52 protein-coding genes (2 of these 52 cut by a window edge) are annotated in these 57,671 nt (G+C 35.4%); 28 read left to right on the forward strand and 24 right to left on the reverse strand.

What is annotated here, in order from left to right:
• Nucleotides 1-193, forward strand: the 3' end of a protein-coding gene (locus tag ACPF9A_RS03215; protein WP_424001588.1) for a head GIN domain-containing protein. The gene continues 533 nt to the left of window position 1, outside the view; only the last 193 of its 726 coding nucleotides appear in the window; its start codon lies beyond the left edge, outside the window; the stop codon is at nt 191-193.
• Nucleotides 194-238: 45 nt separating this feature from the next.
• On the opposite strand, the gene ACPF9A_RS03220 is transcribed toward ACPF9A_RS03215, so the two are convergent.
• From ACPF9A_RS03220 to glgB, 4 genes are all read right to left on the reverse strand, one after another.
• Entirely contained in the window at nt 239-1,570 is a 1,332-nt protein-coding gene (locus tag ACPF9A_RS03220) for an MFS transporter (protein WP_424001590.1), read from the reverse strand.
• A 60-nt stretch (nt 1,571-1,630) separates the two neighbouring features.
• Nucleotides 1,631-2,440, reverse strand: coding sequence for a M48 family metallopeptidase (locus ACPF9A_RS03225; protein WP_424001592.1), 810 nt, complete (start codon nt 2,438-2,440; stop codon nt 1,631-1,633).
• A 36-nt stretch (nt 2,441-2,476) separates the two neighbouring features.
• A complete protein-coding gene (locus ACPF9A_RS03230) occupies nt 2,477-4,879 on the reverse strand; it encodes a glycoside hydrolase family 31 protein (protein ID WP_424001594.1) in 2,403 nt (800 codons plus the stop codon).
• 83 nt (nt 4,880-4,962) lie between these two features.
• Nucleotides 4,963-6,858: a 1,4-alpha-glucan branching protein GlgB gene (gene glgB, locus ACPF9A_RS03235; RefSeq protein WP_424001596.1), complete on the reverse strand. Its 1,896-nt coding sequence runs from the start codon at nt 6,856-6,858 to the stop codon at nt 4,963-4,965.
• 173 nt (nt 6,859-7,031) lie between these two features.
• Here glgB and ACPF9A_RS03240 point away from each other — a divergent pair, with 173 nt between their 5' ends.
• The 4 genes from ACPF9A_RS03240 (at nt 7,032) to ACPF9A_RS03255 (ending at nt 10,150) form a co-directional block, all read left to right on the forward strand.
• A complete protein-coding gene (locus ACPF9A_RS03240) occupies nt 7,032-7,595 on the forward strand; it encodes a collagen-like triple helix repeat-containing protein (protein ID WP_424001598.1) in 564 nt (187 codons plus the stop codon).
• Nucleotides 7,596-7,754: 159 nt separating this feature from the next.
• Nucleotides 7,755-8,252 carry a peptide-methionine (R)-S-oxide reductase MsrB gene (gene msrB / locus ACPF9A_RS03245; RefSeq protein WP_424001600.1) on the forward strand — a complete coding sequence of 166 codons (498 nt, stop codon included), beginning with the start codon at nt 7,755-7,757 and terminating at the stop codon, nt 8,250-8,252.
• A gap of 198 nt (nt 8,253-8,450) precedes the next feature.
• Nucleotides 8,451-9,842 carry a dihydrolipoyl dehydrogenase gene (gene lpdA / locus ACPF9A_RS03250; protein WP_424001602.1) on the forward strand — a complete coding sequence of 464 codons (1,392 nt, stop codon included), beginning with the start codon at nt 8,451-8,453 and terminating at the stop codon, nt 9,840-9,842.
• A gap of 20 nt (nt 9,843-9,862) precedes the next feature.
• Nucleotides 9,863-10,150, forward strand: a complete 288-nt coding sequence (locus ACPF9A_RS03255) for a DUF3817 domain-containing protein (RefSeq protein ID WP_424001604.1) — start codon at nt 9,863-9,865, stop codon at nt 10,148-10,150.
• Between the two features lie 121 nt (nt 10,151-10,271).
• On the opposite strand, the gene aroQ is transcribed toward ACPF9A_RS03255, so the two are convergent.
• Both aroQ and ACPF9A_RS03265 read right to left on the reverse strand, forming a co-directional pair.
• Entirely contained in the window at nt 10,272-10,688 is a 417-nt protein-coding gene (gene aroQ, locus ACPF9A_RS03260; protein ID WP_424001606.1) for a type II 3-dehydroquinate dehydratase, read from the reverse strand.
• A gap of 77 nt (nt 10,689-10,765) precedes the next feature.
• On the reverse strand, nt 10,766-11,284 hold the full coding sequence (locus ACPF9A_RS03265; RefSeq protein ID WP_424001608.1) for an outer membrane beta-barrel protein: 519 nt from the start codon (nt 11,282-11,284) through the stop codon (nt 10,766-10,768).
• Between the two features lie 187 nt (nt 11,285-11,471).
• Between ACPF9A_RS03265 and xerD the strand changes: the two genes are divergently transcribed.
• Nucleotides 11,472-12,374 carry a site-specific tyrosine recombinase XerD gene (xerD, locus tag ACPF9A_RS03270; RefSeq protein ID WP_424001610.1) on the forward strand — a complete coding sequence of 301 codons (903 nt, stop codon included), beginning with the start codon at nt 11,472-11,474 and terminating at the stop codon, nt 12,372-12,374.
• On the opposite strand, the gene ACPF9A_RS03275 is transcribed toward xerD, so the two are convergent.
• The gene (locus ACPF9A_RS03275; RefSeq protein WP_424001612.1) at nt 12,371-12,886 is read right to left on the reverse strand and encodes a hypothetical protein; all 516 of its coding nucleotides are present in this window, start codon (nt 12,884-12,886) and stop codon (nt 12,371-12,373) included. The two genes, xerD and ACPF9A_RS03275, sit on opposite strands and share 4 nt — an antisense overlap.
• A 136-nt stretch (nt 12,887-13,022) precedes the next feature.
• A complete protein-coding gene (locus tag ACPF9A_RS03280; RefSeq protein ID WP_424001614.1) occupies nt 13,023-14,315 on the reverse strand; it encodes an NAD(P)/FAD-dependent oxidoreductase in 1,293 nt (430 codons plus the stop codon).
• Nucleotides 14,316-14,415: 100 nt separating this feature from the next.
• On the opposite strand from ACPF9A_RS03280, the gene ACPF9A_RS03285 reads away from it, so the two are divergent.
• The 3 genes from ACPF9A_RS03285 to ACPF9A_RS03295 all read left to right on the forward strand — a co-directional run bounded on the left by ACPF9A_RS03285 (nt 14,416) and on the right by ACPF9A_RS03295 (nt 17,119).
• Nucleotides 14,416-15,843, forward strand: a complete 1,428-nt coding sequence (locus ACPF9A_RS03285; RefSeq protein ID WP_424001616.1) for an amidohydrolase — start codon at nt 14,416-14,418, stop codon at nt 15,841-15,843.
• Between the two features lie 126 nt (nt 15,844-15,969).
• Nucleotides 15,970-16,464, forward strand: a complete 495-nt coding sequence (locus ACPF9A_RS03290; RefSeq protein WP_424001618.1) for an RNA polymerase sigma factor — start codon at nt 15,970-15,972, stop codon at nt 16,462-16,464.
• Between the two features lie 4 nt (nt 16,465-16,468).
• Nucleotides 16,469-17,119: a hypothetical protein gene (locus tag ACPF9A_RS03295; protein WP_424001620.1), complete on the forward strand. Its 651-nt coding sequence runs from the start codon at nt 16,469-16,471 to the stop codon at nt 17,117-17,119.
• Here the strand turns inward: ACPF9A_RS03295 and ACPF9A_RS03300 are convergent.
• Entirely contained in the window at nt 17,116-17,922 is an 807-nt protein-coding gene (locus ACPF9A_RS03300; RefSeq protein ID WP_424001622.1) for a lysophospholipid acyltransferase family protein, read from the reverse strand. The genes ACPF9A_RS03295 and ACPF9A_RS03300 overlap by 4 nt on opposite strands.
• Nucleotides 17,923-17,948: 26 nt before the next feature.
• Complete coding sequence (locus ACPF9A_RS03305; protein ID WP_424001624.1) at nt 17,949-18,590, reverse strand: NUDIX hydrolase; 642 nt, start codon at nt 18,588-18,590, stop codon at nt 17,949-17,951.
• On the opposite strand from ACPF9A_RS03305, the gene ACPF9A_RS03310 reads away from it, so the two are divergent.
• Together ACPF9A_RS03310 and ACPF9A_RS03315 are read left to right on the forward strand one after the other, a co-directional pair.
• Nucleotides 18,589-19,308, forward strand: a complete 720-nt coding sequence (locus ACPF9A_RS03310) for a peptidylprolyl isomerase (protein WP_424001626.1) — start codon at nt 18,589-18,591, stop codon at nt 19,306-19,308. The genes ACPF9A_RS03305 and ACPF9A_RS03310 overlap by 2 nt on opposite strands.
• A gap of 10 nt (nt 19,309-19,318) precedes the next feature.
• On the forward strand, nt 19,319-19,576 hold the full coding sequence (locus ACPF9A_RS03315) for a hypothetical protein (RefSeq protein WP_424001628.1): 258 nt from the start codon (nt 19,319-19,321) through the stop codon (nt 19,574-19,576).
• Between the two features lie 41 nt (nt 19,577-19,617).
• On the opposite strand, the gene ACPF9A_RS03320 is transcribed toward ACPF9A_RS03315, so the two are convergent.
• Nucleotides 19,618-20,229, reverse strand: coding sequence for a trimeric intracellular cation channel family protein (locus ACPF9A_RS03320; RefSeq protein WP_424001630.1), 612 nt, complete (start codon nt 20,227-20,229; stop codon nt 19,618-19,620).
• Between the two features lie 2 nt (nt 20,230-20,231).
• Nucleotides 20,232-20,957, reverse strand: a complete 726-nt coding sequence (locus ACPF9A_RS03325; protein WP_424001632.1) for an RDD family protein — start codon at nt 20,955-20,957, stop codon at nt 20,232-20,234.
• Nucleotides 20,958-20,990: 33 nt separating this feature from the next.
• On the opposite strand from ACPF9A_RS03325, the gene ACPF9A_RS03330 reads away from it, so the two are divergent.
• The 6 genes from ACPF9A_RS03330 (at nt 20,991) to ACPF9A_RS03355 (ending at nt 27,153) form a co-directional block, all read left to right on the forward strand.
• Complete coding sequence (locus ACPF9A_RS03330) at nt 20,991-21,977, forward strand: stage II sporulation protein M (RefSeq protein ID WP_424001634.1); 987 nt, start codon at nt 20,991-20,993, stop codon at nt 21,975-21,977.
• A complete protein-coding gene (locus ACPF9A_RS03335) occupies nt 21,940-22,878 on the forward strand; it encodes a hypothetical protein (RefSeq protein ID WP_424001636.1) in 939 nt (312 codons plus the stop codon). Before ACPF9A_RS03330 ends, ACPF9A_RS03335 begins: the two co-directional genes overlap by 38 nt.
• A gap of 1 nt (nt 22,879) precedes the next feature.
• Entirely contained in the window at nt 22,880-23,602 is a 723-nt protein-coding gene (locus tag ACPF9A_RS03340; RefSeq protein WP_424001638.1) for a hypothetical protein, read from the forward strand.
• Between the two features lies 1 nt (nt 23,603).
• A complete protein-coding gene (locus ACPF9A_RS03345; RefSeq protein ID WP_424001640.1) occupies nt 23,604-24,824 on the forward strand; it encodes a DUF4350 domain-containing protein in 1,221 nt (406 codons plus the stop codon).
• Entirely contained in the window at nt 24,814-25,812 is a 999-nt protein-coding gene (locus ACPF9A_RS03350; RefSeq protein ID WP_424001642.1) for an AAA family ATPase, read from the forward strand. The genes ACPF9A_RS03345 and ACPF9A_RS03350 overlap by 11 nt, the downstream gene beginning before the upstream one ends.
• Nucleotides 25,813-25,926: 114 nt before the next feature.
• Nucleotides 25,927-27,153 carry a DUF58 domain-containing protein gene (locus tag ACPF9A_RS03355; protein ID WP_424001643.1) on the forward strand — a complete coding sequence of 409 codons (1,227 nt, stop codon included), beginning with the start codon at nt 25,927-25,929 and terminating at the stop codon, nt 27,151-27,153.
• A 1-nt stretch (nt 27,154) separates the two neighbouring features.
• On the opposite strand, the gene ACPF9A_RS03360 is transcribed toward ACPF9A_RS03355, so the two are convergent.
• Entirely contained in the window at nt 27,155-27,625 is a 471-nt protein-coding gene (locus ACPF9A_RS03360; RefSeq protein WP_424001644.1) for a hypothetical protein, read from the reverse strand.
• Nucleotides 27,626-27,792: 167 nt separating this feature from the next.
• On the opposite strand from ACPF9A_RS03360, the gene ACPF9A_RS03365 reads away from it, so the two are divergent.
• The 4 genes from ACPF9A_RS03365 (at nt 27,793) to ACPF9A_RS03380 (ending at nt 32,641) form a co-directional block, all read left to right on the forward strand.
• A complete protein-coding gene (locus ACPF9A_RS03365) occupies nt 27,793-28,506 on the forward strand; it encodes a pirin family protein (protein ID WP_424001646.1) in 714 nt (237 codons plus the stop codon).
• A 207-nt stretch (nt 28,507-28,713) separates the two neighbouring features.
• Entirely contained in the window at nt 28,714-30,090 is a 1,377-nt protein-coding gene (locus tag ACPF9A_RS03370) for a sensor histidine kinase (RefSeq protein ID WP_424001648.1), read from the forward strand.
• A gap of 134 nt (nt 30,091-30,224) precedes the next feature.
• Nucleotides 30,225-32,417, forward strand: coding sequence for a transferrin receptor-like dimerization domain-containing protein (locus ACPF9A_RS03375; protein WP_424001650.1), 2,193 nt, complete (start codon nt 30,225-30,227; stop codon nt 32,415-32,417).
• Nucleotides 32,418-32,422: 5 nt separating this feature from the next.
• On the forward strand, nt 32,423-32,641 hold the full coding sequence (locus ACPF9A_RS03380; protein ID WP_424001652.1) for a putative signal transducing protein: 219 nt from the start codon (nt 32,423-32,425) through the stop codon (nt 32,639-32,641).
• A 58-nt stretch (nt 32,642-32,699) separates the two neighbouring features.
• Here the strand turns inward: ACPF9A_RS03380 and ACPF9A_RS03385 are convergent, their stop codons facing one another.
• Nucleotides 32,700-33,638: a 3-keto-disaccharide hydrolase gene (locus ACPF9A_RS03385; RefSeq protein ID WP_424001654.1), complete on the reverse strand. Its 939-nt coding sequence runs from the start codon at nt 33,636-33,638 to the stop codon at nt 32,700-32,702.
• A 356-nt stretch (nt 33,639-33,994) separates the two neighbouring features.
• Here ACPF9A_RS03385 and ACPF9A_RS03390 point away from each other — a divergent pair, with 356 nt between their 5' ends.
• Complete coding sequence (locus ACPF9A_RS03390) at nt 33,995-37,390, forward strand: HEAT repeat domain-containing protein (protein WP_424001656.1); 3,396 nt, start codon at nt 33,995-33,997, stop codon at nt 37,388-37,390.
• 31 nt (nt 37,391-37,421) lie between these two features.
• Here ACPF9A_RS03390 and ACPF9A_RS03395 read toward each other — a convergent pair whose 3' ends face one another.
• Nucleotides 37,422-38,363, reverse strand: a complete 942-nt coding sequence (locus tag ACPF9A_RS03395) for an NAD(P)H-dependent flavin oxidoreductase (RefSeq protein WP_424001657.1) — start codon at nt 38,361-38,363, stop codon at nt 37,422-37,424.
• A gap of 157 nt (nt 38,364-38,520) precedes the next feature.
• Nucleotides 38,521-39,711, reverse strand: a complete 1,191-nt coding sequence (mnmA, locus tag ACPF9A_RS03400) for a tRNA 2-thiouridine(34) synthase MnmA (RefSeq protein WP_424001659.1) — start codon at nt 39,709-39,711, stop codon at nt 38,521-38,523.
• A 329-nt stretch (nt 39,712-40,040) separates the two neighbouring features.
• Between mnmA and ACPF9A_RS03405 the strand changes: the two genes are divergently transcribed.
• A complete protein-coding gene (locus ACPF9A_RS03405; RefSeq protein ID WP_424001661.1) occupies nt 40,041-41,912 on the forward strand; it encodes a fasciclin domain-containing protein in 1,872 nt (623 codons plus the stop codon).
• Nucleotides 41,913-42,393: 481 nt separating this feature from the next.
• Here the strand turns inward: ACPF9A_RS03405 and yidC are convergent, their stop codons facing one another.
• From yidC to ACPF9A_RS03420, 3 genes are all read right to left on the reverse strand, one after another.
• The gene (gene yidC / locus ACPF9A_RS03410; protein WP_424001663.1) at nt 42,394-44,247 is read right to left on the reverse strand and encodes a membrane protein insertase YidC; all 1,854 of its coding nucleotides are present in this window, start codon (nt 44,245-44,247) and stop codon (nt 42,394-42,396) included.
• Between the two features lie 69 nt (nt 44,248-44,316).
• Nucleotides 44,317-45,954 (reverse strand): CTP synthase, encoded by a 1,638-nt coding sequence (locus ACPF9A_RS03415; RefSeq protein WP_424001665.1) that lies wholly within the window; start codon nt 45,952-45,954, stop codon nt 44,317-44,319.
• A gap of 59 nt (nt 45,955-46,013) precedes the next feature.
• Nucleotides 46,014-46,247, reverse strand: coding sequence for a DUF3820 family protein (locus tag ACPF9A_RS03420; protein ID WP_424001667.1), 234 nt, complete (start codon nt 46,245-46,247; stop codon nt 46,014-46,016).
• 60 nt (nt 46,248-46,307) lie between these two features.
• Here ACPF9A_RS03420 and ACPF9A_RS03425 point away from each other — a divergent pair, with 60 nt between their 5' ends.
• Complete coding sequence (locus tag ACPF9A_RS03425) at nt 46,308-47,177, forward strand: hydroxypyruvate isomerase family protein (RefSeq protein ID WP_424001669.1); 870 nt, start codon at nt 46,308-46,310, stop codon at nt 47,175-47,177.
• A 73-nt stretch (nt 47,178-47,250) separates the two neighbouring features.
• On the opposite strand, the gene ACPF9A_RS03430 is transcribed toward ACPF9A_RS03425, so the two are convergent.
• The 4 genes from ACPF9A_RS03430 to guaA are packed head-to-tail and all read right to left on the reverse strand — an operon-like array spanning nt 47,251 to nt 51,913.
• The gene (locus ACPF9A_RS03430) at nt 47,251-47,784 is read right to left on the reverse strand and encodes a DUF922 domain-containing protein (protein WP_424001671.1); all 534 of its coding nucleotides are present in this window, start codon (nt 47,782-47,784) and stop codon (nt 47,251-47,253) included.
• On the reverse strand, nt 47,772-48,176 hold the full coding sequence (locus tag ACPF9A_RS03435) for an OsmC family protein (protein ID WP_424001673.1): 405 nt from the start codon (nt 48,174-48,176) through the stop codon (nt 47,772-47,774). The genes ACPF9A_RS03430 and ACPF9A_RS03435 overlap by 13 nt, the downstream gene beginning before the upstream one ends.
• Nucleotide 48,177: 1 nt before the next feature.
• On the reverse strand, nt 48,178-50,379 hold the full coding sequence (locus tag ACPF9A_RS03440) for a LysM peptidoglycan-binding domain-containing protein (protein ID WP_424001675.1): 2,202 nt from the start codon (nt 50,377-50,379) through the stop codon (nt 48,178-48,180).
• A 1-nt stretch (nt 50,380) separates the two neighbouring features.
• On the reverse strand, nt 50,381-51,913 hold the full coding sequence (gene guaA, locus ACPF9A_RS03445; protein WP_424001677.1) for a glutamine-hydrolyzing GMP synthase: 1,533 nt from the start codon (nt 51,911-51,913) through the stop codon (nt 50,381-50,383).
• Between the two features lie 191 nt (nt 51,914-52,104).
• Here guaA and ACPF9A_RS03450 point away from each other — a divergent pair, with 191 nt between their 5' ends.
• The 4 genes from ACPF9A_RS03450 to ACPF9A_RS03465 all read left to right on the forward strand — a co-directional run bounded on the left by ACPF9A_RS03450 (nt 52,105) and on the right by ACPF9A_RS03465 (nt 57,149).
• Nucleotides 52,105-54,537: a TonB-dependent receptor gene (locus ACPF9A_RS03450; protein ID WP_424001679.1), complete on the forward strand. Its 2,433-nt coding sequence runs from the start codon at nt 52,105-52,107 to the stop codon at nt 54,535-54,537.
• 3 nt (nt 54,538-54,540) lie between these two features.
• Nucleotides 54,541-55,428, forward strand: a complete 888-nt coding sequence (locus tag ACPF9A_RS03455) for a DUF4249 family protein (RefSeq protein ID WP_424001681.1) — start codon at nt 54,541-54,543, stop codon at nt 55,426-55,428.
• Nucleotides 55,429-55,511: 83 nt separating this feature from the next.
• Complete coding sequence (locus tag ACPF9A_RS03460) at nt 55,512-56,237, forward strand: SIMPL domain-containing protein (protein WP_424001683.1); 726 nt, start codon at nt 55,512-55,514, stop codon at nt 56,235-56,237.
• A gap of 366 nt (nt 56,238-56,603) precedes the next feature.
• Nucleotides 56,604-57,149: a pyridoxamine 5'-phosphate oxidase family protein gene (locus ACPF9A_RS03465; RefSeq protein ID WP_424001685.1), complete on the forward strand. Its 546-nt coding sequence runs from the start codon at nt 56,604-56,606 to the stop codon at nt 57,147-57,149.
• Here ACPF9A_RS03465 and ACPF9A_RS03470 read toward each other — a convergent pair.
• On the reverse strand, nt 57,146-57,671 hold the 3' end of the coding sequence (locus tag ACPF9A_RS03470; protein ID WP_424001687.1) for an ArnT family glycosyltransferase. Its footprint extends 848 nt past the window's final position; the window shows 526 of its 1,374 coding nt (coding positions 849-1,374); its start codon lies beyond the right edge, outside the window; the stop codon is at nt 57,146-57,148. The two genes, ACPF9A_RS03465 and ACPF9A_RS03470, sit on opposite strands and share 4 nt — an antisense overlap.

Consider the following 57,671-nt stretch of genomic DNA (forward strand, 5'->3'; position numbering starts at 1 on the left):
CGGAGATATCGAAGCGTATGACCTAGATGCAGAAAATGTAGAAGCAACTGTGTCTGGATCTGCAGATATTCAAGTAACTGCAAAGAAATCTATTAAAGCACGTGTTTCTGGTTCTGGAGATATTTCTTATAGAGGTAACCCCGAGAAAGTAGATACTAAAACCTCAGGATCCGGAGACATTTCTAAAGGCTAACATATAAAATCAAAATAGCGAACAATCAATTCAATGAAGCCTCTTTTATAGGGGCTTTTTTGATTCTTTTACTCTAGTCAACAAGAACATTCCAATTAAAAAGAAAACACCTAAGAAAATAATCGAGCTTCTCATGCTACCCGTTTTTTGAGCTATTACGCCATAAAGGAAAGTACCAATGATGATACCTATTTTTTCGGCTACATCATAAAAACTAAAAAAAGATGTCGTATCGGTAGTCTCTGGTAAAAATTTTGAATAAGTGGATCTCGACAATGCTTGTATACCCCCCATTACTAAACCTACACAACCTGCAGCAATATAAAAGTCGGTCGGTGTAATTACAAAATAGGCATATATACAAATAGCAACCCACAGTGCATTCACGACAATAAGTGTTTTAATATTTCCGAATTTTTCTGATGCTCTAGCGGTAACCGTCGCTCCTAAAATTGCCACAATCTGTATAACTAATATACTTACGATCAAACCTGTTGTTCTTTCAGAGTCTGTACCCCAAGCTATTTCTTCTTCTCCGAAATATGTGGCGATAAGCATTACAGTCTGCACGGCCATACTATACACAAAAAAAGCACCTAAATATCTTTTTAGTTTTACCTGCTCTCCTAGTTGATGCCATACCTGTTGAAGCTCTTTAAATCCGTTTAAAACTATATTGGTTCTTTTCCCTTCTTTTTTATATCCTTTCGGCAGATAATAAAAGCTGTATTGTGCAAAGAGTATCCACCAAATACCTACGGTTACAAATGAATATTTCATGGCCTTTATTTCAGCGGCGCCTGCTTCATCTGTAGTTATACCAAAGAAGTCTGGTTTCATGACCATCGCCAAATTAAAAATTAGTAGAATTACACTACCAACATATCCTAGTGTAAAACCTTTGGCACTAATAGCATCTTGCTGCCTTGGGAAGGCTACATCTGGCAGATAAGAGTTATTGATGGCAAAGCTTACCCAAAAGCCTACTAATCCGAAGAAATAACAAGCTAAACCTATATAAATATTCTCTAAAGAAAACCAGTACAATCCAATACATGAGAGTCCGCCTAAATAACAGAAAAACTTCATGAACATTTTTTTATTTCCGAGATAATCGGCAACACCTGATACTAAAGGAGTAACGATTGCTATAAAAACAAATGCTAAAGAAGTGGTGTAACTTATTAAAGGAGCTCTTGCAATTTCACCTCCAAAAATGGTTACTTTTTCAATACCGGCAACTCTAAAAAGTGCCCCATAAAATATTGGAAAAACTGCAGAAGAAATAACTAAACTATATACTGAATTTGCCCAGTCGTAAAAGGCCCATGCGTTCAATAATTTTTTACTTCCTTTTGCAACTAGTGTCTTCCCCATATAAAAAAATAAAAGCCGTTCATTTCTGAACGGCTTCAATATACAATAATCCTAAAGGTTTTAGTTAAATTTAGTTACTCCAAATTTAGCTGCTTCAGCCGCGGCATCTGGTGCCCAAGCTGTTAGGTTATTTATCCTGGTATCATTAGAAGGGTGTGTACTCATGAATTCTGGCGGTGCCTGACCTCCACTGTTCGCCTTCATACGTTTCCATAATTCTGCAGCTTCATAAGGATCGTAACCTGCAATAGCCATAATCTGTAAACCGATTCTATCAGCTTCGGTCTCATGCCCTCTACTAAATGGCAACATCCCTAAATACTGTGTACCTACACCATAAGCCTGATTGAACAAGCCTAATGTTTGTTGATTTTTAATAGCAACATTACCTGCAACAGCACCTACTTGTTGTAAGGTACCAGCGCTCATACGTTGTGCACCGTGATCAGCAAGAGCATGTGCTACTTCATGACCCATTACTACTGCAACACCAGTTTCTGATTGAGTAATTGGTAAAATACCCGTATAAAATACAATTTTACCACCTGGCATACACCATGCATTTACGGTTTCATCGTTTACCAAATTATATTCCCATTTATAATCTTTTAAATAACCCGGGTATCCGTTTGCTGTCAACCAACGCTCTGCCGCAGAAGATATACGTTGCCCAACCCTTGTTATCATTTGAGCATCGGCGGTACCGGTCACTACCTTATTTTCTGTCAAGAATTGATCATATTGCGCAAATGCGGATGGGAACACCTGACTGTTCGGATAAAAATTCAACGTTTTCTGACCCGTAAATGGGTTCACCTTACAAGCTGAAACGCCTATAAATACAAATACAATTAATACAAATTTTTTCATTTTAATAATTTTAGTTAATGGTAGAAAACTACAAAGTTATTGTTTTCCTGATAAATGCAATAAGGTAAAGTTTTTGTCTATTCGCAAATCATTATTATCGTTTATCGAAATGCTATCTAAATCTATACTTTCGTTATCTATCATTACGGAATCAATTTCAAAAGGAAGACCATGAAAATTCAGTTTCATCATCTTATACTCCGTTTCAAACGTCCCATCTTTAAATAATTGAATGGTCAATGAATTTTCTTTACCTGTTAATTTATAATTACTTAAAGAATACCTTCCTTTTTTATAATCGTACCCATCGTCTGAATCTTCATATACTTCAGAAGATTCTATACCTTCTTTGTAATACACTTCTAAAACCAATTCTTCAATTTTCTTTTCCCCTACATATTGTTGAATAGGATACTTCGGAATTATAGCACCGGCTTTCACAAAAATTGGGAGCATATCTATCTCTGCAGCTACCCATTTTTCTTTACCACCTTTTACAGGTTCGTTAGTCCAAAAATCATACCAATCTCCTCTCGGTATATACATTCTACGCCCTTGAGCATTGGGTTCTTGGATTGGACAAACCAATATTTTTTCTCCAAAAATAAACTCGTCGGTTCTAAAATGTGTCTGGTTATCTTCTTGATCAAAATACACTAAAGATTGCACCATAGGTATATTCTCTTTGGTGTATTTGTAAAACATGGTGTATAGATAAGGTAACAGTTGATAGCGAAGATTTACAAACTTTCTAACGATATCTGTTATCTCTGTGCCAAATGACCATGGTTCTTGATCGCCGTGATCACCACTTGAATGTACTCTACAAAATGGGTGAAAAACACCTAATTGTACCCATCTGGCAAATAATTCGCCATCTGGCTGTTCGGCAAATCCGCCGATATCTGAACCAACAAATGAATAGCCACTTAAACACATGCGCTGTACCTGCACGTTTGCTATCCATAAATGCTCCCATGTAGCAACATTATCGCCTGTCCAAGTTGAAGCATATCGTTGTGTACCTGCAAATGCGGCTCTTGTTATTACAAAAGGTCGCTTAGGGTAAACATATTTTTTAACACCTTCATACGTCGCCCTTACCATTTGCATACCGTACACATTATGTGCTTTTCGATGCGTACATGGGTGACCGTCGTAATCGTGTCGCGTATCTAAAGGTACTGTTTTTGTGGGTACTTCCATTACTGCAGGTTCGTTCATATCATTCCAAACGGCATGTACGCCCAATTCTGACATAAATTCCTTATACAGCTCTGCCCACCATTCTCGCACTGCAGGGTTTGTAAAATCTGGAAAATTGCATTCCCCAGGCCATACCTTACCATGCATTAAAGGACCATCTCCTCTTTTACAGAAATAATCGTTTTCTAATGCTTCATTATAAATCCAATAATCGCGATCTACCTTTATACCTGGATCGATCATGACCACAGTCTTGAAACCATCTGCCTCAAGTTCTTGTATCATTCTCTTTGGGTCAGGAAAGTGGTTTTCATCCCAAGTAAAACACCTAAAACCATCCATGTAATCTATATCTAGATAGATTGCATCGCAAGGTATTTTTAATCTTCTAAATTCGCTGGCAATGTCCTTTACATTACTTTCTGGGTAATAGCTCCATTTCGATTGGTGAAAACCTAATGCCCACATTGGCGGCAACTCGGGCGTACCGGTTAGACTTGAATATGAGCTGACCACTTTTGACATATCTGGTCCGAAAATGAAGTAATAATTCATCTCACCACCATCGGCCCAAAAACTGGTTATATTTCTACGTTCTTGAGAAAAATCGAATCCTGTTCGAAAACTATTATCAAAATAAATACCGTAAGCTTTGCCTTTATTTAAACCAACGTAAAACGGAATTGCCTTATAAAGTGGATCTTGTTCTTTGGCAAAGGCAAACTGATCCGTTACCCAATTTTCTACTCTTTTACCTTTAAGGTTACTGTGCATGGCTTTATCGCCCATGCCATAAAAACTCTCTCCCGATTGGGTGATTTTACTCAATTTTACGGTGTTACCACCATATTCGTAATTCTCTTCCCAATGAAAACCTAATTCGTCTTCACTGATAATATTACCTTCTAAATCAGAAATTTGGGTACGTAACGTTTTCTTATCGACAAGTATACTTAAACGAGCTGTAGCTATTATGTACTCTGTATCGTTTTCTACAACTTCTAACTTACTATACCCCATGGTTGCATCTGGGTCAATGGCATACGAAAAATCTGGTTCAAAATTATAATTGGTTGCGTACCTAAAACGAATAATACTACCTCTTAAAATTGTTATTTGTAAAACAACACCATTTTCAGTTGTGAAGTATAATTTATCTGAGTCTTGTGAAAATTCAACGATATGGTTTGGGTATAAATTGCCTTTATACTCAAGCTCTGTATTTGTAATCATGAACTTATAAATTAAAATATATCAAATTAATAGTACTTCCGAAAAACATTAAAGTCGCCTAAATATGATAAAACAGCTTTAAGTTATTTCAGTATTACAATACCTAACGGCGGAATTGTAATTTCAATCGATTTGTTATGTCCGTGAGCTGGTTTGGTAGAAGACTTTATTTTATTGTTCAAATTTCCGCCACCACCATATTTGGCATCATCACTATTTAAAACTTCTGTCAATTTTCCTTTTTTAGGATTACCGATTCTGTAATTCTCTCTCGGTACAGGGGTGAAATTACACGCTATAATTAAATCATTTTCCTCATCATGTCCTTTTCGTACATACGTTAAGACCGAGTTTTCGTGATCACCATAATCTATCCATTGAAAACCTGCTTCGCTAAACTGCTTCTCATACAATGCGGGCGCGTTTTTATATAGATGATTTAAATCTTTTACAAAATCTTGAATACCCTTATGACCATCATATTGTAATAAATGCCAGTCTAAACTTTGTTCAAAATTCCATTCTTCCGTTTGCCCAAATTCGCAACCCATGAACATTAATTTGGTGCCTGGGTGGGTAAACATGTAGCCGAACAACAACCTTAAATTAGCAAATCGCTGCCATTCATCGCCAGGCATTCTATACACCAAAGACTTCTTGCCATAGACTACCTCATCATGAGAAAAAGGCAACATAAAATGCTCTGTAAAAGCATAAGTCATACTGAAGGTTAGATCGTTCTGGTGATGCTTTCTATATATCGGTTCTTTTTGAAAAAATTGTAATGTATCATGCATCCAACCCATCATCCATTTCATACCAAAACCTAAGCCACCATGCTCAACGGGTTTTGAAACCCCTGAAAACGCCGTAGATTCTTCGGCAATAGTCTGCACACCTTCAAAACTAGAATAGACTGCTTCATTCAATTCGCGAATAAAAGATATGGCTTCTAAATTTTCGTTATTACCATATATATTTGGTTCCCACTCACCATCTTCTCTAGAATAATCTAAATATAGCATCGATGCAACGGCGTCTACACGAAGACCATCTACATGAAATTGGTCTAACCAAAATATGGCATTACTTATAAGAAATGCTCTAACCTCATTTCTACCATAATTAAAGATTAAACTCTTCCAATCGGTATGGTAGCCCTTTCTTCTATCTGGATGTTCATATAAATTAGAACCATCAAAGAAACCTAGACCATGAGCATCCTCCGGAAAATGAGATGGTACCCAGTCTAAAATTACACCTATATCGTTTTGATGAAAAGTATCTACTAAAAGTTTGAATTCTTCAGGAGAACCAAATCTTGAAGTTGGGGCAAAATAACCGGTTAATTGATAGCCCCAAGAGGGATCATAAGGGTATTCCATTATCGGCATAAACTCTACATGGGTATACCCCATATCTTTAACATAGTTTACAAGATCTACCGCAAACTCATGGTAAGTCAAAAATTTATTCTCTGCATTTTTCTTCCATGAACCTAAATGCACTTCATAAACAGAGTATGGTTTGTCTAATCCGTTTTTATCTTTTCGATAGCCCATCCAAGCATCATCTTTCCAATCATGCTCGGCAGTCCAAATTATGGATGCTGTATTTGGTGGGTGCTCGCAGTACCGTGCGAAAGGATCTGCTTTCTCTGTCCAAATATCATTATTGACAGATTGTATCTTGTATTTATAGACTTCGCCTTTACCAATATGGGGGATAAAACCTTCCCAAATACCGCTAGAATCCCATCTAACATTTAACTTATGGTCGTCTGAATCCCAAGAATTAAAATTACCTACGACCGATACAGATTTTGCAGATGGTGCCCAAACGGCAAAGTATGTACCTGCTACACCATGAACTTCAACCAAATGAGAACCCAACTTTTCATACAGGCGATAATGCTTACCACCTTTAAAAAGATCAATATCAAAATCGGTAAATAATGTGTGAACTTTTACGTTTGGCATATAATTGGTTTATTTTGGTAAAGCTAATCATCTTTTAAAGACGTTCGACTCTAATAATTTATAGTTAAGAATACAGCAGTTAATATCCGATTTATATATTTAAATACCAAAAATGGAACGCTTTTTGAAAGAACTATTCAAAATTTCAACGTAATCCGAATAATTATAACATTATGAAAAAACTGAATTTATTTTTAGGCGCACTTGTAACTCTATTTTTTATTTCTTGTGAAGGACCACAGGGACCTCCTGGATTTGATGGATTTGATGGTGAAAGAGGACCTGCTGGACAGGACGGAGTTAACATCTTAGGACAAGTCGTAGATATTGAAGGCACATTTACTTTAGAAAACGATTATTCTATATTTTACGAATTTCCGCAAAGTATTGAAGTCTTTGAAAGCGATGTTGTTTTAGTTTACATACTTTGGGGTGAAACTGAAGATAGTAATGGTGAATTAGTTGATATATGGAGATTGATGCCACAAACACGAATATTAGACCAAGGCTTGCTTCAATACAACTTTGACTATACCTTTTTTGATGTCAATATTTTTTTAGAGTCAGATTTTGATCTTGCTACTTTACAAGCAGGTGATACAGATAATCAAGTTTTTAGAATAGCCATTTTACCAGCAGAATCTACAACCGGTAAATTAGACACCTCTAATATGAATTCTGTAATGGCTCATTTAGGTATAACCGAAGATAGCATTCAAAAAATAAAATTAGATTAACACCCCATGTAGTTAACCTATTTAATCTAAAGCCTTTGAATGATAATCAAAGGCTTTTTTTTATTTGCTATGTTTAAAACTTTAACCTAAAATGTTGCGTAGATACAGTACATTGAAAGGAACATATAATTTTATCGACAGAACTAAAAAATTGAAAAGATGAAAATAAATATTGTAATTGCACTATTAGTACTTTTTGTGAGCTGCAAGGGTACTTCTCAAGAAAAAGAGATGGCTACGGATACCAAGACTAGCCAGAAAAAAGAATTCGCGGTTCAGAAAACGAAAAGCGAATGGAAAAAGGAGTTGACCGATTCTCAATATTATGTACTTCGTGAAGCTGCTACTGAAACCCCATTTACTAGCGAATTATTAAAGAATAAAGAAAAAGGCACATACGTTTGCGCTGCATGCGCTACTCCCCTATTTAAAAGTTATACCAAATTCGATTCTGGTACAGGATGGCCTAGTTTCTATGAAGAAATTGAAGGTAATGTTGCTTATGATGTCGATTACAAAATTGGTTACAAAAGAACAGAAGAACATTGTGCTACTTGTGGCGGACATCTAGGCCATGTTTTTGAAGACGGACCAGATCCAACAGGTTTGCGCCACTGCGTTAATGGTGTTGCGCTTAATTTTGTACCTGCCGAATAACATTTAAATTAGAATTTATAATTGCAAGAGGTCTTTTTAGACCTCTTCTTTTTTTCTATAAGACTCATACTAAAGCAGCTAGGTATATTTCTAAAATATCACAATTTCATATTAAAGGTCATATTTTAAAAACCTACAATTAATTTCAATAAGGTTTTGTATTTTTACAGCTCAATTCAATCTACAAAAAATCAAAATATGAGCACTTTCGATATTATTGTTTTAGGTAGTGGTCCTGGTGGGTATGTAACCGCTATTAGGGCTGCACAATTAGGGTTTAAGACTGCCATTATTGAAAAAGAAAGTTTAGGCGGTGTTTGCTTAAATTGGGGTTGTATACCTACCAAAGCATTGTTGAAATCTGCACAAGTATTTGAATACTTGAAACATGCAGAAGACTATGGTTTAAAAATTAATGGTGCCGATAAAGATTTTGATGCCGTAGTTAAAAGAAGCCGTGGCGTTGCTGAAGGAATGAGCAAAGGTGTTCAATTCTTGATGAAAAAGAACAAAATAGAAGTTATTAAAGGTTACGGAACATTAAAAGCCGGAAAGAAAGTTTCTGTTAAGGCTGAAGATGGTTCTATTACCGAATACAGTGCAAACAATATTATCATTGCTACAGGGGCAAGAAGTCGCGAACTACCTAGCTTACCACAAGATGGTAAAAAAATTATTGGGTACAGACAAGCAATGACCTTAGACAAACAACCTAAGAAAATGATTGTTGTTGGTAGTGGTGCCATTGGTATCGAGTTCGCTTACTTCTACAATTCTATGGGAACTGATGTTACCGTAGTTGAATATTTACCGAATATTGTACCAGTTGAAGATGAAGACGTTTCTAAGCAATTAGAAAGAAGTTTCAAAAAAGCGGGTGTTAAAATTATGACATCTGCAGAAGTTACTTCTGTTGACACTTCTGGCGAAGGTGTAAAAGCTACCGTAAAAACTGCCAAAGGTGAAGAAGTTTTAGAGGCTGATATCGTATTGTCTGCCGTTGGTATTAAAACCAATATTGAAAACATAGGATTAGAAGATGTTGGTATTGCTACCGATAGAGATAAAATATTGGTAAATGATTATTACCAAACTAACATACCTGGTTATTATGCAATTGGTGATGTTACACCAGGACCCGCTCTTGCACACGTTGCGTCTGCAGAAGGTATTTTATGTGTAGAGAAATTAGCTAACATGCATGTAGAGCCATTAGATTATGGTAACATACCAGGTTGTACGTACTGTTCTCCTGAAATCGCTTCTGTTGGTTTAACTGAAAAACAAGCTAGAGAAAAAGGTATCGAAATTAAAGTTGGTAAATTCCCTTTCTCTGCAAGTGGTAAAGCACAAGCTTATGGAGCTTCTGAAGGTTTCGTTAAAGTTATATATGATGCCAAATACGGCGAATGGCTAGGTTGCCATATGATCGGCGCAGGTGTTACAGATATGATTGCCGAAGCAGTTCTTGGTCGTAGACTAGAAACTACCGGGCATGAGGTTTTAAAAGCTATTCACCCACACCCAACCATGAGCGAAGCTGTTATGGAAGCAACTGCAGCGGCTTATGACGAGGTTATTCACTTATAATTAATACAAAATAGTATAGCATGTTAAAATTATTTCGAGCAACGGCAATTTTAGAAGGAATCTCTTATTTGGCGTTGTTCGGGGTAACCATGCCATTAAAATATTGGGCAGAAATACCAGAGCCAAATAAATTGGTCGGCTACGCCCACGGTTTTCTATTCATCGCATTTATAGCACTTACCCTAATAGTTGGCTTTACACACAAATGGAGCTTTAAAAAAGTATTTATATTCGGTATAGCTTCCCTTCTACCCTTTGCTACATTTTACGTAGAAGAGAAATATTTAAGAACAGAAGATAACGGTTAAAGCAAATTTATCGCGAACGCCGTTAGTTCATAAATTTTTCTATTAACTATATATTTACACGAAAACAGCTGCATTCGTACTTAAAAGATGTTTTTTAACTATAACAGAAAGGTTCTACTTTCTAAAATAAAAAGCTCTCGATAGCTAAATCATAACTTTTTAAACCGAAGCCAAGAATTACTCCACTTGCCGCCGGCGAAATATAAGACACATGCCTAAACTCTTCGCGCTTGTGTGTATTAGAGATATGAACCTCTATTACGGGCGTTTCAACTGCTTTTACCGCATCGCCAATACCTACCGAAGTATGTGTATAAGCTGCTGCATTGAGCACTATACCGTCATAAGAAAAACCTGTTTCTTGAATTTTAGAAATTAGTTCGCCCTCAATATTAGATTGATAATATTCTAGCTCAATATCTTTAAACTTGAATTGTAATTTTGAAAAGTAATCTTCAAAAGTTTCGGCACCGTATACGTCTGGCTCCCTTTTTCCTAAAAGATTTAAGTTGGGACCATTTATTATGATAATCTTCATACATCAAAAATAATGAATGTTGCCTTACGATGAATTAGAAATATTTGTCATTAACAAAACTTAAATGAAGTCGTTATCTAACGACGGGTTCTATACTTCGGCTCAAAATTATAAACGATACCTAAAGTCAAGGTTGACCAAGTGGTTTCTTCGATATCTATACCTGTATAAGAAAAATTAACCTCAACACTTGAACTCATTAAATAAGCAATTGTAGGTCTGTAATATAAACCACCTTCATTACCATCACTTAAACCCATTGCATAACCAATATTTCCACCAAATGAAAAATCATTTGATGTCCAAAAACGAACGCCTACAGATAAGGGCAAAAACTGAATAGATTCTTGTTCTTCTCTGATAATCGTTGTTTGAAAGGTTTCTGCAAAACCATGAATAAAACCCACTGCCGGACCCACATCTACTACTTCACCTAACGGATACATGTATGATAAATCTGCTCCAAGCACAATACTTACAGCTTCATTATAATCATCTAGTGGTATACCTCCTTGAATACCGAACTTGAACCCCTCTTGAGCGAAAATTCCGGTTGAAAAACATAAGGCAAATAATAAAATGAAATACTTATTCATGGTTTGGTCGGTTTATTTCCTTCAAAAATAAAGGTAAGACTAAGCTTACAAGAATCTTTGTTGTGAATACCATGAAAGTAGTGGTACAGCTTAGTTTTAGGTAGGTCATATAAATTGTAACTTCGAAATAAACTCTCTATTATTACATTATTTTATACCGAATTAATGTATTCTTTATCTTTAAACCATGAATTGGAAACATGCGTTAAAAGATTACACCATATATCTTAAGCTTGAGCGAGGGTTATCAAAAAATTCTATACAGAGCTATACTATGGATATCGAGAAATTGATGTCTTTTCTTGATGCACATACCATAACTACCACCCCAATACTTATTGACAAAAACACGGTTCAGCAATTTATATATGAAATTGCCAAAGTAGTCAACCCTAGATCTCAGGCGCGAATTATATCGGGACTCAAGAGTTTTTTCAATTATTTAATTTTTGAAGATTACCGAAAAGACAACCCGTTAAATTTAATAGAATCACCTAAAATCGGGCGTAAATTACCTGATACTCTTTCAGAAAACGAAATAGACAAATTAATTGGTGCTATTGATTTAAGCTCTTCCGAGGGAGAACGTAACCGCGCTATGCTAGAAACTTTATATGGCTGCGGATTAAGAGTTTCTGAACTTATCGGATTAAAAATTTCTGATCTTTTTTTTGAGGAAGATTTTATTAAAGTAACCGGCAAAGGAAACAAACAACGTTTTGTACCTATCAGCCCTGTAAACAAGAAATACATTGATATTTATAGAAATGAAATTAGAGTCCATTTAAAAATTCAAGAAGGCTTTCAAGATATTCTATTTCTAAATCGACGCGGCAAACAACTTACCCGAGCCATGATTTTCACTATCGTAAAAAATTTAACGGTTACCATAGGATTAAAAAAAAGTATAAGTCCGCACACTTTTAGGCATTCCTTTGCTACTCACCTACTTGAAAATGGTGCCGATTTAAGATCTATTCAACAAATGCTTGGGCATGAAAGTATTACTACAACAGAAATATACATGCATGTAGATAGATCTCACTTAGCAGAAGTAATGAATACTTATCACCCTAGAAAAGATCATTAAAATTTCCACTTGCTACCAATTGTATATACCGAAGGCATAGTCACTTGGGTTTCACCAAAAGCACCAATGGTCGATTTATTTAACTGAACATTACTTTTTAATTCAATCATAAAATTCTCGCTGACATCATAACCGGCACCTGCCACAAAACCAAGGCGGTATGGTGCATCAAAAAGTTCATCTTTTTCAGTTGCCACTTCTACCTCTAAACCTGTAAGCAAGTATAGTCTATCATTCAAATATCTTTTAAACAACATGCTAGACCTAAACCTTTCACTTAATATATAGGTATCATAAAAACCTTGGAGCTCAAGTTGTGTAGACTTGAATATGCCATATTGCACCATAAAAGACTTATGTACATCACCAATTGCAGAATTGGGATATGCATGCCCTGTTATTGACAATCCCGATAACGATGATGGTAAATTTGATGTATGCGGTTCTTCTATTGTTTGCCCATTCGATACTATTATAAACAAGAACAGAAAACTAGGTACAAGTATTTTCATAGGTTGGATATCTTAGGTTGGTAGACATAAATTCCTACAAAAGATATTTTAAAAATTAGCGCCAGCGAAATACTTAGCAAAACTTTAACTGCCAAGCATTTAGAAAGCTTCTCTTAAAATATGAAATACAATTTCACTAATCTTTGAACTGACTGTAATCTCTTTTAAACGGGCGAATGATCAAACGTGCTTCACGATCAAATCGAATATAGTTATATACCCAGTTGATAAATACGACCATTCTATTTCTAAATCCTATCAAGAAAAACAAGTGAACGAACATCCAAACAAACCAAGCAAATACACCTTGAAACCTGAATTTCTTAATATCGCAAACCGCTTTATTTCTGCCAACAGTCGCCATGCTACCTTTATCGTTATAAACAAATGGTTTCATGGGTTTGTTCTCTAATAAATTTACCAAGTTCTTACCTAATAATTTCCCTTGTTGTATTGCCGGTTGTGCCACCATTGGGTGCCCACGAGGATTATCTACGGTTGCCATACATGCAATATCACCAATAGCAAATATATTAGGATGACCTACTACCTGGTTGAATTCGTTGACATTTATTCTATTACCACCAGCAATTACGCCTTCTGCATCTAAACCTTTTATACCAGCTCCTTTTACCCCAGCTGCCCAAACTACAGTGGCAGCATCAAACTTTAAATCGGTAAGGGTTGTAACGGTTTTACCATTATATCCAGTAACCCGAACTCCTTTCCAAACCTGAACTCCTAATTTCTCTAAAAAGTCTTCTGCTTTTTTTGATGCTTGCGCACTAAAACCTGGTAATAAGCAATCGCCACCCTGCACAATATTAATCTGTGCTCTTCTTGTATCTAAATCTGGATAATCTTTTGGTAAAATACCTTTCTTTATTTCTGCTAAAGCACCAGAAAGCTCTACCCCTGTTGGGCCACCACCTACTATTACGAAATTCATCAAAGCATCTCTTTCATGATAATCATCTGTAAGAAGTGCCTGTTCGAAATTCTCTAAAATTAAACTACGCAGATTTAATGATTGCGGAATCGACTTCATAGACATCGCGTTCTTTTCTATCTCCTCATTTCCAAAGAAATTAGTTTCAGAACCTGTAGCTACTACTAAATAATCAAAACTTAAATCACCAATATTTGTATTCAACTTTTTACCGGCAGTATCTATTTGCTGAACTTCGGCAAGGCGGAAGTAGAAATTATCATACCCTATTAAAACTTTACGTAGCGGATACGCTATAGAATCTGGCTCAAGACCACCTGTAGATACTTGATATAATAATGGTTGAAAAGTATGGTAATTGTTCTTATCGATAAGAACTACTTGTACTTCTTGTTTACTTAATTTTTTCGCCAGAGAGACTCCGCCAAAACCACCACCTATTATTACAATTCTAGGATAGCTCGAAAGTGGTATGTTCATAGTATGATTACTTAAACGCAAAATTAAACAAATGGATTTCTACTTTATAATAATAATGTGTTTTTAGTATCTTTAAGGTCTAACTCAAACAAACACCAAAATGCGCAAAACCCTTATTTTATTGGCGGTACTAAGTACTTCCTATTATTCACTGAATGCTCAAAAGAGCGAAAAAGACATTATTAAAAATTTAGAGCAGAAAAGTGCTGATTATGGAACTATAGCTCAAAATATTTGGGGATTCGCAGAAATGGGCTACCAAGAAGAACAAAGCTCTGACCTTTTACAAAAAACATTACAAGATGCAGGCTTCAGCATCAAAAAAGGTGTTGCAGGTATACCTACCGCATTCATTGCCGAATATGGTATTGGCAGCCCTGTTATTGCGATAATGGGAGAATTCGATGCCCTACCCGGTCTTTCTCAAAAAGCGGTCGCCGAAAAGCAAACTGCTGGCGCAGCAGCAGGTCACGCCTGTGGTCATCACTTATTCGGTACAGCTTCTACAGCTGCTGCCATTTCAACAAAAGAATGGTTAGAAGCTAACAAATCTAAAGGCACTATTCGTTTTTACGGTACGCCTGCAGAAGAAGGGGGATCTGGCAAAGTATATATGGTTCGTGAAGGACTTTTTAATGATGTCGATATTGCATTACATTGGCACCCAGGTGCTCAAAATGCAGCTAGTGCCGGTGCGGCTTTAGCAAATAAGTCTGCTAAATTTAGATTCCATGGTATTTCTGCACATGCTGCTGCATCACCGGAAAAAGGACGTTCTGCATTAGATGGTGTTGAAGCTATGGATATGATGATCAATATGATGCGTGAGCATATACCGCAAGAAGCAAGAATTCATTATGTTATTACAGATGGCGGTAAAGCACCGAACGTTATTCCTGATTTTGCCGAAGTATATTACTATGCTCGTCATAATAGACGTGATGTGGTTATTGAAATTTTTGACCGTATGGTAAAAGCTGCCGAAGGCGCTGCTTTAGGTACAGGTACAACGATGGATTATGAAATGATCGGTGGTACTCATGAGTTACTTCCGAATCTTACTTTGCAGAAAGTAATGCATGAAAACCTATCTGAAGTAGGCGGAATGGAATATACCGCAGAAGAAAAGGCTTTTGCCGATAAAATCGCAAAATCATTAGGTCAAGAAAAGGCTGATATTGATACAGCAAAAAATGTGCAACCATACAAAACAGAAGCTAAAGCATTCGGCTCTACCGATGTTGGCGATGTTAGTTTCACCGTACCAACTGTTGGTTTCAGTACTGCTACGTGGGTACCTGGCACACCGGCGCATAGCTGGCAAGCGGTTGCTGCAGGTGGTACTTCAATTGGTAATAAGGGCATGATGATAGCTGCAAAAACACTTACAATGACTGCAATTGACTTATTCAAGGATAAAAAATTAATAGAAACCGCCAAAGCAGAGTTTTTAGAAAATAGAGGCGCAGATTTTAAATATATTCCGCTTTTAGGCGATAGAGCTCCAGCTTTAGATTACAGAAAATAGTCTAGCATTCATCTAGAATTGAAAAGTGCCAAGGTTACCTTTGGCACTTTTTTTTATGTATTTACAAATTTATTGTAACAATTGAAACCAATCGAAGACTAACCTCGTAAGAACAACCAACCAATAGTGAACAAAGAACTGGAACACAAATTTGTGACCGAGCTGCAAGACAATCAAAATATTGTCCATAAAGTGTGTACCCTGTATACAAATGACCGCGACTCGCATAACGATTTGTTCCAAGAAATTACGATTCAACTGTGGAAAGCATACCCCAAGTTTAGAGGAGAAGCAAAATTCAGCACTTGGATGTATAGGGTAGCCCTAAATACAGCTATTACACTATACAGAAAGCGTAAAAGGCGAATTGATACGGCGGACTATGAATCTATAATTTTTAAGATCAAAGCCGATGAATATGATGAAACCGAAGAGCTGCAATTGAAATTGATGTATAAAGCCGTCAAGCAATTGAATGATATCGACAAAGCCTTAGTTTTCTTATATCTGGAGGATAAAAACTATGCCGAAATATCAGAAACGTTAGGTTTAACCGAGGTAAATGCACGAGTGAAAATGAATCGTATTAAAACAAAATTAAAAACCATTTTGAATCCATAGGCGTATGACGGATGAACTGGAATTATTAAAAAAAGACTGGCAGAAGAAGGAATTTAATGTTCCTAAGCTGAGCTATGAAGAAATACATAAAATGATATGGAAGAAATCTTCTTCTATCGTTAAATGGATATTGATTATAAGTATTTTAGAATTCGTTCTACCTCAACTTCTGTATTTCACACCAGGAATGAAAGATAATATGCAGATTTATCAGCATATTGGAGTAGCAAAATATTTAACCGGACTCTCAGTAATTTACTATGTGGTCATAATTTACTTTATATACCAATTTTATCTAAGATTTAGAGAAATATCAGTTTTGGATAATTCTAAAAACTTAATGAAGAAAATTATTAAAACAAGAAAAACAGTTAAACATTACGTCATTTTTTCTTTAGCAATGTGTTCACTTTTTTTTATAGTAATGATTATTGCAATTTTCTTGAATAATGATATTATCGGCGCCTTTCCTGAAATGGGAGAACAACTTAGAGGTCTTTCTAATGACAAATTAAAAGTAACCCTTATGATTACATTAGGGGTTGTTGGTCTTATATTTATCAGTGCTTTATCTTTATTCTATTTCTTACTTTATGGTTTACTACTTAGAAAGCTAAAACATAATTACAGCGAACTAAGACATTTAGCAGTTTAATTTTTTTTCCATTTACGTTGTTTATTCTCTTCTTCGAAGGCCAATAAATCTTGTTTAGAAATCACCTTTAAAAATGAAGGGTGCTGTTCAATAGCATATTCCAACTTCTCAATGATCGATTCTGAAGATTCATTTTCATAATCTATTTGCAAAGGTTCTTTAATGACCAACGATTGAAGTATCCCCTTCTTTTTGATACGAAGTCCTTTTTTATCAAAAGATCTTCTAAACCCATCTATAACAACAGGTACTACAACGGGCTTATACTTCTTAATAATGTGGGCAGTACCTTTTCGTAAAGGTTTCCAAGGGGTGGTAGTACCCTGTGGAAAAGTGATTACCCAACCATCATTTAAAGCTTTACCTATACTAGAGATATCGCTCATTTTTACTTGACGCTTAACGTCTTGACCTTCTGAACGCCATGTTCTTTCTACACTAACAGAACCTGCGTAGGCCATGATTTTGGTCAGTAAACTTTTTTTCATGGTCTCAGCGGCAGCTACATAATACATATTTAATTTAGGCTGCCAAATGTACCCCAGATTTTTAATCGAATCTTCGCGACCACTTAAACTAGCATTGAACACATGAAACATCGCCACTACATCGGCAAAGTAAGTTTGATGGTTACTTACAAATAGTACATTTTTATTTGGCAAATTTCTGATTATTTCAGAACCTTCAATTTCTAACGTATTAAATCGCTTATATCGCTGATGCGATAGCAATGCCAAAATACGAATTAGCCACTTTTTAATGAATAAGTTATGCCCGAAAGGGTTTTTATCAAATAATCCCATAGAATGCTAAAATAATTAAATATGCTTTACAACACTTGCTTTAATAACTCTTTAATCTCATTCAACATCATTGCCGTTGCACCCCAAACGATATAACCGTTTAATTTAAAGGCAGGTACTTCAATATCTACGGCGTATGACGTTGTTAATTTTTTAGAAACAACTTTGGTATCATCTAAAAAGTCTAATATTGGAACTTCTAAGATCAACTCTACCTCTGACTCTTGTTTTATAAATGGTTTGGGTTCTTTATATAAACCAATGAATGGTTGGACGATAAAATTACTTGGGGGAATAAAAATTTCTGAAATTTCTTTCACCACAATAACATCTTTCGGATGCACCCCTACTTCTTCATGGGTTTCTCGTAATGCCGTTGTTAATAACCCGTCATCTGACTTTTCTGCTTTCCCACCCGGAAAACCAACTTGGTTCGAATGTACACCTTTATAAGTTTTTCTCAGAATCAATAAAAGGTTGATATTTTGATTTACCGTTGGATAAAACAATGCCATTACTGCCGCTTTCCTCGGATTCTTCTTCGTTTGATTGATTCGCTGTAATTCTTCTATACGAATTTCTGGCGCCATTTTATGCTGAGAAGCTTCTCCCGGTAGCGGTAGATCCTTTATTTTTGATATTTGTTGTTCAAAAAAATTGAAATCCATGCGTTCACTCAAATTCTATACATTTTTTCTCTTAGCCATTATGGCAGTAGCTAGCTGCAAAGATACTTCTAAGAAAGTTGATAGCGCTACTACCGAACCAGAGGCTGTATTAGATTCAATTAAAATTACAGAAAATGAAGTTATCGAAGACCCAAAAGAAGAAGCTTTTGTGCTTGACGAAGAAAATGCTATCGAATTCTTTTTCAACTATGAAAAAACCTTAAAAGCGAACAAGGTTAAAATTACCACTAACCTCGGTAGTTTTACAATTGAGCTATTCGAAAATGTACCGTATCACCGAGCTAATTTCATTTACCTTACTGAAAAGGGTTATTTTGATTATACCCAATTTCATAGGGTGGTGAAAAACTTTATTATTCAAGGCGGAAATTCTGATGATGAAAATACAGGTAGAAAAAGATCTGAAATAGGAAGATACCTTTTGCCACCAGATTCTAGAAAAGGGCATAAACATCATAGAGGCACCGTTTCTATGCCTAGTAGCGAATTGGACAACCCGCACATGCTAGCATCTCCTTTTGAATTCTTTATAGTTGTTACTAATCCTGGCTCTTATCATTTAGATGAAGAGTATACCCCTTTCGGCAGAGTTATAGAAGGTATGGATGTTGTCGATAAAATAAATAACCAACCAGTTAGTAAAGGAGATTGGCCTGAACAGAATATCTATATAGAAAAAGCTGAAGTACTAAAGTAGCTTTTGGCTTTTGGCTTTTGGCTTTTGGCTTTGGCTTTTGGCTTTTGGCTTTTGGCTTTTGGCTTTTGGCTTTTGGCTTTTGGCTTTTGGCTTTTGGCTTTGGCTTTTGGCTTTTGGCTTTTGGCTTTTGGCTTTTGGCTTTTGGCTTTTGGCTTTTGGCTTTTGGCTTTTGGCTTTTGGCTTTTGGCTTTTGGCTTTTGGCTTTTGGCTTTTGGCTTTTGGCTTTTGGCTTTTGGCTTTTGGCTTTTGGCTTTTGGCTTTTGGCTGAAATTTAAATATTTAGCTTCGCTAAATACTCTAAAAAAATCTTTACACTCCCTCGCGATAGATATTTGGAAGCGATATTTTAAAACGTACCGCTAAAACCCGCATGATTATAATAGTAACAATTGCCAAAGAATAGGCTATGGTATTTTGTATCGGAAATTGAATTAAAAGAAAGTATACGAGTCCGCCTAAAATACAGACCGTTGCATAAATCTCTTTTCTGAATATTACAGGTATTTCATTACATAAAATATCTCGAATTACTCCGCCAAAACAAGCTGTAATAGTACCTAAGGCGATACACATGACAGGTGATAAATCTGCCGCTAAACCTTTTTCTATACCTACCATGGTATATAGACCAATGCCAATAGTGTCAAATAGAAAGAGTGATTTTCTAACGTATTTCAACTGCTTCACAAAAATGATGGCCAACAAAACGGTAATTACAATAATGAGCAGATGCATTGGTGCATTCAACCATCCTACAGGTCGAATTCCGATTAATAAATCTCTTAGAGTACCACCGCCAACTGCTGTTACGAATGCAATAATAAGTACGCCAAAAACATCTAATCTTTTATCCATTGCGACCAAAACACCTGATATGGCAAATGCAATGGTTCCTAAAATATCAATGACGAAATAAAACATTGTTACAGCTTTTGGGTGAAGTAGTTATAATCTTTTAATACAGTATCTAAATACTGCTTATCATACAAATCTGAATTGGTCTGCAATATACTATCAACTTTTTCTCTAAGCGCTTTCATCGTTTTAAAATCATTGCTTTTTTGAGCTATACTAAAGGTTTCTTTAATCAGCCTTACATCTTTATCGGTCAGTATGGTAACATTCACGAATTTTGGCACATAAGTATCTTCTACTTCTTCTAAAATGGTATGCGAAACTTTAGTCTTATTTTTTGTACTAATAACAACGGTACCTGCTGCCGCATCGCCCAATCGCTGCCTTTTTTCAGAAAAAAGAATAGTAAGAATGCCTATAGACCCAACAAAGATCCAGATATCTACCAAACGAAGCATCCAACGAATCAAATAATTGCTCCAATTTACAGGTGATCCATCAACCGATACCACTCTCATTTTCATAATCATTTTCCCTACAGTTCTACCATTAAAAATTATATGCATTAATAAACTGTAAAACATTGCAGGTAAAGATATTAAGCCTACGATGCCTCTCTGCGTCCATCCGTCATTATAAATATAACCAATGGCATCGCCAATTAAATCGACCAGTATATAATAGAGATATAAAATAAATGCATCTATAAAAAATGCCACAATTCGTTCACCAATACCTACAATAGTATAATTAAGGTTCACATTTTGCGTTGTATTGATTTGGAGGTTATTCATTAAGTCTTAAATTTAACAAGGTAAAATTAGTTTATGCGCGAAGCTGCTTTTGTGAAGCAAAATAAGGAAAAATGGATAGCATTCGAAAATGCTATGAACCTTGGTGCTACTTCAAACCCAGATGAGCTTGCCAATGGCTATATTCAATTAACTAATGATTTAGCCTATGCGCAAACGTATTACGCAGAAAGTAAGACTTTATTGTATTTAAACGAATTAGCTTCTAAAGCCCACCAAAAAATTTATAAAAATAAAAAAGAAAGCAAAAACAGAATTGTTAGCTTTTGGTTGACCGAATTCCCGCTCTTTTTTAAACAATATCATAACACACTAGGCATAGCTTTTTTAATATTCATAATAGCATCTGCCATTGGTTCATTATCTGCATTGAACGATGCTACTTTTGTACGTTTAATTTTAGGTGATGCCTATGTAAACGAAACCCTTAATAATATTGCCAACGGCGATCCTGCCGCCATATACAAAGGTGGTAGTGAAATCGGCTCATTTTTAGGTATTACCATTAATAATATTCGAGTTGCATTTCTTGCCTTTGCATTTGGTGTGATTACCAGTATCGGCACTGGTTATATTCTTTTTAGTAACGGTGTTATGCTTGGTGCTTTCATTACTTTCTTTTATACGAAAGGGGTTTTCTTTGAGGCAAATAAGCAAATATGGCTACATGGCACCATAGAAATTTCAGTGATCATCATTGCTGGCTGCGCTGGTTTAATTATGGGCAACAGCATACTGTTTCCGAAAACATATTCTAGACGCGTATCGTTTATGAAGGGTGCTAAAGACGGACTAAAAGTTGTGGTAAGTACGATCCCGTTTTTTATCATCGCCGGTTTTATTGAAGGTTTTATTACACGATATACCGGTATGCCCAATTGGTTGGCTTTTCTAATAATTGGCGCTTCTTTATTCTTGATTATATTTTATTACATCGCATACCCAATCATACTTAATAACCAAAATGAAAGACAATTACATACCGTTACGGGTAAATCGTGATTTTGGCGGAATCGTATCCGTTTATTTCGACTTCTTTAAACAGAATATTAAAAACTTTACCAATGTTTTTATCAGCTATAATGGTGTCTTTTTAATAGGACTTTTAATAACTAGCTATTTATTGGTATCTGGATTTATGGGTATGATTGCGCAAGAATCTCGCAATAATTCTTTTGGCGGAGGTAATGAATTCGAACAAGATTATTATATTTATTTAGGTATCGGCGGATTTTTATTCTTCATCATTTTCTTGGGTATTGCCTTCTTAAACTATTCGCTATCTACGAGTTACATGATTAAATATGTAGAAACCAGAGATAATACCGTAGATAAAAAAGAAGTTTGGGAACTTGCAAAAAGCCAATTCGGAAATACCTTTGTATTCGTATTATTGCTGATACCGATATACTTCGTTTTTATTATTGCGGCTATTATTTTAGCCATTATACCCATTTTAGGAATTTTTGCACAATACATTGTACAATTCTTTTTAACCGCTTGGGTAGGTGTGTCATTCTTTGATATGCTTGAAAAGAAAAAAGGTGTTACCGAAGCATTAGGCGAAGGTTGGAAATTAGTAACTACTAACTTCTGGAAATCTGTAGGTGTTAACTTTATCATGGGTCTTTTACTAGGCATGTTACTGATAATTGCCCTAATTGTACCTGGTATTATTATCGGTGTTTATACCTTTCATGTAGTAGAAAACAATGTAGATTACTCCCACTCTATCGTTTCGACCATAGTGTATACTTTAGGCACGTGTATCGTATTAATTATTGCAGTGTACGGTCAATGTCTTACCCAATTCGTAAATGGCGTATTATATTATGCTTTACATGAAAAAACATACAACGAAAACACCAGAGCTACTATTGAACAAATAGGTCAAAACGATTAAGTTGAAGCATACTTTTCTCCTCATATTCTTTCAGTTATTAGCGCTATGCTCATTTGCACAGGGCACAAACGATAGTATCATAAAAATTGATTCTTCGTCTGTACTGACTTTAAGAACTATTGACGATGATCTTTCTGAAAAATATAAGGGCGACGAGTTTAACTACACCTTTAAAACGGGCGAATCTCAAAATCTGTTAGCGCGTTTTATAAATTGGGTCGGGCAAGGACTGAGCAATATTTTCGGTATTAATATATCACCTCAGTTATTAAAAATCATTGAATATATCATTTACTTTTTACTGGTAATTTTAGCTATTTACCTCATCGTAAAAGTTCTGATCAATGAAAATTTCAATTCACTTTTTCAGAAAAAAGCGAAAATAATCAATGATATCAACTTAATAGAAGAGCATATTGAAGGTATCGACATTAACAATCTTCTCAGTACTGCTTTAGAACAAAAAGATTACAGACTTGCTATTCGTTATCAGTTTTTGCTCACGTTACAAAAGCTATCTAAAAGTGATATTATAGAATGGCATTTTGATAAAACAAATTCAGACTATTTCAATGAAATCGAACAACCAGAAATAAAAAAAGGATTTAAGAAAATAGCCTACCTGTACGATTATATCTGGTATGGCGAGCAGCGTATAGATAACCTTAAATACACAAAATCGGTTTTAGATTTCGAATCGATCAACCAACAAATTCAATCATAATTTGGGTAAGCGTTCTAAAATAATACTTGGGCTTTTGATTGCGGTGCTAATTGGTATCATCGTAACCGAAATAGTACGCCCTAGACCGATAAATTGGAGTCCGTCGTTTACCTCTGTTGCGAAAATTCCGTTTGGTTGCTTTGTACTTTTCAATGAACTGCCTTCCATATTTCCGAAAAGTGAGATTGAACAAGTTGAAAAGAGTATATACGATGTACTTATTGAGCGAGATTCTACAATACCCTCAAACTACTTAATATTCAATGATTATATCTATTTAGATGAACAAGAAACAAATCAAGTTTTAAAATATGTAGCCAATGGCAATCAAGTTTTTATAGCCAGTAGCAATCTTACAGGGCAATTAGCAGATACCTTGAACATTGAAATTACACAACAATATGAAATTCAAGAAGACTCCGTTAGAGCGTCTTTCTCCAATCAGAATTTTAAACAAGAACACTTCTATTTTGAAAGAGGAGTAAATCTTGCCTATTTTGTTAGTGTTGATACAGCAAACACAGAAATACTCGGACACATACAATTCAAATCCTCAACATTTTTAGAGAATAATAAGGATGAAATTAAAGTGAAACCCAATTTTATACAAACATCTTTTGGTGAAGGAAGTTTCATTATCAATACCTTGCCCGTCGCATATACCAACTATTACATATTGGGTGATAATAGTAACTACAGTACACAAAGTTTTTCGTATTTAAATGATCATCTTTTATATTGGGATGATTATAAAAAATCTGGCAGAAAAGTTATAACCTCGCCTATGCGATTCATATTAAATCAACCTGCATTAAAATGGAGCTATTACTTACTGGTCGTGGGCTTAATACTTTTTGTAATCTTTAAAGCCAAAAGAGAACAGCGTATAATCCCTATTATAAAACCTTTAGAAAACTCTTCTGTAGAATTTGCAAAAACTGTTGGATCACTATATTATCAACATAGAGATTATGCTAATTTGAACGATAAAAAAATCACCTATTTTTTAACCTACGTTAGAAATAGATACTATGTAAACACCACAGTTTTAGATGAAAGCTTCATTACTCAATTAAGTGCTAAAGCAGGAAAATCTAAAGAGGAAACAAAAACTTTAATAAACCTCATACTTAGTCTAAAAAATAAACCTATTCATACTGAACAAGACTCATTGGCCCTGGTTCAGAAAATAAATACATTTAAACAATCTTATGGAAGATAATACACAAGATGAAAACAACGTAGAATTTAATTCGCGTATAGACCTTACCAAACTACAGGAATCTGTAGCAAAGGTGAAATCTGAATTAGGAAAAATAATTATCGGTCAGCAAGAAATGATCGAATTATTAATAGTTTCTATTCTAGCGAACGGGCATTCCCTTATTGAAGGTGTACCAGGTGTAGCAAAAACAGTGACCGCAAAACTCTTGGCAAAAACAATGAATGTAGATTTCAGTAGAATTCAATTTACGCCAGATCTAATGCCTAGCGATATTTTGGGTACGTCTATATTCAACGTAAAGACTTCAGAATTTGAATTTAAAAAAGGACCTATATTTTCAAATATTATTTTGATTGATGAGATAAACCGTGCACCTGCAAAAACCCAAGCTGCTCTTTTCGAAGCTATGGCAGAACGACAGATTACTATTGATGGAAATGAATTTCAAATGCAGCCTCCGTTTTTAGTGTTTGCCACTCAAAACCCAATTGAACAAGAAGGCACCTACCGATTGCCAGAAGCTCAATTAGACCGTTTTCTTTTTAAAATAAACGTACACTACCCTACTTTAGAAGAAGAAATACAAATTTTAGAAAACAAGCATCAACAGAAAAATACTAATGTTGAAGCATTGATAGACTCTGTTCTATCTGCCGAACAAATTGCTGCTTATCAATTAGTAATAAAAGATATTATCGTTGAAGATAATTTATTGAAATACATAGCCGCTATTGTCAACAATACAAGAACTAATGCCAATTTATATTTAGGTGCTTCACCAAGAGCTTCTATAGCCATACTAGAAGCCTCTAAAGCGGTTGCAGCTATCAATGGCAGAGACTTTATTACTCCCGATGATATCAAGAAGGTAGTTGGTCCGATTTTAGGGCATAGAATTATATTAACTCCTGAACGAGAAATGGAAGGCTATACCGCACAAAAAATGATCAGTGACCTTATTCAAACTATCGAAATTCCTAGATAAATTATTGTGAAAAAGGTATTCAAAAATATATTTCTTGAAAAAAGATTCTTTCTGGTATTATCAGGCCTCATCTTGTGCTTTTTAATATCCTATATTTTTGAGAATATCTCATTTATGGCCAAACTTCTGTTCTATCTATTTTTAGCGTTAATAATTGTAGATATCATTCTTCTGTTTTTATCAAAAGGAAACATAGTTGCAGACAGAATAGTACCTGATAAACTTTCTAATGGCGATGAAAATAATATTAAAATAAAAGTTACCAATCAATACTTATTTTCAAGCCGAGTAAACATAATAGACGAACTTCCTTTCCAATTTCAGAAACGTGACTTTAATTTTCGGAGTATTGTAAAATCCGGAGAGCAAAAATTTTACATATATAATGTAAGACCTGTTGAACGCGGAGTCTATAGTTTCGGAAATTTAATTGTATTCGCTACTTCCCCTATCGGATTTCTAGCTAAAAAATATACATATGACCAGGATAAGGAGGTACCTGTGTATCCGTCATTCTTACAACTTCGCAAATATGAGCTTTTAGCATTTAGTAATCGCTTACTAGAATTCGGAATTAAAAAAATTCGGCGTATTGGTCATACGATGGAGTTCGAGCAAATTAAAGATTACATACAGGGTGATGATATTCGTAATATAAACTGGAAAGCAACTGCCAAAAGAGGTCAGTTGATGGTCAACCAATTTCAAGATGAAAAATCACAGCCTATATATTCTATAATTGACAAAGGCAGGGTAATGAAAATGCCTTTTAATTCGCTTAGTTTACTCGATTATGCCATTAACGCAACATTGATTGTTAGCAGTATTGCCCTTAAAAAAAACGATAAAGCAGGTATGTTTGCTTTCAGTAATAAGATAGAAAACAGGGTAGTTGCAGAACGTAGAAGTTCTCAAATGAACCTTATTCTTGAAACTCTTTATAACTTAAATACTAATTTTGTAGAGAGTGATTTTAGTAGATTATATATAGATGTAAAAAGAAATTTACCGCATCGAAGTCTTTTACTACTATATACAAATTTTGAAACTTTAGATGCGCTACATCGCCAACTACCTTATTTACAAGCCATTGCAAAACAACATTTATTAGTCGTTATTTTCTTTGAAAATACGGAGCTTGTGGCATACGCTAAAGAAAACCCCAATAATACTCTTGAAATTTACGAGCAGGCCATTGCAGAGAAATTTATCTATGAGAAGCAATTGGTAGTTAACGAACTTAGAAAGTATGGTATACAGACTATTTTAACCAAACCAGAAGATTTGACTATTAATACTATAAATAAGTATTTAGAAATAAAAGCAAAAGGGCTTCTGTAAGTTATCGAAGAAGATAAGCTGCTTGTAATTCTGAGGTAATATCGCCAGTTCCATTTTCAACGAACGAGAGCAATTGAATTTCATTTTCGGTACCTAATTGAGCAACTAAGCATCCACAGCTTTTGCCTCTTCTATTTCCTCCACGACGACTACCTTCTTCCCCTAAAAATACCTCCAAAGCTAAAGCAGAAACTACGCCGCCTAAAGTAGTAAATACTACATCTCTAGTTTCCCAAATAGCTCCTTTTGATGGATCATATAATGCTTCTTTAGCCAATCCTGCCGCAAAAGCGCTTCCAACCGCCCCCACCCATCTCCAACCTGTATTGCCATTAGATAGTTTATGAGCAGCATAGCCACCAGCACCACCAATTACGATACCTGCACCTAAATGCTTAATAGCATCAGCACTATCTTGAGCTTTAGAATTGAAAAATGTAAATATCAATAGTAGACATACAATAGATTTCATGTTCTTGAGAGATTTTTTTGAATAACGTAAATAATCAAAAAAAAGTATATGATCAAATAAAGCCAATACGTGCTAATTTCACTAAATAGAACTATTAATAACAATACTTTAGTAGTGTAATATTTTACCTAAAATTCCGACCAATTGGTTATATAAATAAACATAAAATGAAAACTATTTTACATAGATCAGATACTAGGGGTCATGCTGATCATGGTTGGCTAAATTCTTATCATAGCTTTAGTTTTGTCGATTATCATAATGCCCAGCGAATGAATTTCGGAGTATTAAGAGTATTAAATGATGATACTGTTGCAGGTGGTCGAGGATTTGGAACTCACCCACATAGAAATATGGAAATCATATCAATTCCGTTAGAAGGTGACCTTCAGCATATGGACGATATAGGGAACTCAACAGTGATTAAAGCTGGTGATGTTCAAGTTATGAGCGCAGGTACCGGTGTTTCACATAGCGAGCACAATAAGAACAAAGATCAAGAGGTTAAGTTTTTACAAATTTGGATTATTCCAAACGAGCAAAGTGTTACCCCGCGTTACGATCAAATCTCTATTAAAGATATTGCAACAAAAAACAGTTTATATCAAGTACTTTCACCTAACGCCGGTGATGCCGGAGTATGGATTCACCAAAATGCATGGTTTCATCTTGGAGAATATGATTCTGAAAAAACTGAGTTATATACTTTAAAGCAAAAAGGTAACGGGGTTTACATTTTTGTTCTTGACGGAGAAATTGAGATTGCTAATCAGAAATTAAGTAAACGTGACGGATTTGGACTTTGGGATACCGATACTTTTGTTTTTAAAACCAATGATAAATCGAAGATACTAGTCATGGAAGTTCCTATGAGTATTTAATTAACAATATCCCTTGATAAATTTGAGTACAAAAGGCACTTTTAAAAGGTGTCTTTTCTGATTTTATAAGCTTCTCTTTCTTATATTTAGGTAAAATATGAATATTAACAACTCCCCCAAAATGTTCATATTTTTCATAATTAGGTTTGATCTAAATAAAGTCGCCTATTTGACCCTCGAGAAATAAAGCACTTTAAAATTTATAGTTTGTCTAAAAAAAACACGTTTACTAAAAGCACCAAAAAAATCAAATTTTTAGATGAATTTGGATTAATAACTATTATATCCTCAATTTTCACCTTTGCCGTATTCATATATACGCTTCTTTTTCATTCCTATATCGAACAGGTACTGGCTTTTGTAGTTGCTTTGGGTTTTGGTATTGGGTTTATCTTAAATCGCTTAAAATTTCATAAAACGACTAGAATTTACATGACCTTATTTCCTCCTGTCATGTTTATGAGCCTTATATTTTTAATAGGTGGTTATTTCGGCCAAGCTGTGGCATTTGCCACTATGGGGTTCTTGGCATTTATAGGTTACAGAAGAAATCCGCGTACACGAAATCTAATTATTGCTTTTGATATTTTAGCTTTTATTATACCCACAATTTACATCTCTATGTATGGTCCCATATTAGGAATTATAGATGTACCTTTTGATGAGATTTTTGCATTTTTAGCTTGCTTAGGCTGGCTTTCGCTTACATTTCGAATGTATGACCAAAATAAGACTAGAACATATACCAACGACTTAGAAAACCATATTACCGCATTAAAAGAAAGCGAATTAAATCTTAAAATTGCCCAAAACGATTTAAGAAATCAAAACAACAAATTAGCGGTTTTAAACAATGAACTTGAATTAAAAAATACGCATATTGAGGAGTTCACCTTTATTGTAACTCACGATTTAAGAGGTCCCCTAAACAATATTAAGGTCATTGCTACAGAATTAGAAAAACAACATTCAGCTGCTAACTATGCGAATTTCAGCAACTACCTAAAGCATTTACAAGGTAGCTCTACTAGGCTTACAAATTTGGTAGAAGGTCTTTTAAAATATGCAGAAATAGGAAATTCTAGCGGAATGGAATCTGTTAATATCACCGAAGTTATAGAAGTAGTTATTGATGATTTATCTGAAAATATTAAAGATTCTAAAGCAACAATAAACATTGGCGAAATGCCAACCTTGATTGCCAGACCTACTGACATCAGAATGCTTTTTCAAAATTTAATTCATAATGCGCTAAAATTTAAAACTAATAGTGGACTGCCGGTTATTAATATCTCGTCTGAAAAGAAAGATAATGAGTACCTGTTTAGTGTTGCCGATAACGGTATCGGAATACCCAAAGAGCAACTAGAGAATGTTTTTAATGCTTTTCATAAACTTCATAACCAATCTAAATTCGAAGGGTCTGGTATCGGACTCTACGGAAGCAAAAAAATAGTAGATCACCACTTAGGTAAAATATGGGTAGAGTCTGAAGAAAATGCAGGTAGCACTTTTTATTTTACCATCAACACAAATTCTTTAGAACATCATAAAACCGAAGAGCATAGCGTAAGTCTCAATTAAATATAACGCTGTAAAAAATGAATTTACTTTGACTTATTATTTTTTATTATGAACACATATAGAATTTTTATCAAGCTTCTAATTGGTGTTCACTATTCCCAAAACTAATTAAACCTCAATAACCATATTTTATTATGAAACAATTACTCACCACCCTCTTTCTTTTATTGATCCTGAACGGATATTCACAAAAATCAATTATCGGATTTTCTTCTGAGAATACAAACAAGCAACTGCAACTTGAAAAAAGTTTTGAAGAAAATTTAAATGCCACAAACCTTGATAAATGGATGCAGAAAATGGCTGCCGAACCTCATTGGGTCGGTACAGAATTCGGAGAAGAAAATGCAAAATGGATCAAAAGTCAATTCGAGTCTTGGGGTTACGACACCAAAATAGAGACCTATCAAATTCTTTTTCCTTATCCGACAGAAAGGGTTTTAGAATTAACCGGTCCTACTCAATACAAAGCGAAACTAACAGCTGTACCCGTAGAAGGTGATCCTTTTACCGCACAAGGCGATGCCTTATTACCGAGCTATAATGCTTTCTCTACCGATGGTGATGTTGAAGCAGAATTAGTTTTCGTTAATTACGGAATTCCGAAAGATTATGAAGAATTAGAAAAACTTGGCATCAGTGTAAAAGGCAAAATTGTGATTGCAAAATACCAAGGGTCTTGGCGTGGTATTAAACCGAAATTAGCTGCCGAAAAAGGAGCTATCGGTTGTATTATTTATTCTGACCCAGAAGATGATGGCTACGGACAAGGAGATGTGTACCCAAAAGGTGCCTACAAGAATAAAACCGGAGTACAACGTGGTTCGGTGATGGATATGCCAACATACCCAGGCGATGTATTAACTCCTGGTTATGCAGCTACTAAAGATGCTAAAAGACTGGACAGAAAAGATGCACCTACTATTACAAAAATTCCTGTTTTGCCAATTTCTTACGAAGATGCACTACCGCTATTATCTGCCTTAGATGGTAACGTTGCGCCAGAATCATGGCGAGGCGGATTGCCAATTACTTACCATATAGGACCAGGACCGGCTACCGTTCATCTAAAGCTTACATTCGATTGGAAACTTGTACCTGCCCATAACGTTATTGCTACTTTAAAAGGAACTGAATTTCCCGATCAATGGGTTATGCGTGGTAATCACCATGATGCATGGGTACATGGTGCCAATGACCCTATTAGTGGTTTGGTTGCCCTTATGGAAGAAGCCCGTGCCATTGGTGAACTTGCAAAAAAAGGACAAAAACCGAAACGTACCTTAGTATTCTGCGCATGGGATGCTGAAGAACCAGGATTAATTGGTTCTACAGAATGGGTAGAAGATCATAAAAAAGAATTGCAAGAAAAGGTAGTTGCATATATTAATACCGACGGTAACGGGCGCGGATTCTTAGGCGCCGGCGGGTCACATTCTCTACAGGCCATGGTAAGTGAAGTGGCAGGTACCGTTGTTGACCCACAAACGAAAGTATCGGTTAAAGACCGCAGAATTGCCGCAAATATGGTTAATGGAGGCGATGACTCCTTTGAACTATATGCTTTAGGGTCCGGTTCTGATTATACTCCGTTTATTCAACATGCTGGTATTGCTGCGCTGAACCTAGGTTTTGGAGGTGAGAATGGTGGCGGAGAATATCATACCATTTACGATACATACCCACATTACAAAAGATTTAAAGATCCAGAGTTTGGCTATGGCGTTGCTTTGGCGAATACTGCCGGTTTAATTACCCTACGTTTAGCAAATGCAGATATTATTCCGTTGAACTTCTCGCAATGGCATTCGACTATTTCAAATTACCTGACTGAAATTATTGATGAAACAGAAAGTATGCGTAAAGAGGTTTTGAAACATAATAAAATGGTTTCTCAAAACTCATATACATTAGCAGCAGATCCAACCAAAAAAGTTAAAGCGCCTACCAAAAAAGAACTCATACCTTATATTGATTTTTCACCTTTGCAAAATGAATTGGTGACACTGAATGAAACCATTGCTGCGTTTGAAAAAATTAATACCGCTTCGCTTTCTAAGAAATCGATAGAAGAATTGAATAAGCGTTTAATGAAAGCGGAACAAATGCTAACTTCAGAGAAAGGTCTACCTCGTAGACCATGGTTTAAACATCAAATTTACGCACCAGGTTTTTACACGGGTTACGGCGTAAAAACGTTACCGGGAGTTAGAGAAGCAATCGAACAAGAAAATTGGGTTGAAGCTCAAGAGCAAATTAAAATTTTGACAAACACATTTAAGAACTTCAACACCTATATTAAAGATATAACTAATGATTTAAAATAATAATTATGGACTCAAACTATATAAAAGTATTCGGAGGAAATAGTATCGCAGCGAAACGCGTAGAGCTTGCTTTAAAAGAAAATAACATTGAACCTATTCTTAAAGACGAAACTGAATCTGCTCGCCTAGCAGGTTTTGGTACTCCGTTACCAGTATTGGTCGAAATTTTTGTTAATAAAGATGAAGAAGTAAGAGCCTTGTCTATAATTACAGAAATCAACTAGAATGAATAAAAAAAGCCTCCATCTCTTGAGGCTTTTTTTAATATCATACTTTCTTATACTACCCTTTACTCAAAGGTGTAATTTCTAATTTTCTAAATTCAACAGGTCCATGGTCACCTTGTATCATAATTGGTCCCGCTTCTGCCTCATTGTTATCTAAAGCACCACCTGTCATCGCCTCAATATTCTGATTTGAAATTACGGTCTTTCCGTTGGCTACAATAGTAACTCTTCTTCCAATTAAAGTAATATCATATGTTTGCCACTCCCCTGCTTTCATAGCTGCATTTTCATTTGGTGTAAGTAAACCATAGATTCCTCCAAAATAAATAGAAGAAGGTTCTAGCCCTATATTATCAGCAATCTGTACTTCGTAACGTCCTCTTAAATACATACCACTATTACTCCCTTCTGGGTATCTAAATTCTGCATGTAATTTAAAATCATTGAATTTTTCTTCAGATATTAAATTTACCCCAGGCTTGGCACTTGTAAGTATACCATCCAAAACTGCCCATTGATTGCCGGTCTTCATCTCCCATCCGCTTAAATTCTTTCCATTAAATAATTTAACCGTCTTACCTTCTTTTGCATTTTCATAATACGGAAGCTTAGGCGATTTAGTAGCTGTCCATTTATAGGTTTTTCCATCTACATAAATCATGGTTCCTGCTAATCCGTCCCCGACAATTTTTCCTTCAAATTCCATGTTAGAAGCTCCTGGCTCCCATTGCGGTGGTATTGAAAAAGAAAATAACTCTCCATGCTTTTCAATTTCCGCAACTGGTCTTGCGCTACCGAAAGCATAAGTAAATCGACCGATTAATGTATTGGTACCTGAATGTCTAATTTCTAACCATGACGGCAATTTTTCTCCTTCTTGATCAATCGTCAAATTCCATTTTCCTTCTAAAGGATGCCCTTCTTGAGCATGAGCCGCATTTGATCCAAAAGCGACAAGAAAAAGAAAAACTAATGTTATTTTAATAGTATTCATATTATTCCAGTTTAATAAGTAATCAAATATAACGGAACTTTTAAATACACCTTCTTAACATTGAATTAAAAGATATTCAATGAACTCATCTTGACTTTTTCTTTACCTACGAATTATACATTTTGCACCCTTATTTTGTCATTTTTGAGTTCCGTGGCTATGGCGATGTAAATAAAAAATGACTTCATTACGGCACAAAAGCCATAATTATCGGTTCCAAACAAAAAGTCAAGATGAGTTCAATTCCAAATTGATAAAACTATACCATATATGGTTAATAATTTAACCATACTTCAATTTCATTATTGACTATCTTCACTATTCGCTACATTTATAGTTCAATTCAAACAACAACAATGACATTCTTTAAAAAATTAGTCTTGGGATGCTCGTCCCTTTTATTATTTTCAGTTTCGTGTATCAATAAAAAACCTGTTGAAATTCCCTTAACTATTCAACAAGATAGTACCGACCTTATTGAAATGGCTAAAATTGCTAGAGAAACGGTAACTGCAAAGGTTGCCGACGGACTAGTATTAAGTTTATGGGCATCTGATTCTTTGGCTCCTGATCCTATTGCGATGGATATCGACGATGAAGGAAACATTTACATCACAAGATCGAATAGAAATAAGAATTCAGAATTCGATATTCGTGGTCATAGAGATTGGATGACCGAGTCGATTGCCTTTGAATCTGTTGAAGATAGAAGAGCTTTTCTTCATAAAACTTTTGCTCCTGAGCTTAGTAAAGAGAATGAATGGTTTCCTGATTTAAATAATGACAGCATTCACGATTGGCATGATCTTACCGTTGAGCAAGATGAAATTTGGATGTTAGAAGATACCGACAAAGATGGTATTGCCGATGTTTCTACCCAAATCATGAACGATTTTAATGATGAAATCAATGATCAAGCGGGTGCACTTTTAGTTCGTGATAACGATATTTTTGTAGGTATTGGTCCGGGTATGTATCGACTTACAGACACTAATGGCGATAAAATTTTAGATGAAAAAACAAGCATTGCCGATGGTTTTGCTGTGCATATTGGCTTTAGTGGTCATGGTATGTCTGGCGCAATCGAAGGTCCTGATGGTAAAATATATTGGGGAATCGGAGATATTGGTGCAAATATTACTACCGTAGATGGTGAAAATCATAAATACCCAAACGAGGGCATTATTGTTAGAAGTAATCCTGATGGAACCGATTTTGAGGTTTTTGCCCACGGATTAAGAAATACCCATGAGTTTGTTTTTGATGCCTACGGAAATATTATTTCTTCAGATAATGACGGAGATCATAAAGGTGAAAGCGAACGATTGGTACATATTGTAGAAGGTTCTGATGCCGGATGGAGAGCTAATTGGCAATATGGAAAATATACAGACCCTAAAAACAATGGTTATAACGTATGGATGGATGAAAAATTATTCATTCCTCGTTGGGAAGGTCAGGCTGCATATATTATGCCTCCAATCCAAAATTTTCATAACGGACCCACCGGAATGAGATATAACCCTGGTACTGCACTAGGTAAAAAATGGATGGATAGGTTCTTTTTAGTTGAATTCGTAGGTGATCCCAGTAGATCACATATCTGGTCGTTCGATCTAAAACCAAAAGGAGCTTCTTTTGAATTGAATACCGATGAATCTATTTTATCGGGCATATTACCAACAGGAATAGATTTCGGACCTGATGGTGCGCTATACCTTGCCGACTGGGTTAATGGCTGGGGAAGTAAAAATTTTGGCAGAGTATGGAAATTAGACGTTACCGAAGAAACCAATAATCTCGCGCAAGAACGTTTGAAAACTCAAGAATTAATGACCCATAATTATGAAGATGAAAAGACTGATAGCTTGGTAAGTCTATTATCATATAACGATATGAGAATTCGCCAAAAAGCACAATTCGAATTGGCTAAAAGAACTTTTTGGGGCTATAGAGCTTTAGAAAAAGTGGTTCAAGAAGATGAAAACCAATTTGCACGTATTCATGCTATTTGGGGTATTGGTCAAATTGCAGCGAATGATAAAAATGAGGCAAAACCGTTATTGAATTTACTACATGACGAAGATCCTGAAATTGTTGCGCAAAGCGCAAAGGTTTTGGGGGACTTAAGATATGAAAAAGCAGCTGATAGCCTTATTTCGTTGACTACTCATAAAAATGATCGAGTAAAATTCTTTGCCGCTCAAGCTTTGGGTAGAATGAAGTATGAAAAAGCGATTGACCCATTATTTGCTATGATCGAAGCAAATAATGATCAAGATTTATACTTAAGGCATGCAGCTGTATTAGCACTGTCAAGAATTGGTAATCCTGAACCTTTATTAGCACTTGCCAATAGTGATAATAGAAGTTTACGTATTGCTGCCGTTATGGTATTAAGAAAATTACAAGAACCTAAAATCTCTATATTTTTATCTGATAAAGATGATTATATCGTAACAGAAACTGCTCGAGCCATAAATGATGACCTTTCTATCGAAGCAGCCCTACCGGCATTGGCATCGATACTTACTAACGAAAAATTTAAATCTGAACCGCTGTTGCGCAGAGCCATTAATGCCGCATTGCGCGTTGGTGGTGATGAGCAGTTAGACATGCTTATCAATTTTGCCAAACGTAGAAATGTATCTAGCGATTTACGTGGCGAAGCCCTTGCAGCTTTAGGCACATGGAACCAGCCTTCTCTATTAGATCGTGTTGATGGTAGATATAGAGGTGAAATTATCAGAGAAAACGGTCAGTTAGAAGAGAAAATAAAAAAAGATATTCCGTCGTTTCTTAGAGAGCGTCAACCAGAAATTTTAATCGGTATCTCAAAAACCTTGAGCGCAATAGGCATAAGCTCATATAATAATGATTTATATGCCATTTTTAAATCAAATTCATCTCCCGAAGTTCGTGCTGCAGTATTAACTACTTTAGGTCAATTGAATTTCGACAAGATGGAAGCTGCCATGTCTAATGGTATGCAAGATAAAAATGAACAAGTGCGTACCGCTGCCGTAGGTCTACTAGGTCAACTGAATTTATCTAAAGAGAAATTACCTGCCATAGTAGACCCTATTTTTAAGAAAGGTTCTGTTTCTGAGCAACAAAGAATGTTAGACGTTCTAGGCGATTTATCTGACGAGAAAAGCAATGCTATTTTAACCAGCCTTATTGACAAAGCCAGTAAAGACCAATTAAAGCAAGGTATCTACTTAGATTTAATCGAGTCGGTAAAAGCAACAGAAAATCCAGCTTTAATTGCGCAATTAGATAAACTAAAAAAAGCAGGCTATTCCTCCGATTCTTTTCAAGAAACACTTTATGGTGGTAATTGGTGGGCGGGCAGATCCGTTTTCAACAACAACCCAACGGCACAGTGTGTGCGTTGCCATGCAGTAGGTGGTTCAGGCGGTGAAGTGGGACCGGCTTTAGATAATATTGGCAATGTATTAAGTAGAGAGCAACTACTTGAAGCGCTAATAGAACCAAGCTTAAGATTAGCACCCGGATATGGCACCATAACGATTACCTTAAAAGACGGTCAAAAAGTACAAGGTGTTTTAATTGAAGAAGATAACACACAATTATTATTGAGAACATCTGAAGCTGAACCTTTAGAAATTCCTTTAAAAAGAATTGCAAAAAGAGAAAACTCAATGTCTGCTATGCCAGCAATGGGGCGTATGATTTCTAGAAGAGAACTTCGTGATCTTATGGAATACCTTTCAACCTTAAAAGGGTAATAAAGAAGTATACAACTTGGAGTATTATAGTTTACAAAGAGGAAATTTCCGCTTTTCTCTTTGTAAACTCACTCATTATCTCATTAATAATTTCACCAGCGGGTTTTATGTCGTGTATCAAAGCAGATACTTGACCTATTTCTAGCTCGCCATCTTCTAAGTCACCAAAGAACATGCCTTTTTTGGCACGACCTCTACCTAGAAGGGTTTTCAATTCTTCGGTAGTTGCTCCTTCAACGTATGCTTTTTGTACCTCATTATAAAACTTGTTTTTCACTAAACGAACGGGTGCCAATTCTTTTAATGTTAATTGAGTATCTCCTTCATTGGCATTAACGACAACTTCTTTAAAATTAATGTGATTTGATGCTTCTTCACTGGCTACAAATCGACTACCAACTTGCACTCCGTCAGCTCCTAAAACCATGGCAGCCAACATTGCTTTGCCTGTTGCTATTCCGCCAGCTGCAATTAAGGGTATAGTTATTTTTTCTTTCACTGCAGGGATCAATACCAAAGTTGTTGTTTCATCACGACCGTTATGTCCGCCTGCTTCAAAGCCCTCTGCTACAATAGCATCTACGCCGGCGTCCTGAGCTTTCAATGCAAACTTTAAACTACTCACTACATGTACAACAGTAATTCCTTTTTCTTTAAGGATGGATGTCCATGTTTTCGGATTTCCCGCAGATGTAAATACAATTTTTACATCCTCCTCGATTATAATATCCATCAACTTATCAATATCAGGATACAACATAGGCACATTAACCGCAAAAGGTTTCGAAGTCGCCTTCTTGCATTTCTGAATATGCTCTTTTAAAACATCAGGATACATACTTCCCGAACCAATAACACCCAAACCCCCACTGTTAGAAACAGCACTGGCTAATCGCCATCCGCTAGTCCAAATCATTCCTCCTTGAATAATAGGGAATTCTATCTTAAAAAGTTCGGTAATTCTATTTCGCATGAATGAAGTAATTTACCTCGAAGTAATCACCCAAGGCTTTGTGTTGAAAATTTTATTTAGAATTCCACGCAAGCATTGAAACTCTTATATCTCGATAATTGAGTAAAAAATTACATTTTAAAGATACTATTATGCGCTTTAAAATGTAACACTCCAGCTATGAAATTACACCCGACCCTACAAGGTCATCTTCAATATACCATGCTACAAACTGACCTTCGGTAATTGCAGATTGCATTTCTTTAAAATCAACATACATACCACCTTCTACTTTATAAATTGTGGCGTCTTGCAGTTCTTGACGGTATCTAATACGTGCTTTTACTTCTAACTTATCATCGATATCTAAAGCTAAATCTGTACGTACCCAATGTATTTCTTCGTCTTTAACGAACAAGGTTCTTCTATACAAACCAGGGTGAGCCTTACCTTGACCTGTGTAAATGATATTCTCGTTAACGTCGGTATCAATTACAAATAAAGGTTCTTTAGTACCACCTACATGTAACCCTTTGCGTTGACCTTTTGTAAAGTAGTGCGCACCTTGGTGTTCACCAACTATTTTACCATCTGTTAAATGATAAACCGGTTTCTCTGCATAAAATTCTAACTCAGCGTTTTTATCTGTAAACGATGGTATAACTCTATCATACGTATCGAAACCTGCAGGTACCTCTACAATTTTTCCCGTTTTAGGTTTTAATTGTTGTTGTAAAAACTCAGGTAATCTAACCTTACCAATAAAGCATAAACCTTGTGAGTCTTTTTTATCTGCTGTAATCAGATTCATTTTTTTGGCAATTTCCCTCACTTGTGGCTTGGTCAACTTCCCTATCGGAAATAATGTTTTTGATAATTGCTCTTGTGATAATTGGCATAAAAAATAAGATTGGTCTTTATTACCATCTTTTCCTGCCAATAATTGATATGTCTCAGAACCATCAGAATTATGAAGTGTCCCTTTTCTGCAATAATGACCAGTTGCAACATAATCTGCCCCTAATTGCATTGCTATTTTCATGAAGACATCAAACTTGATTTCTCTGTTACAAAGCACATCAGGGTTCGGGGTACGCCCCATTTCATATTCCTTGAACATATAATCTACTATACGCTCTTTATATTCTGCACTTAAATCTACTGTTTGAAATGGAATACCCAATTTCTCAGCGATAATTAACGCATCGTTACTATCTTCTAACCACGGACACTCTTCTGATATCGTTACAGAATCATCATGCCAATTTTTCATGAACAAGCCAATAACATCATACCCTTGCTCTTTTAGCAAGTATGCTGCTACGCTTGAATCTACCCCTCCAGAAAGTCCTATTACTACTTTTTCCATATCATCTTCTTGGTCGCAACAAAATTACAAAATTTCAATTCAAGAATACATTTTTTTGAACAAGCTTGAAAACTCGTAGAACTAAAAATTTATAAAATCTTAGGTATTTCTCAATGTATCATTAACAAACTATATGTTAAACTTTTATAAATATTTATTAAACATTTTTTTTAGAATTCGAAGTGAAACTACCATGATATATGTATTTAATAGCTGTTTTTTAGAACATAAAACAATTATTCTATCATTTTTTTAACATATTGATAATTTTTTCATTTAATATTTTGTTTAGATTTACTTTAAAATAGTTCAACAATAAAAATTAGCAAATGAAAAATCTAAGTAAAATTTTAAAATCGACAGCAATGGTTATGCTGTTAGTTTTTGCTGCTTCTTGCAGCGATGATGACAATGATGATCCGGTAATTATCGTTGAAGAAGATAATATAGTAGAGGTTGCACAAAAAACCAGTTCTTTAAGCTCTCTAGTATCAGCATTGGCAAAAGCCGATGAAAGTGCAAATAACGATTTGATTACAGCTTTAAGTAGTGAAGGCCCTTTTACGGTTTTAGCACCAACAAATGATGCATTCGCAAGTCTTTTAGCTCGATTAGACGGTTTTGACACATTAGATGATTTTAACAATGAGCAGTTGCAAGACTTATTGGCAACCATTTTAAAATATCATGTAGTATCTGGAGCTGCAGTAAGTTCTGGGGATTTAACAGAAGGGCAAACCATAACTACACTACAAGGAGAAACACTAACTGTTAGCATTGCTAACGGAGTTACCTTTACAGATGCCGCAGCCGAAATGGCTACGGTAACTACAGCCGACGTAGAAACACAAAATGGTATTGTCCATATTATCGATAAAGTATTGATTCCTCAAGAAGCTTTAGATGCATTGAGCAGTGTCTTATTGACTTCTATAACAGATTTGGCTATTTCAGTACCAAGTCTAAGTATATTAGTTGAGGCATTAATAGCTGCTGATGGAGACTTACCAACAGTATTGGCAGGTGAAGGTCCGTTTACCGTATTTGCCCCAACAAATGATGCCTTTGCTGCTTTTTTAGAAGCAAATGATTTTGCTGCTCTTAGCGATATTCCAACAGATGTTCTTACTCAGGTTTTATTAAACCACGTTGTAGCAGGTACCAATTTATCAACTGATTTGGCTACCGGATATGTTTCATCTCTTTCAACCGCAGGCCCTAACGATGCAAATCTTAGTATGTTTATAAATATAGAGGATGGTGTTGTTATTAATGGTGTTTCTACGGTTACAGGTGCTGACAACAAAGCAATTAATGGTGTAGTTCATATTGTTGATGCAGTAATAGGCCTACCTAACATTGTTGATCATGCAGTAGCAAATCCTAATTTAACATCTTTGGTAGGTGCACTTACGGCAGACGGCAACACAACTTTTACTACATTACTTTCTGATTCAGAAACTGACTTTACAGTATTCGCTCCATTAAATTCTGCTTTTGACAGTTTTACAAATCCTTCAGATAATGACATCAATAGTATTTTAGCAAACCACGTAATTTCTGGCGCAGCTGCTAATGCAGCAAGTCTTTCTAATACATATTTTAACACTGCAGCGTCTAATGTAGATGGCGATAATTTAAGTATTTATGTGAATGTTGATGATGGCGTAATATTAAATGGAACAAGTACAGTTGCTTCAGCTGATATCGTCGCCACTAACGGAATTATACATGCGGTAGATATGGTAATTGATTTACCAAGTGTGGTAACGTTCGCAACAGCCGACCCTAATTTCAGTTCACTTGTAGGCGCGTTAACCGCTGAAGGTCAGCCAGACTTTGTAAGCGTTTTAAGCACAGCTACCGGCACAGATCCAGCACCCTTTACAGTATTCGCCCCTACTAACGAAGCATTTGCAAACTTAGCAGCAGTACCAAGCGGAGAGGTATTAACAGCTGTATTAAATCATCATGTTATCGTTGGCGCAAATATTGTTTCTAGCGACTTGAGTAACGGGTTGGTTTCTCCTGGTACCTTAGAAGGTGACACTTTAACTTTTTCTATCGATGGTGATGGTAACGTTACCATTACTGATGGATCGGGTAATGCAGAAATCGGCATTATTGCTGTTGATGTTCAAGCTAACAATGGTGTTATACATGCTATAGACACCGTTATGATCCCAGATACAACGAACTAACTTATACCTTTTTCAAAACATAAAGAGCCGCAATATGTGGCTCTTTTTTATATAAAATTTAAAGATTGCTTAGCTAATTTTCAGCGCCGTCTGTTCAATTAAAATCTTTATTATACGATAAGCCTAGACTATAAAGTATACTAATTATAAAATGCAGATAGCTACATAGCCTTTAACAAAGTTTTAAAACTGTAAGCAATATTTGGCACTATTTGATTTTTTGATGTGAAATACCTAAACATTCTAACCTAATTTTTTATAAAAGCTGTAATTCAAAGAAAGTATTCTATTTCAAAAAAACTTAAACATCATCATACACTCTTTTAACATACAATATGCCACCCTTTACAACTAACTTTTTATATAACCTTCATTTATTTTCATCTTTGACATCCCAAATCTTACCAAACCAAGCCTTAATCAATGGCAAAAGCCCTTTCAATATTGAAAGGGCTTTTTATTTTTATAACACTACGGTTATTTAATTTTTCTTCTGAGCTTCTGCTTGTTCCATCATTTCACGCATTTTCTTTTGGAACTTGTTTTCCTTCTTAGGTTTCTTCTTGTTCTCTTGTATCTGGGCATGAATTTTATCATTATCGAGAATAAAGTTTTTGATCACCAGCATAATACCTATAGTAATCATGTTAGAAACAAAGTAGTACAAACTCAATCCACTCGCATAGTTGTTAAAGAAAAACAACATCATAAAAGGCATTAGGTACATGATAAACTTCATGTTAGGCATCCCTGGCTGAGTTGGCATATTCTGACCTGTTGTCATCATCATGTAAAAGAATATAGCGATAGATGCTAATATTGGAAACAAACTAACGTGATCTCCGTAAAACGGAATAGAGAATCCTTCTGGAAATTGATAAATAGTATCAAAAGAAGAAAGGTCATCTGCCCATAAAAATGGCTTTTGTCTTAATGCAAAAGATGTTGGAAAAAACATAAACAGCGCATAGAAAATTGGCATTTGTATGACCGCAGGTATGCAACCACTCATGGGGCTGACACCGGCTTTACCATACAATTTCATAGTTTCTTGCTGCTTCTTCATCGCATTATCTTTGTACTTCTCACCTAGCTCTGTAATTTCTGGTTTTAACACCTTCATTTTAGCTTGAGATAAATATGACTTGTATGTTACTGGAGACATTGCCAAACGAACTAGAATTGTCATAATAACAATTGCAATACCATAAGGGAAATAAGTACTGATTAACCCGTAAAAAGGAGTAAATACGTAACGGTTGATCCAACCGAAAATACCCCAACCAAAAGGAATGGAATCTACCAAACCTAAATCTTCATACTTAGATAAGGTATCAACATCTGTAGGGCCAAAATACCAATGTAAATCTTTAGAAATTTCTCCGCCTTCCAATTCTACCGGTAATGCAGATGCATATTCTTTGGTAAATCCGAAAGTTCTACTTTCTTCCTCTACTAAATTAACAGAAGTAAGATCTCCGCTTTTAAATGGCTGATCTGCTGCTAGAATACTGCTAAAAAAGTGTTGCCTGTAAGAAATCCATTTTACATCTTCTTCAGTCTCTTCATCATCACTTCCTTCAGAAAGCTTACTTATTTTACCATCTTCATGATTATAAGTTAAACGTGTATATCTATTCTCGTACTGTATACTTTTAGAATGACGAATAGCCTTTAATTTCCAATCTAATTGAACTGGCTTGCTAGAACTTATAACATTATCTAAGCCTTTTGACTTTATCGTGAAATCTACCAAATAATCATTTGGCTTCATTTCATATCTATATTCTAAATATTGATTGCTAGAAGTTTTCGCTTTTAACGACAATACTTGGTTGCCATTATCATTGGTCATTGTCGGCTCAAAATACAGATCTTGAGTATTCAATGTTCGATTATCTGATGTCGCAAAATCTAATCCGAAAGAAGCATTACCGTCTTTCACCAAATAAACCGGGATAGAATCGTAAGTAACGAATTGTTTCATTTTCGCTTCTACGATCTGCCCACCTTTATTACTGATTTTCAATAAAAGAACATCGTTCTCTAATGTAGTAATATCATTAGAAGGTTTAGTAAAACCAAAAGCACCAAGTTTACCTTGGTAATTAGCAACTGCAGTAGAATCTTGTAAATCTAGCTGTGGTACATCATTAATGACAGTTTGTGTTTCCGATTTTTCTGATGCCTCTGCAGCCTCTACTTGTTCTTGCTTTGCCTTTTCTGCCGCTAACTCTTCTGGAGTTGGTTGATTTTGGTAAAACATGAAGATGAGTATTCCAAATATAAGCACGAAGCCTATAATGGATTTTACGTCAAATTTCTTTTCTTCCATGTGGTATATCTAATTAATTGGGAATATTTTGAATTTTTAAGAAAGCAAATATATGTCCAAATATGATGTTTATGCCATTGTGGCATTAGTTTGTGCCTTTTTATGCTCTAAAGCAGCCTTAACGAAGCCTACAAATAATGGATGCGGATTAGCTACGGTACTCTTATACTCGGGGTGATATTGCACGCCAATAAACCAAGGATGATCTTTTAACTCTACAATTTCAACCAAATTAGTCTCTTTATTGAAACCTGTTGCCATAAGACCGGCATTCTCTAGTTGCTCTAAATAGGCATTATTGAATTCATATCTATGACGATGACGTTCAGATATTTGAGAAGCACCGTTATACATTTTCTTAACCAAACTACCATCTTTCAATTCACAGTCCCACGCACCTAAACGCATAGTACCACCTTTATCGGTAATAGTTTTTTGTTCTTCCATAATGCTAATTACTGGATCGGGCGTTTTCTCATCCATCTCAGTAGAGTTTGCATTTGTGAGTCCTAATACATCACGTGCATATTCAATAACCGCCATTTGCATACCTAAACAGATACCTAAAAACGGAATTTTATTTACACGTGCATATTCAACTGCTTTCACTTTACCTTCAATACCGCGCTCACCAAAACCTGGTGCCACCAAAATAGCATCTAATCCTTTTAATTTACTTTCGTAGTTAGTAGCCGTAATATATTCTGAATGCACAGATTTGACAATTACCTTTACCTCGTTAGCGGCACCGGCATGTATAAATGACTCTAAAATAGATTTATAAGAATCTTGTAATTCTACATATTTACCTACTAAACCTATAGTAACTTCATTTTTTGGGTTCTTATGTCTTGCCAAAAATTCGTTCCAACGACCTAAGTCTGGCTCTACTGTATTTGGTAATGCCAATTTCTGCAGGGTAACGGTATCTAAACCTTCTTCTTGCATTAATAAAGGCACATCGTATATAGTTGATGCATCTATACTTTGTATAACCGCCTCTCGCTTTACATTACAAAAAAGTGCAAGTTTGTCTTTTATCTCATCAGAAATTTCATGCTCTGTTCTACACACCAGAATATCGGCTTTTATACCGCTTTCCATCAATGTTTTTACAGAGTGTTGTGTTGGCTTCGTTTTTAACTCACCTGCAGCAGATAAATAAGGTACGAGGGTTAAATGGATAACAATAGCATTGTTATCACCAAGTTCCCAAAGTAATTGACGAACCGCTTCTATATAAGGTAACGATTCAATATCACCAACCGTACCACCTATTTCAGTGATAATAATATCATAATCGCCACTATTGCCTAGCAACTGTACGCGTTCTTTTATCTCGTTTGTAATATGTGGAACTACTTGAACCGTTTTACCTAAAAACTCGCCTCTACGTTCTTTTTCAATAACGCTTTGGTAAATTCTACCGGTAGTAACATTGTTGGCTTGAGAGGTACGAACATTAAGAAAACGCTCGTAATGACCTAAATCTAGATCTGTTTCTGCACCGTCATCAGTCACATAACATTCGCCATGCTCATAAGGGTTTAAGGTTCCTGGATCTACATTAATGTAAGGATCTAGCTTTTGAATTGTAGTTTTGTAGCCGCGAGATTGCAGTAATTTCGCCAAAGATGCAGCAATGATGCCTTTTCCTAGTGATGAAGTAACGCCTCCCGTAACGAAGATGTATTTGGTTTGTGCCATGTATCGAATTCTATGTTACGGGACACAAAGTTACTAATTGAGGTTAGAACTTAAGCTGTTTACTTCGGAAAATGTTTCTGTATTTTTCGAATTATCGATTCTAGGCCGTTTGTTTTGATTTCTAACATAGAACGCAACAAATCTCCCAATTTACCATCAGGAAATCCTTTTTGATTGAACCACACTAAATATGGCTCTGGTAAATCAATCAAATACTTGCCCTTATACTTGCCAAATGGCATACGGTAATGCGCCAATTCTATTAACTTCTGCTTATCTGGATTAATTTCCATTTTTAAATCTAAAAAAATTATCTTTAAAGAATCAACTACTCAATCTACAAATCAATTAACATGAAAAGAAGAAATTTTATTGGAACCTCAGCAGCTGCTTCTGTGGGATTCTTAACTACTTCAGCTGCAATAGCAAACAATAGAAAAACTGATACTACAGCTAAATTAAAGTACAATATTAATCATAGCGTTTGTTATTGGTGCTATGGAACCATCCCTTTTGAAGATTTTCTTAAAAATTTAGTGGAACTTGATATTCGGTCTATCGATTTGGTAGGACCGGATGAATTTCCTCTTCTCAAAAAATATAACATTCACGCATCTATGTGCTGGGGTGCTGGCATGGGCATTGAAAAAGGATGGAACGACCTCTCTTTACATGAAGAGTTAATTGCAGATTACGAAAGAGTAATTCCCTTAGTTGCCGAAGCCGGATATACTAATCTAATTTGTTTTAGTGGTAATAGAAATGGAATGGATGATTTGGTAGGGTTAAGAAATTGCGCCAAAGGACTAAGACAATTAATGCCATTAGCAGAAAAACACGGTGTAGTTCTACAAATGGAGCTTTTAAATAGTAAAGTAAATCATAAGGACTATATGTGCGATACCTCTGAATGGGGCGTATCTCTTTGTGAGACCATAGGTTCTGAAAACTTTAAATTATTATATGATATTTACCACATGCAAATTATGGAAGGTGATATTATAAGAAATATAAAAGACTATCATCAATGCTACGGGCACTACCATACAGGCGGTAACCCAGGTAGACATGAGATTGATGAAACTCAAGAAATTTTTTACCCTGCCGTTATGAAGGCTATCTTAAAAACTGGCTATACTGGGCACGTAGCTCAAGAATTTGTACCAAGTTGGGATAATAAATTAGCTGCATTAAAGCAAGGGGTTACCATTTGTGATGTTTAACGCATGAGTATCTTTAATATAAAAAAGCACCCCAATTAGAGGTGCTTTTTTATTTATGGATTACCAAAATATTTTATTTTTTTAAAGCTTCCTCTATCTCTTTCCCCCAACGTTCTTGAACAGGTAAATTTCTTGAGTAATTAGTTTCTGAATCGTATTTATTTTGAAAATCGTTCAGCTGACGAATGGTGGCTTTATAAATTTTACGAATCTCTTCTTTTACATTTTTCGTAAATTTTGTCTCTGCCAATTGCTTTCGCAATTTTCGTGCATAGAGTTCAGTAATATCAAAATGCAACTGCTCATGTAACAAGGTGACATCATTGCAGAGCTTAGGTTTGTACCATGACTTCGTCGGATAGAAATAAGCGAATACCTTATAATCTACCTGCAATTCGTCATTCTCATAAAAAGTGGAAAAGCGATAGGTAATACCGCTCGCTGTTGTTGCCGCAGCACCTGAAGTTACGGGTACAGCTCCTTTGAAATCACTCCAAGTAAATCTAAAATCAGGTTCCCAAGAAACTACTTCTTGACTCTGAACATACGAAAGGGTCAGCAGCGCTAAAATAATTAATATAAAATGTGTCCTTTTTATAAGTCCCAATTATATGTGATTACTTTCTCAATATCTGGGTGCAAGCTAAAGTGCACAGGGCATGTATTTGCCGTGTGCACTAAAATCTTTCTGTTCTTATCTGAAATATCTTTTGGCAAATGAACCTCTACCTCTATTTTAGATATTCTTCTAGGCGAAGCCGCCATGTGTTTGGTTACCGATGCCGTAGTACCTTTTAAGTCTACCTCTAAACCATTTGCCTTTATACCCATCATTGTCAACATACAACTTGCCAAACCTGTAGCTACCGTATCTGTCGGCGAAAATGCCTGACCTAATCCGTTATTATCTACTGGTGCATCTGTCACAAAAGAATCGCTCGATTTTAAATGAACACATTCCGTTCTTAACTCGCCATTGTAAGTAACTTTTGATGTCATTCTATTCTATAGTTTTAATTCTTAAATCATCGATCATCATTATATATGACGATTGATTATAATACCCTGAAACCCCTATTCTCTGGTAATCGAATTTATTACCATTATATTCGGTTTCACCAATAAATCTTGAAACTTCGATAAGGTTATTATTATAAGCTAACTTCAATAATAAATCGTAAGTCAAATCAAATCCTCTTATTGCATATCTATCTGGATCATCTCCAAAGCGTTTTCTATAACGTTCAACAAAAGAATTATTTGTCACTTGACGATTTACTGACGGATACGTAAACTTCAAATTCGATAAATGGGTATTTGAAATAACGTCATTTTCAAAAGCCGAATTCATATCTGTCGTAAACATACGTACCTTCATATTACCTTTTGCAAATTCTGGATCAAGAGCTGCAGTGTTGAATGAATTTAGAATAGAAACTACACTGGCAATCAGCTTATAATTATCAGATTCTACAAATACCCAGTTAGAAACATCATTTGAAAGTAATGTTTGAAGTTTATCTCTATTAATACCAATATTCTTATCTTCTTCTTTTACCACCACCACTTTAGCTGTCGGAAAACGTCTAAGTATAGCTTCCTTCTCCTTTTTATTATCCTCATCGGCAATGATCAATAACGTCTCTTCTTTACGGTTTTTTTCAACATAATCTAACATATGCTTCCATAATACTTCTTCATCTGTGTAAGAAAAGAATACGTTATCTAAAATAATATCACTTTTAGCATTTACCGGTGCAATAACTGGCACATTGAATTTCGATGCCTGCACAGCTGTTTCTTTAAGAGATGGCGCATCTAAAGGACCGAAAACGGCATTGTAGTTACCTAACTGTTCCCCTTGCAATAACTGCTTAGTTGTAGCCAAATCTAATTGATTGTCTAATGTTTTAACATCTATTGAAATACCTAAAGATTTCATAGAATCTATTGCTACAAGAGCACCTGAGTACAGACCTAAACTAACAGTCATATCTCTTCGGGCATCAATGGTTTTTTCTGCACTTTCCTTGTCCTCTAAATTTACTTTATCTAATCTAAATGGCAGTAAGAACAATACCTTTGGCTTTACCCCAACATTTATACTATCTAATAAATTTACTTTATCTAGCACTAGAGCATTTCTTACCTCAAAATCACCAACCTTATCTTTTGGTAGTTTTAAAACCATACCTGCTTTTAGACCTCCTTTTAAATCGGAATTTAATTCAACCAATTCTGCCCAGGTCATTCCGAACTTTCTAGTCAATCGAAACTCATTTTGCTTTGGCTTAACCTCATAAAAAATATAGTTGTCCGTATTTATTTCTCCTGTGGCTACTTTCTGCTCAGGAATACGAATAACCATACCTTCTTTCAGTCCGCCACGTTCTGTAATCTCAGGATTTAAACGAACTATTTCATCTGACTTTACCCCAAATTCTTTTTCTAAACGATAGAAATTCATTTTGGCAGGTACCGTATACGAGGTGTACAACTGAGTTACTTGATTTTTTACCGTACTACCTGCAATTCTAGGCATCATTAACTCGTAACCTTCAGACAAGTAGTTATTTGCTGCAGATAAACCTGGGTTCAGCTCTAACATTTTATCAATGGTAATACCATATTTATGAGCTATACTCCAGCGCGTTTCTTTTGCCGCTACAATATATTTTTCTAAATCACCTTCGTCTGTGCTCACCTCTTCAACCATGGCAGCACGATATTTAGGAATACGCAGATCCATCTTCTTTTGAAGTGGAGATGCATACAACGCCGGATTGTACTTTTTTAGCTCATCTTCAGTAATTTTATACATTTGTGTAATACCGAAAATTGTTTCTTTTTTCTTGACACGGTGCTCTGTATAACCTACAGGTTCTCTTTCGGTTATAGATTCTTGAACTTCATTCTTTACACCTTTAATAGTTGCGGTATTCGAAGTTGGTGTACTTGTTTCTGCGACTATCTTTTTACCCGGTACCACCAAAATAGTGTTCGATCTTAATTTCTGACCTTCCTTTATTTCTTTGTTGTACTGAAGTATGCTAGCAGGTGTAACCCCGTACATCTTAGAAATACTTTCTAAGGTTTCTCCTGACTTTACTTGATGGGTATTGAATTTTTGAGCCATTGCGGTGCAAGAGACCAATAAGCAAAATGCCCAAATAATGTAAACTTGATTAAATATATATTTCATATTATTCCCATTCAATTGTTGCCGGCGGCTTCGAACTTATATCATATACGACACGATTGACGCCAGGGACTTTATTAATAATATCATTTGATGTTTTTTGTAAAAATTCATACGGTAAATTGACCCAATCGGCGGTCATACCATCTGTACTTTCTACAGCTCTAAGCGCTACACATTTTTCATATGTACGTTCATCGCCCATTACACCAACACTATTTACAGGTAATAAAATGGCACCTGCTTGCCATACTTTATCGTATAGATCCCATTTTTTTAATCCGTCGATAAAAATAGCATCCACTTCTTGCAAAATAGCTACTTTCTCAGGCGTGATATCACCAAGAATACGAATTGCCAAACCAGGACCTGGGAAAGGATGTCTACCTAACAATGTCTTGTCGATACCCAAACTAGCACCTACTCTTCTTACCTCATCTTTAAACAACATCTTCAATGGTTCTACCACTTTCAATTTCATGAAATCTGGCAAACCACCTACATTATGGTGACTCTTTATGGTTTGTGACGGACCGCCTGTTGCCGATACAGACTCGATAACATCAGGATAAATTGTACCCTGTGCCAACCATTTTGCATTTTCAACCAAATGCGATTCATCATCAAAAACTTCTATAAATACACGACCAATAGTTTTTCTTTTGGTCTCGGGATCACTCTCACCAGCTAAATCATCCAAAAAACGTGCCGAAGCGTCTACACCTTTTACATTTAAGCCCATACCTTCGTATTGCTTCAATACATCACCAAACTCGTTCTTTCTTAAAAGACCGTTGTTTACGAATATACAATGAAGGTTTTTACCTATTGCTTTATGTAACAAAACAGCTGCTACGGTAGAATCTACTCCGCCAGACAATCCTAAAATCACCTTTTCATCGCCTATTTTCTCTTTCAGCTCCGCCACTGTTTTATCAACAAAAGCATCGGGAGTCCAAGTTTGCTCCATTCCGGCAATATTCACCAAAAAGTTCTCCAAAACCTGTTTTCCATCCTTCGAGTGATATACCTCTGGGTGAAACTGAATTGCATAAGTCTCTTCACCTTCAAACTTAAAAGCGGCATTTTCAACGTCGTGCGTACTAGCTAATAAAGTCGTGTTCTCTGGAAGGTGCTTGATAGTATCTGCATGGCTCATCCAAACTTGGCTACCTGTACTTACTTTATCAAAAAATGGTTCGTTCTCTTTAATAAAGCTAAGATTGGCACGACCATATTCTCTGGTATTCGATTTCTCGACACTACCGCCATGAAAATGTGCCAAATACTGTGCGCCATAACAAACACCCAATAATGGTTTTTTACCACGAATTTCTGACAGATCCGGGTGAACGGCATCTTCGCCCCTAACCGATAAAGGAGATCCAGAAAGAATCACCGCTTTATACTCAGAAAGGTCGTTTGGCAGTTTATTATAAGGTTTAATTTCAGAGAAAATATTCAGCTCACGTACACGTCTTCCAATCAGTTGGGTGTATTGTGAACCGAAATCTAGTATCAGGACTTTATTTTGCATGGGCAAAAATAGCAAAAACCAAATGTTGAAACCATCTTATTTCGGTTATATTTTTTAACAAATAGGTTTAAAATTGAAATTACAATACAAGCCATAAAATCATAAAATAAAATGAATTGTATTTTTCTTAACAAATAGTGTAAGAAAATTCCGCTTACTTGTAGGCAACATTAACACCAAACACTAACCTTTTGAAAAATAAGATTTACCACAGCTTATTTTTCCTCGGACTTATTTGCAAGTCTTATGGAAAAGTTAACTACACAAGTTCTACCGACAATAGCTCAAATGTAAACATCAACAATTATCAAGAACCTAAAAATAACTTTACTATAAGCGGTTACATTACCGAAAGTGGTAGTGGAGAGAACCTTTTAGGCGCTTCTATATATGTTCCTGAACTAAAGAGAGGAACAACTACAAATGATTATGGTTTTTTTTCGCTATCACTGCCAAAAGGTAAACATACCGTTTATATTTCTACAATTGGCTATACTACAATAATTAAAGAAGTTGACATTAAAGGTGACATATCTTTAAATATTACACTTGAAACAGACACGCAATCACTTGATGAAGTTATTGTTAGTGCTGAAAGTAAGGTAAAAGAAAGTAAGGTCACCCAAATGAGCAAAATACAGATTAACCCTTCTACGGTAGCTGATATACCTGCATTACTGGGTGAAAAAGATGTTTTAAAGACACTGCAGTTACTACCTGGCATTCAGGCAGGGTCAGAAGGCAGTTCAGGATTTTTTGTGCGTGGTGGTACGCCAGACCAGAACCTCATTATTTTAGATGATGCAGTTGTATACAATTCGAATCACTTATTTGGATTCTTCTCTGTATTTAATGGTGACGCCATAAAATCTGTAGAAGCATTTAAAGGAGGATTTCCTGCACGGTTTGGAGGTAGATTATCTTCTGTTATTAAAATAGATATGAAAGATGGAAACAAAGAAAAGCTCTCTGGTAAAGTTAATATTGGTCTAATCTCATCTTCTTTACTACTAGAAGGTCCTATCAATAAAGGTAAAACATCTTTTATTTTCAGCGGAAGACGTACCTACGCAGATATTTTAGCTCAACCTTTTTTGTCTGAAGAAAACGGAAAAGGGGGTTACTATTTTGCTGATTTAAATTTTAAGATACATCACATTTTCAGTGAAAAAGACAAATTATATTGGAGCAACTATTATGGAAGAGATAAATTCTACAGTTCGTTTAAAGACCAATATACAGATGAAAAAGTAAAGCTTGGCTGGGGCAATATTACATCTACATTACGTTGGAATCATCAGTTTAACGATAAACTATTCGCAAACACGTCATTGATATATAGCAATTACGACTTTAATATATCTGATGAATATACAGACACTTATGATGAAAATGTGGTCGAGTATTTATTTAAAACTAACTCTGGCATAGAAGACCTAACTCTAAAGACTAGCTTTGACTACTATCCAAATAGTAAAAATACATTGCGTTTTGGAGCAGAGATTACCAGCCATAGTTTTACACCACAACGAATTCTTTTAAAAGATACATACGCAGAAGACATAGATAAAACAGAAGAATTGAATTCTTTAGAAGGTGCTATGTACATAGAAAATGATTGGAAAATAACCGATAAACTAAGGTCTTCCCTTGGTTTAAGGTTAAGTTATTTTAATTACAATGACACCAACTATATCAATCCAGAAACAAGATTAGCCCTTTCATATAATGTAAAACCAGATTTGGCACTTAAAGCATCTTATGCTAAAATGAACCAATACATTCATCTTTTGTCAAGTTCTGGTATAGGTCTGCCAACAGATTTATGGGTCTCTTCTACCGACAATGTAAAACCGCAAAGCTCTCAGCAATTTGCAGTAGGTATCGCTAAAGATTTTTTTGATAAAGATTACTCATTAACCCTTGAAGGGTATTATAAAAATATGAATGATATTATTGCCTATAAAGAGGGCGCATCATTTCTAGCATTAGATAATCTAGAATCTGGCGCAGACTTAGATTGGGAAGAGAATATTACCGCGGGCGAAGGATGGGCATATGGTGCAGAAATACTCTTAAGAAAACAGACTGGCAAGCTAACAGGTTGGTTGGGCTACACACTTTCATGGTCAGAAAGACAATTTGAAGAGTTGAACAATGGTAATAAGTTTTACGATCGATACGATAGAAGACATGATATTTCTGCGGTCGGTATTTACAAACCTAGCGATAGATTTACCTTTTCAGCCACTTGGGTATTATCTACAGGAAACAATTATACCTTACCCAATTTACAGAGAATAGGAGGTAATTTCCCTATTGCCGGTTCTAACTTTTTCAATAGAGGCTTACAAGATATTACAACGCAACGAAATAATTTTAGAGGAGAGACAAGCCATAGGCTAGACTTAGCATGGCAATTTCATAAAAAGAAAAAGAAAGGACGCGAACGCACATGGGCTATTTCATTATATAATGCCTATGCCAGACAAAACCCGTTTATTTATACAGTAGACACCAAATATCCTAATTACAATGACCCTAATGGAACAGAGGAAAAAGAACTTACAAGAACCTCTGTACTTATTCTAATTCCTTCAGTAAATTATATATTCAAATTTTAAGATATGAGAAAAGTATTACTCGCACTACTAGGATTATATATTTCATTAATAGGATGTCAAAAGGTTGTAGATGCTGATGAACTTTTAGATACAAAAGAGCAGGTTTCAATAATTGGATACATTTCTCCACACGATACCATTTTAAAAATATCGGTCACTAAGGCTCTACCCGCAATTGGCACTCCGGTAAAGGTTAACCAAGATTATCAATTTCCCGAAGAATTTTTAATTAAAGATGCCGTAGTCACTTTATCAAATGCAGAAGGCAATAGTGTTGTTTTGAATTATGACAACGAAACAAATACTTACATTACTAGCGCCTCAAATTTAACTATTTCGCACGGTGCTACTTATAATTTAAAAGTAGCTGTAGCCGAAGATGAGTTTAATGCTTCTTGCCAAATTCCCAAACAATTAGAATCTATAAATGAAATAATTGAGTTTTATGAAGATGAATACGGCAATGAACTTGCCGTAATCAATCTAAACTTTAAAGATTTTGTAGATGAAGACAATTATTACATTTTAGGCGGATTTATTAATACCACTTTAGAGTATGAAAATGAAGAACCATTTTCCTATGAATATCCTATATACTTTGGTGATGATGAGTTTTTAATAGATAATATAAATGAAGGAGCAGAATTAAATGGTAAAACCGAAATTTCTGTTGATAGCGAATATTATTCTGACATAAAGATGACCTTACAAGTTGCACATGTAGAAAAGGCTCTATTTGAAAATATAAAAACCACTAGAACAAATGATGATGTAGATGGAAACCCATTTATAGAATATGCAATTGCACCTAACACTATTCTTGACGATGGTGCAATTGGTGTTTTTGCAGGATTTAGTGTTACCGAAAAGATAATTTATCTTGAAAATTAGCGATTGCTATTTTATGTTTTTATCACAAAAAATAATAACTAGCTTAGCATAAGAAGAGTTCTTAATACTATTTAATATTTTTCATGAAACACGTTAGTTCAATCATTTTCGGAGCGGCCATTATCATAGCCGCATATTTTTTAAGCAATGCTTATATACAAAGGGCGAACCCACCTCAAATGATCTCGGTAACGGGTTTGGGTAATGAAAATTTCACCTCTGACCTTATTGTTTGGGAAGGGCAATTTTCTACCAACAGTACCGAATTGAAAACCGCTTTAAATCAATTAAACCGCGATAAAGATATTGTTCGTGAATATTTAACCTCAAAAGGCATCGATGCCAACAGTATTATTTTTAATAGTGTACAGACTACCGAAATGCGCGACAACCAATACGAAAACGGAAACTATGTTGGCAGTATTTTTAGAGGATATCAATTAACACAGACCATTCAAATAGAATCTGAGAACGTCGCCCTTATTGAGGGTGTATCGAGAGAAATTACCGAATTATTAAATAAAGGGGTGCAGTTCAACTCGTCGCCACCACGTTATTACTACACTAAATTAGCGGATCTTAAAATTGAAATGATTTCAAAAGCTACCGAAGATGCTAGAATTCGTGCCGAAAAAATTGCAGAAAATGCAGGTAGTAATTTAGGTGATCTGGTTTCTGCCAACATGGGCGTTTTTCAAATTACAGGTCAAAATTCAGGTGAAGATTATAGTTGGGGCGGTGCGTACAACACCTCATCTAAAAATAAAACAGCCTCAATTACCATGCGCCTAGAATATAAGGTGAAGTGATAGTAGTACTTTGATCAATACCATTTACCGATCTAGTAAAGAATATATTAAGTATAAAAGCCCGGTAATCACCCGGGCTTTTCAATCAACCAATTATCAAATCGAATACATTAAAAATTCTTTTTCATAACAATATGTATTCTACCCTTAGGTCGATATCTTATAATTAACCTTACAAAGTATCTAAAAAAAAGAAAGCTCAGGAACCACCCTGAGCTTTCGAATAAATCAAAAACCAAATTCAAACCAAAGCTTAAAAATTGAACCTAATCAATTTCTTTTTCATAGCTCTTATCAATATAACAACCAACGACTCTTTTACCCTACCCGAAAATTCCATTATTTTTACATTAAATATTTATTAGCATGATAAATTCGTTTTTTGAAGAATTAAGTACTGAAATATATAAGGGAGTAAATAAAAGAGGACATCCATTTCGGTACATGACAATGGCAACAGTGGGCAATGATACCGTAGCTCGTTTACGTACCGTTGTACTTCGTAAGGTTTCTGAAAATTTAGTCTTAACTATCTATACCGATAGCCGTACCCAAAAAATGAAACATATTGCAGATAATAACCAAGTCAGCTTTCTACTGTATCATCCTAAAAAAATGTTACAGTTAAAGTTAGAAGGTACTGCCCAAATAGTTACGAATACCGATAGATTACATACTACTTGGCAAAATATTCAACCCAACAGCAGAAAAGATTACATTACCCAAACTAGACCTGGTAGTTCAATTAAAAACCCTGAACATGTAGAATATATTGAAGAAGAGAACTACTTCACCATGATTGATATTATACCTTCAAAAATTGAGTATTTAAAACTACAAAGACCTAATCATATTAGAGCTCTTTTTGTGAAAACGGATGATAGTTGGAATGGGGAATTTTTAGTTCCTTAATGTATATAGAAATATAGATTTTCTTTTTCTTTTCCAAAACCAATTAAACTATCTACGGGTGTGCTTTGTTTTACTTCGGATGGATTAATCGTTATTTCAACTTCTCTTTTATCTTTCGAATTTAAATCTGTCAACGAATAATCATCTGCAGAAAGTAGTATTCGTTCAGGATGCAGTAATCGCACATTACCGGCATAGGTAACATTAGGAAGCACCCACAGATAATCATCATAATTCTTGTTTAACTTATTGGCAATCGGATCAAAACCAAAATGTACCGATGAAGGTATATTCAATAATTTCTCTATTGGTGTTCTAACTGTTTGAACACCAATTACTGCAATAAATATCCAGAACCCAAGAGTTACCAGTTTCGCATTATTTTTAAAACTAATAGCCTCAATGAGTAGCACTACAAAAGGAATAAATAGTGGTAACAACCACCTAGTCTCTACTTTCTGACTTTGAAAAATGAGAAAAAATAAGCCTAGCACCAGTAACTGCGCAAAAAACATTTTAGCA

Origin of the sequence: Maribacter sp. IgM3_T14_3 (assembly GCF_049603095.1) — a bacterium.
Lineage (GTDB): Bacteria > Bacteroidota > Bacteroidia > Flavobacteriales > Flavobacteriaceae > Maribacter.

Coding starts and splice junctions, on each gene's coding strand:
- ACPF9A_RS03220 (WP_424001590.1), bottom strand. CDS start 1,570: ATGGGGAAGACACTAGTTGCAAAAGGAAGTAAAAAATTATTGAACGCA.
- ACPF9A_RS03225 (WP_424001592.1), bottom strand. CDS start 2,440: ATGAAAAAATTTGTATTAATTGTATTTGTATTTATAGGCGTTTCAGCT.
- ACPF9A_RS03230 (WP_424001594.1), bottom strand. CDS start 4,879: ATGATTACAAATACAGAGCTTGAGTATAAAGGCAATTTATACCCAAAC.
- glgB (WP_424001596.1), bottom strand. CDS start 6,858: ATGCCAAACGTAAAAGTTCACACATTATTTACCGATTTTGATATTGAT.
- ACPF9A_RS03240 (WP_424001598.1), top strand. CDS start 7,032: ATGAAAAAACTGAATTTATTTTTAGGCGCACTTGTAACTCTATTTTTT.
- msrB (WP_424001600.1), top strand. CDS start 7,755: ATGAAAATAAATATTGTAATTGCACTATTAGTACTTTTTGTGAGCTGC.
- lpdA (WP_424001602.1), top strand. CDS start 8,451: ATGAGCACTTTCGATATTATTGTTTTAGGTAGTGGTCCTGGTGGGTAT.
- ACPF9A_RS03255 (WP_424001604.1), top strand. CDS start 9,863: ATGTTAAAATTATTTCGAGCAACGGCAATTTTAGAAGGAATCTCTTAT.
- aroQ (WP_424001606.1), bottom strand. CDS start 10,688: ATGAAGATTATCATAATAAATGGTCCCAACTTAAATCTTTTAGGAAAA.
- ACPF9A_RS03265 (WP_424001608.1), bottom strand. CDS start 11,284: ATGAATAAGTATTTCATTTTATTATTTGCCTTATGTTTTTCAACCGGA.
- xerD (WP_424001610.1), top strand. CDS start 11,472: ATGAATTGGAAACATGCGTTAAAAGATTACACCATATATCTTAAGCTT.
- ACPF9A_RS03275 (WP_424001612.1), bottom strand. CDS start 12,886: ATGAAAATACTTGTACCTAGTTTTCTGTTCTTGTTTATAATAGTATCG.
- ACPF9A_RS03280 (WP_424001614.1), bottom strand. CDS start 14,315: ATGAACATACCACTTTCGAGCTATCCTAGAATTGTAATAATAGGTGGT.
- ACPF9A_RS03285 (WP_424001616.1), top strand. CDS start 14,416: ATGCGCAAAACCCTTATTTTATTGGCGGTACTAAGTACTTCCTATTAT.
- ACPF9A_RS03295 (WP_424001620.1), top strand. CDS start 16,469: ATGACGGATGAACTGGAATTATTAAAAAAAGACTGGCAGAAGAAGGAA.
- ACPF9A_RS03300 (WP_424001622.1), bottom strand. CDS start 17,922: ATGGGATTATTTGATAAAAACCCTTTCGGGCATAACTTATTCATTAAA.
- ACPF9A_RS03310 (WP_424001626.1), top strand. CDS start 18,589: ATGCGTTCACTCAAATTCTATACATTTTTTCTCTTAGCCATTATGGCA.
- ACPF9A_RS03305 (WP_424001624.1), bottom strand. CDS start 18,590: ATGGATTTCAATTTTTTTGAACAACAAATATCAAAAATAAAGGATCTA.
- ACPF9A_RS03320 (WP_424001630.1), bottom strand. CDS start 20,229: ATGTTTTATTTCGTCATTGATATTTTAGGAACCATTGCATTTGCCATA.
- ACPF9A_RS03325 (WP_424001632.1), bottom strand. CDS start 20,957: ATGAATAACCTCCAAATCAATACAACGCAAAATGTGAACCTTAATTAT.
- ACPF9A_RS03330 (WP_424001634.1), top strand. CDS start 20,991: ATGCGCGAAGCTGCTTTTGTGAAGCAAAATAAGGAAAAATGGATAGCA.
- ACPF9A_RS03335 (WP_424001636.1), top strand. CDS start 21,940: ATGAAAGACAATTACATACCGTTACGGGTAAATCGTGATTTTGGCGGA.
- ACPF9A_RS03350 (WP_424001642.1), top strand. CDS start 24,814: ATGGAAGATAATACACAAGATGAAAACAACGTAGAATTTAATTCGCGT.
- ACPF9A_RS03355 (WP_424001643.1), top strand. CDS start 25,927: ATGGCCAAACTTCTGTTCTATCTATTTTTAGCGTTAATAATTGTAGAT.
- ACPF9A_RS03360 (WP_424001644.1), bottom strand. CDS start 27,625: ATGAAATCTATTGTATGTCTACTATTGATATTTACATTTTTCAATTCT.
- ACPF9A_RS03365 (WP_424001646.1), top strand. CDS start 27,793: ATGAAAACTATTTTACATAGATCAGATACTAGGGGTCATGCTGATCAT.
- ACPF9A_RS03375 (WP_424001650.1), top strand. CDS start 30,225: ATGAAACAATTACTCACCACCCTCTTTCTTTTATTGATCCTGAACGGA.
- ACPF9A_RS03380 (WP_424001652.1), top strand. CDS start 32,423: ATGGACTCAAACTATATAAAAGTATTCGGAGGAAATAGTATCGCAGCG.
- ACPF9A_RS03385 (WP_424001654.1), bottom strand. CDS start 33,638: ATGAATACTATTAAAATAACATTAGTTTTTCTTTTTCTTGTCGCTTTT.
- ACPF9A_RS03390 (WP_424001656.1), top strand. CDS start 33,995: ATGACATTCTTTAAAAAATTAGTCTTGGGATGCTCGTCCCTTTTATTA.
- ACPF9A_RS03395 (WP_424001657.1), bottom strand. CDS start 38,363: ATGCGAAATAGAATTACCGAACTTTTTAAGATAGAATTCCCTATTATT.
- mnmA (WP_424001659.1), bottom strand. CDS start 39,711: ATGGAAAAAGTAGTAATAGGACTTTCTGGAGGGGTAGATTCAAGCGTA.
- ACPF9A_RS03405 (WP_424001661.1), top strand. CDS start 40,041: ATGAAAAATCTAAGTAAAATTTTAAAATCGACAGCAATGGTTATGCTG.
- yidC (WP_424001663.1), bottom strand. CDS start 44,247: ATGGAAGAAAAGAAATTTGACGTAAAATCCATTATAGGCTTCGTGCTT.
- ACPF9A_RS03415 (WP_424001665.1), bottom strand. CDS start 45,954: ATGGCACAAACCAAATACATCTTCGTTACGGGAGGCGTTACTTCATCA.
- ACPF9A_RS03420 (WP_424001667.1), bottom strand. CDS start 46,247: ATGGAAATTAATCCAGATAAGCAGAAGTTAATAGAATTGGCGCATTAC.
- ACPF9A_RS03425 (WP_424001669.1), top strand. CDS start 46,308: ATGAAAAGAAGAAATTTTATTGGAACCTCAGCAGCTGCTTCTGTGGGA.
- ACPF9A_RS03435 (WP_424001673.1), bottom strand. CDS start 48,176: ATGACATCAAAAGTTACTTACAATGGCGAGTTAAGAACGGAATGTGTT.
- ACPF9A_RS03440 (WP_424001675.1), bottom strand. CDS start 50,379: ATGAAATATATATTTAATCAAGTTTACATTATTTGGGCATTTTGCTTA.
- guaA (WP_424001677.1), bottom strand. CDS start 51,913: ATGCAAAATAAAGTCCTGATACTAGATTTCGGTTCACAATACACCCAA.
- ACPF9A_RS03455 (WP_424001681.1), top strand. CDS start 54,541: ATGAGAAAAGTATTACTCGCACTACTAGGATTATATATTTCATTAATA.
- ACPF9A_RS03460 (WP_424001683.1), top strand. CDS start 55,512: ATGAAACACGTTAGTTCAATCATTTTCGGAGCGGCCATTATCATAGCC.
- ACPF9A_RS03465 (WP_424001685.1), top strand. CDS start 56,604: ATGATAAATTCGTTTTTTGAAGAATTAAGTACTGAAATATATAAGGGA.